Source organism: uncultured Thalassolituus sp., from assembly GCF_950066645.1.
GTDB lineage: Bacteria > Pseudomonadota > Gammaproteobacteria > Pseudomonadales > Oceanobacteraceae > Thalassolituus.
Map to the genome: position 1 here is coordinate 57,672 of NZ_CATMFB010000011.1, position 56,988 is coordinate 114,659.

Here is a 56,988-nt window from a genome sequence, read left to right on the forward strand (position 1 = left end):
TGGTCTTTTTGTCGCCCCCCATGTTGGCAAACATGTTCTGCAACTGGCTGGTCATTTCTTCCATGCCGGGAGGCGCCATGATTTCCACGCCCATATTGACCTGCGAGACATCGATCTCAATCTCTTTATCGTTCAGCTCACCGGCACGCAGTTTCTTGCGGAAAATCTGACGCGTCGCACTGTCGGTCTTTGGCTCTTCAGTAGTATCCCAGCTGGTTTCGCGCGGTGGCGGCAGCAACGCATCAAGAATCCGTTCTTCTGCGCGCTCTTCGGCACGGGTGCGTACCTTTTTCATTTCCTGTTCGCGCATCAGTTTGATGCCCGTTTCCACCAGGTCACGGATGATAGATTCAACGTCTTTACCGACGTAGCCGACTTCTGTGAACTTGGTGGCTTCTACTTTAATAAAGGGCGCATTTGCCAGTTTCGCCAGACGACGTGCGATCTCGGTTTTACCTACACCGGTCGGACCAATCATCAGAATATTCTTTGGCGTTACTTCATCACGCAGCTCTGCATCCAGCTGCATCCGGCGCCAGCGATTACGCAGGGCGATCGCAACGGCGCGCTTGGCATCGTGCTGTCCAATGATGTGCTGATCCAGTTCGTGAACAATTTCCCGCGGTGTCATCTGGCTCATGCGTTTTCTCCTGAATTCAGTACTTCAATGGTCAGGTTGGTGTTGGTAAAGACACAGATGTCACCAGCAATATTCAGACTCTTCTCGACAATATCGCGGGCGCTGAGTTCGGTGTTTTCCTGAAGAGCACGAGCGGCGGCCAGCGCATAGTTACCACCCGACCCCACACCAATCAGATCATTTTCTGGCTGCAGTACATCACCGTTGCCGGTAATAATCAGCGACGCCGTGTGATCAGCCACGGCAAGAATGGCCTCCAGCTTGCGCAGCGCCCGGTCCGAGCGCCATTCTTTCGCCAGCTCAACCGCCGCACGGGTCAGTTGTCCCTGATGCTTCTGCAATTGAGCTTCAAATTTTTCAAACAGAGTAAAGGCGTCAGCCGTACTGCCAGCGAACCCGGCGAGAACCTTACCATCGTACAGACGACGCACTTTGCGGGCATTAGCCTTCATTACCGTATTGCCCAGAGAAACCTGACCGTCACCGCCAATTACCACTTCGTTACCACGGCGAACGGATACTATCGTTGTCATGAAACCTGTCCTGATTGATAGATGAAGAACTTATATGGGGGGCACAGCGCCAACTTCAAGAGCGTTACTCCTGACTTTCTGTCGCCCCCTATTTGCAGTTGATTGACACCGAGAGAGCACCGATACTTGCCGCCAGAAACGCACGATAACGGGATATAACGAATGAAAATCGCCAAAGACACAGCCGTACAACTGCACTACACACTGAAAGATGCCGACGGCAACCTGATTGAAACCACCCGCCAGGAAGGGCACCCGGTGGCTTACCTGCAAGGGCACCGCAACATGATCCAGGGCTTCGAAGACGCCGTCGAAGGTAAAGAAGCCGGCGACCACATCGATATCACAATTACCCCAGAAGACGGTTATGGCCACCGGATCGAAGGCTCTGTCCAGCGCGTGCCAGTCAAGCATCTGCAGGGCGCTAAAGTCTGGAAAAAAGGCATGGTGGCTTCTGTGCATACCGAACAGGGCGTGCGTCAGGTCACTATCGTAAAAGTGGGCCGCTTTATGGCGGATGTCGATACCAATCACCCGTTTGCCGGCAAAACCCTTCAGTTTGAAGTCGACGTTGTCGACGTACGGGCAGCCACCGCAGAAGAGCTGGATCACGGCCATGCACACGGCCTTGGCGGTCACCAGCACTGACCCAAGAACCGGTTTCAAAAGCTGACACGAGCGCGGTGGTAATTTAAAAATCCATCCGCTATGCTCGGACGCAACAATGACTCAACAATCTGAAGTAAGGAGACTCGGAATGAACATCCGTCACCTTTTCACTGCTGCGGCAGCTACCCTGCTGGTTGCCTGTTCTTCTAATGAGCCTGCACCTCAGGTTGCTGATTGCGTATTTGCCGATGGCAGCAACCAGCCAGCACCGGAATGGGTGTGTGGTGCTCCGGTGGATGGCGTGGATCTGACCGCCGTTGGCTACGCCGATAAATCGGCCGCTGGCGCTAACTTTATGAAGCAGATGGCTGCCACCGCTGCACGTGTTGAACTGGCTCAGACCATGCAGGTCGAAGTTCAGAACATGATCAAGCAGTACACTGAAACCACAGGTGCTGGTGATGATGAAACGGTCGACATGGTAAATACCTCTGTGACCAAACAGATCACCAAGCAACAGCTTCAGGGCAGCAAGATCTACAAGCAGCGCCCGACCCCAAGCGGCGGCATGGTTGTTCTGGTTGGCCTCGACGCCGACACAGTGACTCAGATTGCTGAACAGGCTCTGAAAACTTCGATGAACAACGAAAAAGCACTGTGGCAGAAGTTCCAGGCTGAAAAATCGTTTGACGAGCTGGCTGAAGAAATCGCGAAAATGCGCTGATCTGCACACCGCGACTCACTAGCTATAAAGAAAACCGGCTCAGATGACTGTGCCGGTTTTTTTACGCCCAGAAAGGACCTCCGATGAAATCACTGATGCTCGTTCCGTTGCTGTTATCCGCCAGTCTGTCTCACGCAGACAAGGCTGCCATGAGCGACTACGAAAAATGGCGCTCCGGCCAACTCCAGGAATTCAGAACCTACCTGGAAGAAAACGACAAGGCCTTCATCGGCTTTCTGAAACAGCGCTGGGAAGAAGTCGACACCTTACCCGGTACGCAGGAAGACCCCTCGCCCAAACCGGTGCACATTCCCGAAGCGCCATCGGTGCCCGATGCCAATATGCCGTCAGACACGCCAGTGATCACAGTCACCCCACCTGCACCGGTCGAACCTCCGGTAACGGCTCCTCCGGTCAGGCCCGTCAGTGGCAAAGCCACACGGTTGAATTTCTACGGCCACCGACTGTCCCTGCCTTACGTTGAAACAATGCAGACCGCTTTTCGCAAACGCCCGTCTCCCGAAGGCATAGCAAAAGGCTGGGAAACCCTCGCCGGCAGCGACTATCGCCCAACGACGCAGCAACTGGAGCAGTGGCGGGAATCTCTGCGGTTGAGTGATTGGGCAACCGCCCGACTGGTGAGCGACTTCGCCTCTGCCACGGCTCCAGAACAGGACAGCCAGACTCTGCTCTCCTGGTTTCTGCTGGTCAAACTCGGTTACGACGCACGCCTGGCTTATAACAACCATCTGCACCTGTTGTTACCCGCAGACGATGATGTCTTTGGCGTCACCTTTTTTACCCTAGCGGGTAAGCGCTATTACAACCTGCCGGTCAGTCAGCGAGCGCCCGTCAGCGGAAAGTTATTCACCTACAACGGGCAACATGAAACGGCGACGACGGCTGTGCGTTTCCGTGTACCCGAACATTTTGTTGCCTCAGGCCCACAAAGTGAGCGCACACTGACGTTCAACCAGAACGGGACGCCCGTCACGCTGAGTTATCATTACCCCCAAGCGCAGATCGACTATCTCAACAGCCTGCCTCAACTGGCTCTGCCGCGTTATCCAGTCCTTGAACTGCCCGCGGAAACCCGTTCTGCAGTGATCCAACAACTGATTCCGCTTGTACAAGGCAAAGATGAAGTACAGGCCGTCAATCTGCTCCTCCACTTCGTTCAGAACGCCTTCGAATATAAGACGGATGAGCAGCAGTTCCGCGAAGAGAATTACCTGTTCCCGCTTGAAACACTGCACTATGCCGCCTCTGACTGCGAGGACCGTGCAGCCCTGTTCAGTCAACTGGTTCATGATCTGCTCGGCCTGCCCGTGGTTCTGCTTGATTATCCCGGACACGTCGCGGCCGCGGTCGCTTTCAGCAAAGAGGTTAACGGTGACAGCCTGATGTACAATGCGCGTCGCTATACCGTGACCGATCCAACATATATAAATGCGAGCGCAGGCATGACCATGCCTGAATACGCCCAGACAACACCGCAGATTATCGGTCTCTTTGATTGAGCCGCCGGAGAGAGATATGCCACTGAGTGTCGCCGTGGTCCCTGTGACTGCCTTTGAACAGAACTGCACAATTCTGATGTGTCAGGAAACCCAGCAAGCAGCCATTGTCGACCCTGGTGGTGACCTGCCCCGGGTGCGTAGTCAGCTGGAAAAGATGGGGGCAAAGCCGGTAAAAATTCTTCTCACCCACGCGCACATCGACCACGCCGGCGGCACGGCTGCGCTGGCTCGCGATCTTGATATCCCGGTCATTGGCCCACAGAAAGAAGATGAATTCTGGATCCAGTCACTGCCACAGCAATCAATGATGTTTGGCTTTCCAAAAGCCGAAGCCTTCACGCCTGACCAGTGGCTGAACGACGGCGACACTGTGACGGTCGGTAAGGTGACCCTTCAGGTGATTCATACACCCGGGCATACACCGGGGCATGTCGTGTTCTTTGACCCCAACGCAAAACTCGCCCTCGTGGGGGATGTTATTTTTAATGGCTCGATCGGGCGCACAGACTTTCCGAGAGGTAATTTCGACGAACTGGTCGCGTCGATCCGGGGCAAACTCTTCCCGCTGGGCGACGACATAGAATTTATCTGTGGGCATGGCCCGAACAGTACGTTTGGCAAAGAGCGTCAGACCAACCCGTTTGTGTCCGACCACAGAGGCTGATTACTTCGCCTTTTTCTTGCCCAGTGCGGAGGTCTGTAAGGCCACTAACTGGGCAACCCGCTCCTGACTCTCGGCGATGGCGATGTCCATCTGCTCGTCATACATCTCGAGCCACGTACGCGACCCCGGAAGCATCTTGGCCAGATCGCGCATCCCCTGTTTCAGAGCGGTCAGGTGCATCTGATAGGTCTGCTCCTGATCAAGAAGAATCTCTTTGAACGCTGACGCGCTACTGGAGTCCAGCACCTTCCGGTATTGCTCCAGTGATTTCTCATACGCCAGAATCTGTGCCTGCAGAGCCTGATGTTCCTGCCTGATCGCAGCAACCTCGGCCTTGGTCGCGTACTCCACATCCGGCTCAATCAGAGCCACAATACCCAGAGTCGACAAGGTTGAAAGCGCGACCACCGCAACCCCAACCAGAGCGAAAACTACCTTACGATTCATCGACACCGCGCGCTCAAGCAGCGACAGGCGTTGCCCTTCACTCAGGTCGTATTCTTTCTCTTCTTCCATCGGAATTCCTGCATTTACTGCGTTAACTGACTTTCTAAGCGTAGCAGTTTGCTGACAGAAGGTATCTTTCAGGCACAAAAAAGCCCGCAATCAGCGGGCTTTTTTGTGAGCGGTTGCTTACTTCTTGCCGAAGCCAGCGAAACGCTTCTGGAATTTGTCGATACGGCCACCGGTATCAACAACTTTCTGCTTACCAGTGTAGAACGGGTGGCATGCAGAACATACGTCCAGGTAGATAGTGCCTGGCTTGGTGGACTTAGTCGTAAATACGTTACCGCAGGAGCAGGTTGCTTCCAGGGCAGCGTACTCAGGATGAATACCGTCTTTCATAAAATCACCTCACAGTCTTCACGCCGCCACATTCCGGGGATACCTCTGGGGTTATCCAATATCGGCATGCACCGCGTTACTGGCTAATTTTCAACAGAAACAGCCCTTGCAAGGGCCATAAGGACGCGCATAATACCAGAGCATTCCATATCAGCAAGCCTTTTCATGTCCTTTTTTGTTGTCGACATCGCCCTGCCCGTGCCACTTCTGCGCACATTTGACTACCTTCCTGTGGATGGCGATTCGCAAGAGAACTACCAGCCAGGACAGCGAATCCGGGCTGATTTTGGTCGTCAGTTGCTCACCGGTATCGTCATTGGCACACGCAATACCACGGATGTTCCGCGCGATAAGCTCAAGCCTTTACTCGCCCGCCTGGACGATCAGCCACTGCTCAGTGCTCATGATCTGCGTCTGGCGCGCTGGATGGCAGATTACTATCACCACAGCCTGGGGGATGTGCTGGAACACTGGATTCCGACCATGCTGCGTCGTGGCGCCGCACTGAGCGAGGCGGACGAACCCGGTTGGTTAAGACTCGCAGACCCGGGCAGACCGGTAGACCTGAAAGGCAGTAAACAGACTGCGCTCTGGCAGTTGTTCGCCCAGCAGCCATACATCGCCCACAAACAACTCACCGGCAAAGGCTACTCTCTGGCCCAATGCCGACGCTTAGCCGAACTGGAGCTAATTCAGGAAGACACCCGCCTGCCGCTACCGGAGCTGCCTTCAAGCGTTCGCGCGCCACTGCCACTGAACAGTGAGCAGCAGACTGCCCTTGATAAAATCAGTGCCTGCCTGGGCCGGTTTCAGGCGGCCCTGCTGGAAGGAGTAACCGGCTCTGGCAAAACTGAGGTGTACCTGCAGCTGATTGATCAGGTCATTGCACGTGGCCAGCAGGCGTTGGTTCTCGTCCCGGAGATTGGCCTGACACCTCAGACGGTGCGACGCTTTCAGGAGCGCTTTAACGTGCCCGTGGCCCTGTTGCATTCGGGCCTCAACGATCGCGAACGCCTGCAAGGCTGGCGTCAGGCACGCGAAGGCCACGCCCGCATTCTGATCGGCACCCGCTCGGCGGTGTTTACCCCACTGCCGGATCTCGGCCTGATTATTCTTGATGAAGAGCACGATGGTTCGTTCAAGCAGCAGGATGGCCTGCGCTATTCTGCCCGGGACTTCGCTCTGGTAAGAGCGCATCAGGCCGGTGTCCCTGTACTGCTGGGGTCGGCCACCCCCTGCCTGGAGACGTTGCACAACGCCCTTACTGGCAAATACCTGCATCTGAAGCTCACACGGCGAGCCGGCAAAGCCAGACCTCCGGGCATGAAGCTGCACAGTATTCTGCATCAGCCGCTGACTCACGGATTTGCCGAACCCGTCCTCTCGGCCATGCATCAACACCTGAGCCGGGGCAAACAGGTCCTGGTATTTCTTAACCGCCGGGGCTTTGCACCGTTACTTGCCTGCAAACAGTGCGGTTGGATGGCCGAATGCCGGCGCTGCGACGCGCGACTGACACTGCATCAGTATCCCCCACATCTGCACTGCCATCACTGTGACCATCAACAGCCTGTGCCGCGTAGCTGCCCTGAATGCCATTCGCCAGGCATTGAGGCCATCGGGCAGGGCACAGAGCGGATTGAAGAGCATCTGGGAGCCTTGTTTCCGAGCACTAAGATCAAACGGGTAGACCGCGACACAGTGCGGACCAAACAAGCGTTCGACGAACTGTTTGATGAAATCCACACTGGCGACCCCTGCATCCTGGTGGGCACGCAGATGCTGGCGAAAGGCCACCACTTTCCGGACGTTACTCTCGTAGTCATTCTCGACAGCGATGCCGGATTATTCAGCGCGGATTTCCGTGGTATGGAACATTCAGCACAGCTGATTAAACAGGTCGCAGGGCGCGCAGGCCGGGCCGAAGACCCGGGGGATGTCTGGATTCAGACATTGTATGCCGACCACCCCCAACTGAATCTGCTGATTGATGATGGCTACCATGCCTTAGCACTGTCGATGCTGCGTGAACGTCTGGATCAGCAGCTGCCACCCTACAGTTATATGGCCATGTTACGCAGCGAATCTGAAGACAAAGCACAGGCCCAGCGCTTTCTGGAGCAGGCGCGACACCTGATGCAGCAGTGGCTGAGGCAATATGGCAAGAAAGATGCTCCGCTAACCCTGTTAGGGCCTTTTCCGGCAATCATGGAGAGGCGAAACGGACGATTCCGGTATCAACTGCAGATATTCTGCCCGCATCGCCAGGCCCTGCATCAGGCCCTGGACGCTGCGGTCAAACAATTAGAAGGGATCAAAGGGTTCAGTAAAGTGCGTTGGCACCTGGATGTTGATCCGTTGGATACGCTCTGATTACTGTACCGCCAGACTGTCCAGAATATCGCGAACGGTATCCATGTCGTACTTCGACAGAATGTTCAAAGTGACACCACGCAGATGAGTAAGCTGCTTTACCGATTGCTCCTGAGTTTCTGTAGAGAAAGGAACCTTCATAACAAAACTGACGCTATAGACACCCTTGCCTTTTCCTGCGCCCTCCAGGCGATACATAGACAGTTCAACCTGACCTGTACCGGGATTAAGATAGGCGAAATCGAGCATATAAGTCTTACCGTCTTTACTGCCGGTCAGGTTGTATTCCGTATTCGGGGCAACCTTATGCAAAGCACCAATCAACTGTGCTGCGACTTTCTTAGGATCATCACCCGTGGATTCTGAACGAACCCGGGTGTAGGTCCCTTTACGGGTCCAGTCGGTGGGAGTTTCTTCAACACGAAAATAATTGATGGTTCGAATGCCTGCCTGGCCTGTCACCACATTGATGTTGCCATATGGCTGACCATCAATAACCGGCATCAACTCATTGGGCAGAGCTTCTGCGAACGCAGCCTGTGGCGCACACAACACTGCGATCAGCAAAACACGACGAGCAACTGCGCTGAACATAATCCTTCCTGTATACATAAAAGACAGGTGTCAGATTAGCAGGCAGCCCAAAGAGTCACAACCGCACCCGATGGCTGGCATGTTCTCACTCACCGGGCAGAGACTCGTTCAGATAAGAGCGTCAGATCTTACAGGCACCACCTTCGCAGCCTTCGTCTTCCTGCTCCTGGTAGGACTCCGGATCGATATCGCCCAGCTCCATATCATCAAGAAATGACACATCATCCCAATCTGTGCTGGTTTCAGTATTGCTCTGTTCTGCGACAGCATCACTCATCTTTGTTCTCCAGAAAATACATCTCCGGTCAGCCACCGGAGTTTCTTCAGGATGCCTGAATTATCCCTCAGGTCAATCCCGGATCAGCCTGAACACCTGTCACATCTGATCACTACCACGAACGGTGAGTTGATGCTGACGCAACACCAGATACAAGGCAAAACCGACCGCCACTCCGGGGACAATACCCAGCAACAGACAGACCCAACCGTGGCGCACAGAATAACGCACCGCCTCAAAGCGGACCCAGATTGCGAGCACCGCCCAGCAGACGATGACATCGGTGGAATAACCACTCGCAAAAGGATTTACGAAGCCGGCTGCGAAAGCGCCGATGATGTCGAAATCCTGCAAAAGCGCAGGAATAACCAAGAAAATAAACGCAAGCGTGAACAAACCTGCGCAGAAATAGTTCAGCCAACGGAATACAGAATCATTCATTACATTTCCCTGGACTATTGGTAACGCACCCTTAGTCCCGATAGTCGTTAATATCGAAGTCGCTGGCAGGTTGCATCAGCATGGCTAGCAGCCCGTACGCAACAATGACAGTACCACCGCTAATGAGGCTACCAATGATCCACAGACCGCGAACAAGGCTGACGTTCCACCCCTGATATTCAGCGATCCCAGCTGCAACTCCCGCGATTATTCGATTTCGGGATTTCCGGATATTCATTACATCTCCTTTTGATTGTCAGGTGAGACTGAAGCCATCTCCCGGATACACCAGTCACCTACCAGATAACAGGATCCACACTAACTTGCCTGATATTATCCCTTTCAAGTCTGAGCACCAGTGCAAGAGTGTGTCTCAGCCATAAGATCCCGCCAGAACGAGCGTATCTCAGACTCAATCTCAGGGAGGCGGAGACGCTCTCCTGCCTCATCAAGGGACTTCCCTACCAGCGGAATACGCAAATAAACGCCTTGGATAAAATTGTTACTTACTGTAGACAACACCACCCTGAGTGAGGCCAGCATATCATCTCCGCGATGAGAGGCATGCACCATAACGATTGGCTTACCAACGATTTCAAAACGAGAAACCATCCAGTCAATTGCATTCTTGAGACCGCCTGGTATCGAGCGAACATACTCAGGACTGGAAATAACCAAAGCATCGCACTCCGAGACAGCTCTCAGAAAAACATTTACTGGTGCAGGGGTCAGCTCTCCTTCGAGGTCCGGTGAAAATACGGGGAGCTTATGAAGACTATGAAAAACCTGCATTTCTACACCATCGGGCGCAAAACCCTTTATTGCGATAAGCAACGCGGTATTGGTCGACGCCTCACGCGCACTTCCTGAAATGCCCAAAATTTTCATACCTATCCTTGTAAGCTCAGTAATCTTCCTATCCAGACACTTTGCAGTAAAAAAGCAAGTGAAAGTAAAACAGGGGCGTAACTATCATAGTGACTGGCATCGCGAGAAATCCGCACAAGTGGCTCTTGAGAGCCACTATGCTACGAGCCAAAAAGGAACAAACAGCGATGCTATTTCTGAAAGGTTCCATTTCCGTCGTTGTACCAGACAAGACCCCGGGCAGCATCATCAACGACGATATCAACATGGCCGTCCTCATTGATATCCCATAACCTTATCCAGTCAAACCAAATTTCTGAAGAACTACTTCCAGCTACCAGATTCTGCGCAGTGATATCCAAAAACGATCGACTACCTGAGTTCTCAATGATTTGTATGTAGTAGCCTTGGTAGGCCTCCAAAGAACCCGCTCCGTCGCCAGTGCGGTTTAGTACAACATCCTTATCTCCATCGCGATCGATATCAGAAACGTCTATATCAATTACTGTTCCATTATTGGCTACTGCAGGTAGTTCGGTAGACTTTGAGACACTGTAAAAACCCGTTCTATCTCCCCACAGCACTTTCGAAGAAAATCCATCAGGTTCTTGTCCAGCCACCAGGAGGTCTATGTAACCGTCGCTATCTACATCCACTAGTTCTGCTGTATATAACGGAGATTCATTCAAACCGTCTAATCTTGATGTATCTTTTGTGAAGCTACCCAAGCCATCATTGATTAAAAAGAATGACTCCGAGGTATCTGCCACAAATATATCTATATCACCATCAGCATCAATATCGGCTGAAGCGCCCCCATGCTGAAAACCGACATAGCCCTCCAAGCCGCTACCAAGAACGAAGCCGCTACCTGTAGAAAGCATTACATAGGGAGCCTCACCTGGAAATGGGGGCTGATCATAACCATGCCCAATAACAAAGGCATCCATAACGCCGTCACTGTTGAAATCGCCAGTCAATGCCTTTCTTGGATGCACTAGTCCTGGGGGAGAACCATTAAAAAAATTTGCATCCAGAGTAAAGTTGCCGGAACCATCATTCAAATATAGCTCTGCAGGTGTTGCATCCTCACTACCATCTCCTGAAGAGATAAAGACATCGATATCCCCATCCCTGTCATAATCAGCATAACTGACGGCATGAGCAAACGTTCCGGAATGTACCGTTCTGATTCCTTGCCGATCGACATACAGCGCCGTTGATTGCAACGTATGAGAACTACCATCATCTGCACTGAAATTCGGAGAAATATCTAAATCAAGATCGCTACTATCGCTCTTTGAGCCTCCACCGCAACCCGAAACAGATACAACTAAAGTTACAACAAATATCAACTTATTCATTCTTGGCCTTCCCGGTTCTAGTATTGGCCCGCCCCTCAAGATAAAAGACAGACATAGTATCAGGCACGCATTTCGAGTAAGCGGTAATGCTCAGAGAAGCTACGTATAGCTCTCTTAATACGTTCGAACACGAATATGACTCTATAATGCACGTTGATGATCTCAGGCGGGTCTACTTCGAGCCTAACATAAAGCAGCGCCGCTATAATGATATGCCTGGCTACCCATACTAGGGGCTACAACTCCGCAGAGCAACCTCTGTTGATATTCGCGTGAAGTACACTAAGAAATCAAAACTGGACCGGGCTTGATGTGGGGCAGGCCGTAGTTTGTGCGGCCGGTACCAGTGACACCAACAAGATAAGCCCCTATCCGGTGAAATACTGCTACTGAGCCACTGCAAGCACTTACTAGCAGCATTCGAAGTATATAAAGACCGCTGCGATGGTGAGCTCCTCAAGAATCCACAGACAGTGCATATGTACAACCCTCTCACTTATTTTCTAAGTGTAGTAAACGCCATGCACTGAATTGAACTGCTTATCAGAAGAGAGCCTCTCATACTGACGACGCCAGTTAAACGGGAAAATACCGAGATCACGGGCAACGTACTGCTTTACGACGGAAGTCCTCGGTATATTGACTGTATCATTAGCGTTTGTGTTCTATTCTCGGCCTCATATTTTACTAGTTGGCGATACTTTGGAGTAGCAAAAAGATTAATTGCAGAGTAAATCCAAATGCCATTTGTAAGCACTAGCAAACAACGGAGAACTACTGCGCCAAGCGAATACTCCTCAGATGCAAAGCGTCCGCGTTTTGGGGGGCGAATGATCGCGAGTCCTGCGGCGACAGCCGAGAACTGACTTGCTTGTTAGTAGCTTCATATGAAGTCATTTAAACACCGCCCTCAAGAATCTCTTTTAGTTTTTTCAAATCCTTCTCAACCGCATTTTTATCTTGTGCAAAATGTTCTTCGGATATACCTGGCTGACGCAGGAGGGTAAAAATGAACTCACTCCCGTCTCCGTTGGGAACGACTCGCATGGGGTTATGAACTACAACACCGGAGTCAAGCTCGACATCATGATCCATGACGCCGAAAACATTTCTCTCAGAAAATTTAATCTTTACCTTCCCAAAGGGCGCCTCAGCCACCCATACATTTCCATCTCTTTTAACCACTGAGGTTGCTAAACCAGTGGCCCAGAGCGGCAGATTATCTGGCTTTGAAGCAAACTCATAGACATCTTCAGGGTGGCACCCAATGTAAATACTGATATGCTGAACTTCTTGCATAGTGAGTTCTTCTCTTCTTTTAATGCAGTAGAGCTTACCCTCCTGGCTAGTAACGTTTCAATCAACCGACTGAAAGGAGGCCCCAAGCCGCGAAGCGGCTGATCAACATGCGCTTGTTAAAAGTTGCCACGTTAGTAAACCTTGCTAAGCTTGTCACTTTCAAAGGTGAACGTGACGTTGTTTACCACAATTTTATTGCCTTCTTCTACAATAAACGCATTTGGATATGACTGCCTTAACAAATGCAAAATATCTTTTCGCGAATACTCCTTGCCACCTTTTACGACCAATTCACCAAGGAAGCTATTGGCTTCACTCAATTCATCCAGGCTTACTTGCTGATATGTGTATGTGACACCAGCATCAATTGTCGAATACAGCCAAAATAGATTACTGAAGATCAACAATGTGAGAGTTACGAAAAATGATAATTTCCATTGATTCATTTTATACTCGATGATTTTTAACGCCTGCCAGCTAGGGCGAGTGAAACGAGTCCAGCCAGCTTACTGGCGAATTGGCTGGCTTTTTTATGCATTTTCAAATTTCGAAATCGGTTAATATTAGACCACCAAGCAAGCCATCAGAACGAGTTATATAAAGAACCCATTGCTCAGGATTAAGACCTTTTGGGTTAGCCCCCACTACACGATAAACGCCTCTATCCTCAATATTACTATAGAAGAAACCAAGGTTACTCCCTCTGCAGCTCCAAGTTCCATTGATTATTTCCACTATAGGTAGATCAGCCTCTCCAGGTTTCCAAGACTCATGCTGGATTTGCATAGTCATGTCATCCGACAAAACTAAGGTTATTAAGTATTCCGTTGTACCTTCAGATGTAAATTTATTTTCACGAAAAGCACAATCAGCATTTACTTCCAAGAAAGCGAGTACTAATACCGAAGTAAAGAATTTATTCATAATGCTTAACGCCCGGCCTTTTCGCGCGCTTTTATTGTGCGTCCCGCCACGCTTTTCAGTGGCATCAACGGCCGCTTGTTAGCAGTTATTGATGATTTCATTAAACACTTCATCATTGAGAACAAGTGGAGCCATAAAATCACGAACATATTTCTCTTTCTGATCTTGACCGGCATCGCTCCACCACCCAGATTCTTGGATATGCTTGCGTAAAAGCTCAGTTTCAATTCTTGTGTTGTCAGCAACCTGCCACTCTAGCCAGCTTTTCGCTTGAGGCTCTTTACTAGCCGCCACTAGTTCATCAAAAACTTTGAATGCAAGACTACCCGTGTATGGCGAACCCTGAGCCTCTCGTAGGCATGAGTTCTTATCGAATTTCACAGCCATCAAAGACTTGTGTAAGGCCAGTAGCTCCCAATAACTTTCAATTTCGATGTTCATATCTGGCATGACTGCTAACGCCGCATTCAGCGGCTTGTCCGCTGCAATGCTTTGTTATAAGTCACCTTACTATATCTTGATTACTGAGCTTTGGAGCCAACCGCTTAAATATAGAGTTTTCAGTGTACGGCAAATACTCAGTATGCCTAGAATAAACAAAGCCATTTTTTAATGATTTATCCGATAAATAGTTCATAATTTGGCTTTCAACCATTACACCAAAACACTTCTTTTTCGCCCCCGCACTAAACCGATCCAACCTAGCTTTCACATAATTGTTTGAGACACCTCTATGAATTTCTGTCGCTGCGGATTGTGAATCAGGATAAAGCATATTTGTTTCAGGTAGTAAATCAGTGATGTTCACCGCCACCAACCCATGAACTTTGCTTGATTTTTCTGAGCTAATTCTTTTCAAAACTTGTTTGTTAGCTTTTTTTACATTCTTCTCTATCTGAGCTTCAGACTTAACTCGCTTGCACTCAACAAAAAGCATTCCATCATCAATCAAATCAACTACAACATCACAAATTCCATTGAGAGTTACGGAGTAACCTGCTTGTATAAACCTACTAGCAATAGATAATTCGAAGAGAAAGTCTCTCGCTTGGTCGTTGTCAGTATTACCTCTGAACTCTTGCCCTGAAGTTATTTTTTTAACCTGATCAAGAAACTCCGATACCTCGACATTGCTTAGACAGTTTTTAATTCTAATTATTTCATTTACTTCAATATATGCATTATCAAAGGACCTCTTAAAGCCAAGAAGGTCATCTTCAACTATTTTCCCTTCTGCTAGATCAATAAACTTTTCAAAACATCTCTTATAAATACCATATCTGTTTTTGGAATATTCAAATCCTAACCCACTAAACCAATTACAAACTTCGTCGTACATCAAAATAAGATTATCAAAATCGTGCTCATAGTATGTAGTGGTCATAGTTCCCTCAGGGACTTATAACGCCCGGCCTTGGGGCGCGCGTTTTCTGCGCGTCCCGCCACGCTTTTCAGTGGCTTCAACGGCCGTTTGTTATGCATTGGGTGCATCACCATAGGAAATCATCGCCAATATGGTGAGCACCAGTATAGTAAGTACCAGCCAAAACAACATTCCAGAAAAAACTGCGCAAAATCCATTAGGATCAGGCTCAGATTTATTTATGGATTTACAAAGCAAATAGCCTGGACCTTTTATGAGTAACTCAAACACAATCACTACAGCGATCTGCCCAAGAATCCTACCAATCACTTTAAATACGTCACCTACTACTTCATCCAAAGTGAACTTCCTATTTGCGCTGCATAACGCTCAAAGCAGGGGCGGCGAAGCCGTCCCAGCCTGCCTTCGCTTGTTATTTGCTTGGATATTCGGAATACCATCTTGGCTCCGTTTTATCCATATTTTTAATGAAATAGTCAAACACATCCTTTGCCAGCCTATAAGGAGGCTGCTGAGTCAATAATTCGTGCCAGACTGTAGGTATCTCAGGGCCAGAAGACCTGCGATCATCTTTCTTCATATGGATAAGGCTATCACGAACAGACTTTAATCCAACGAACCCTTGCCAGCACTTGCTGCCCTTTGGCGAGTCTACACGCAGACACTCCGGTAAGACTGACGACAACTTTTCGCTCAGAGACAAATACCTTTCGATATCCTTGCTCGACATCGCCTCTAAAACTGATTCACTACGACGAGGCTTATGATAAATGAAGTCCACCGGAATATTTTCGTTTGCAAACGATTCGATGGCAGAATGAGCCATGACAACTGACTCCATAACACGCTCTAGATAATCGAACGAGTCCCGCGTCGTGACAAACATCACTTCTTTTTTTATTGAACGATCAATTCCAGACGCCTTTCGAATTTCTTGTGCTTCTATCCAAGCTCTACGAGATGCATTCAAGAACAGTGCTGTAGAGTTTGGCAATAATATTCGAATTGCCTTCTTCTTATTGACCTTTGCAACAGATAATCGAGTTACTTGGCTGCCTTTCAGCGCAATCTGCCCTGTTGAAAGACGAGTATCTTCAGCAACATAGTGAATATCCTCCATTCGCCAATCGTTATCAGGACCTTCCATGAAACCTCGCAATTAATACAAATAACGCCCGGCCTTGGGGCGCGTGCTTTTTACGCGTCCCGCCACGCTTTTCAGTGGCCTCAACGGCCGCTTGTTAGAAGGCACGTCAAACGATTCCAATAACTAGACCGCCGATCATGATGCCCCAATGAGCAGCACCATCTCGATATTCATTCAGAAGCCAAAAGTAAGCTGTCGCTAGCCCGAAGGCAATCAAGGACATAATCAAAACGCTTACAATTTGGCCACCGAACATCAAGCCCAGCAAAAGTGCAGCAACGCCATAGGTAGCAGAGCATAAAAATGGATTCTCAGTTCTATAAAGCAACTGAAGTAAGCCAACAAGTAAAAGTATCTTAAAAATCACGATTTAATCCTTCTAACAGTTTATTCGTGAGCGTGCGCGTTTTGACGCCTCGCTTCCTTTCGATGGTCTAAGCATAACCCCCTGACAGAACTATGAAAAGTGCCTGAGGCGACGCCTATTGCCAGTGTGAAAGTGTGCGTGCGCGTTTACACACCTGCACCGTCTTTACATTTGGCACACTATCACACTGAGACTCACCATAACCTTCTGATTTATATAGTTTATTTATTATTGATAGATAACAAAGTGAGCCAATAAGCTACTGACGAGTCATACAAACGCGCATTGATTTTCCAGAACGCTTCAATATACTGTTTATACATACAGTATATTTTCATGAGGAAGATTAGCATGGGAAGCAGTCCATTTCTCAATGAAGTACGTGCATCAATCAGGCTCAGAGGAATGAGTCTCCGCACAGAGAAGACATATATTTATTGAATCAGAAATTACATCCGGTATCACAATTATCGCCACCCTCGAGATATGGGTCCAGATGAGGTTATGAAGTATCTCGGCTACCTTGCAGTCAAGCGTCAGGTAGCAATCAATACCCAAAAGATAGCCTTGAACGCTATCGCATTTCTGTACAACCAGTTTCATGAGATGCCACTGGGTGATCTTAACTTCACCTTCGCTTCTCGGCCCAGAAGGCTTCCTGAAGTCCTGAATAGCAGTGAGGTTGGCGCGATCCTGCGTGTAATGAAAGGCAGAGATAAACTGATCTTTTCACTGTTATTTGGATCTGGTTTGAGGATTACGGAATGTCTTCGCCTTAGGGGTAAATATCTCAACTTCAGTCAGGGCACACTGACAGTTCGCGACGGCAAGGGCGGAAAAGATCGGGTTACGATTCTGAATCCCACGCTTCGTCCTGCGATAGAAGTGGCCATACCTTCCGGCATAGTTTTGCCACTGAACTACTTAAAAGTGGTCGTGACATCCGCACTGTTCAGGAGTTGCTGGGCCATAGTGATGTAGCGACTACTCAAATTTATACGCATGTGATCGGGCAGCACTTTGCGGGTACGTCCAGCCCGTTGGATTTTCTTTCGGCTTAGTCGGCTGCTGTAGAGTGAATAGTCATGGCGCTGGGTTCCCGCGTTCGCGGGAATGACATAACAGCTTGTGGGAATGACATAACAGCTTGTGGGAATGACATAACAGCTTGCAGGAATGACATAACAGCTTGCAGGAATGACATAACAGCTTGTGAGAATGACATAACAGCGTGTGAGAATCCCAACGCAGCTTATGGGAATGACCAGTGTCGCCTGAATCAGGCTATACTGCCTGCTTTGTTTTTACACCAGTATTGAGTTTGTTATGACACCTCCGAATATGAAGAACCCTATTCACCTGTTGGCGTTTGGTCTTGGCTCAGGTCTGGCTAAGAAGGCGCCGGGCACCTGGGGAACGCTGGCGGCGTTGCCTGTGTGGTGGTTTTTTCTGCAGGGTGTGCCAACGCTTCCTTATCTGGGCGTTCTGCTGGCAGGCTTTGCCTTTGGGGTGGTTATTTGCGAAATCACATCCCGCGATATGGGGGTACATGATTTTGGCGGTATCGTTTGGGATGAATGGATTGGCGTCTGGATTACGCTGCTGTGGCTTCCGTTCAGTGGTGATCTGGCTACTGACATGCTCTGGCTGGCCTATGGTTTTGCTTTATTCCGCTTCTTCGACATCATAAAGCCATGGCCTATCAAGTGGCTCGATGCCAAGGTTCATGGTGGGTTCGGGATTATGATCGACGACGTCATCGCTGGTATCTTCGGTTTAATTGTTGTGCAGCTAACGGCATACCTTATCTGAGTCAGAGTCACTTACTGAGCAGAGTTTTCCGGTATACGAGCGGTGTCGTACCACTCCAGCGCCGGAAAGAACGGGTAAACGTTCCCTGATCGCTGTACCCCAGCAATAATGCGATATCGAGCAGCGACAGTCCTTCATCTTCAAGATATTGATGCGCCAGCTGCTCACGCGTCCGGTCAAGCAGTTGCTTCCAGGTAATGCCACGCTCGCCCAATCTTCGCTGAAGTGTTCTGACTGAGCAATGCAGGCGTGGAGCCAGTCGCCCGATGGCAGCCTCGCCTTCCGGAAGCATACGTACAAGCTGGGCCTGGACCTGACGTTCAAACTCATCAGATTCGGCCTCAGGCAGAGCCCGGAGCATTGCTGCGGCCTGAGCTTCGAGTAGCTCTCGTAACACAGGCTCACTGCGACGCAATGGCACTGTCATCGCCTCATACGGGAAAGCGATGCCCGTCTGGTCCGCCCCCATAATCACGGGGCATTCAAAGAATGCTTCCAGTGCGCGGTGATGCCTGTCGTCTGCTTCGTGGCAGAAGCTTACTGAACGCAGGGGAATATGCAGAGCTTCATTAACCTGAAGCCGCATAAAGTGAACGAGGGCCGCTATCGCGACTTCCTCTGCAGCCGGCAGCGGTGACTTTGGCTGCCAGAAAATACCGGCCACACCGTTAGTATTTCGGGTTCTTGCAATGGGCGCACCATAGAAAAGTGTTTCATAGCGCTGGTAGATGAGCATGGCTTCACCAAGGTTGTCGCACGCCATGACCAGGTAACCGAGCACACCGACGTGCTGAGGCGTAATCATCCGGGCGACGTCCAGCGAGCAGGACGCTCCATCAGGGCGCAGGCTGAATGCCTGGTGCAACAGCGCCTGCCAGCGCTCAATTGGCACCACATCGGCAGGCCCGTAAGCGGATATCTCTGCACGAATGTCAGGCGCATGCAGCCCAATCTGGTCCATCCAGTCGGTCAGTAGACGCACCCAACTTCCATTCACTCTGATCGCAACGCTCAAACTCCCCCCCTGGCATGAAATGCTAATAGCCTGGCATGAAATACAAATATAGCGACTCAGTTTCTGGGTAAATTAGTCAAGGTGTCAAATCTGTGGAGCCTGACTGATGAGTGAATTTATAGGAGCTTTGATTTTTATTTTACTGGCTGGGCCAGTATTCGTGCTGGTGATGGCTGCCGAACGCACCTGGTTGATACGGCAAGGTAAACACGACGCGTACAACCTGAGAGAATCTCTGGCTAATATCGGAACGGGTCTGCTGTATAAGACTGGCGATGCTGCTTTTCTTATTGTTGCCGGCAGTGCCGTTTATCTCGGGGCTCAGTCGATGGGGCTGCAGTGGACATCGGGTTCAGCAGTGTTCGATTTCGCGTTGCTGTTCGTCCTGGTCGACTTTACTTTTTATTGGGTTCACCGCTTTATGCACACGGTACGCTATGGCTGGGCGGGCCACTGGGTACATCACAGCTCGGAACGCTACAATTTTTCTACTGCGCTGCGTCAGACGCCCGTGGTTTCTTTTAACGGCATTATGTTGCTGTCTCTGTTGCCGCCAGCCCTGATCGGCTTTGAGCTTAAGTACGCAATCGTCGCGCTGGAACTGAACCTGTTTATTCAGTTTTTTGTTCACACCGAAGCCGTTCGTCGCCTGCCTTCGTGGTTCGAGTTTGTATTTAATACGCCCTCTCATCACCGGGTTCACCACGGCAGCAACCCAAAACAGATTGATACCAATTTTGGCGGGGTATTTATCGTCTGGGATCGCATTTTCGGTACGTTTGTCGATGAAGAAGACGCCGGAGTAATCCGCTATGGGGTAGATAACCGACCAGCAACAACACTGAACCCAGTACGCCTCGTATTTACGGAGTTTGTGAGCATGTGCAGGGATGTGATCCGTTATCGTGATCCTCGGATTATCTGGAAGCACCCGAGCTGGGTAGAAGAAACCTATGGCCGCTGAAACGGCCATAGTTTAGGTGATCTGCCGTCAGGACAGCGGCGATCTTGGGCGGGCGATGCCATGGTCGTTCAGAAGCTGGGTCGATCGCAGTACGATGTCGCTCTGGAAGGCTTTTTCATAGCGAACATCCAGCACATACGCTTTCACCCGCAAACGGATCGCCAGCGTATGAGCGACTTCAACTTCTTCCATCACAAAGCCCACTGGCTTTTTCAGGTATGCGTAACGGCTGGTCACCACCACTTCTTCAATCAGTTTTTGTGCCTGTGATATATCGGCATCCAGAGCCAGATGAAAGTCTGCGACGACCATCATATCCAGCTCTCCGGCGTTACCTGACGCAACAACGTCTGTAATAAACCGCGAGTTCGGTATGGTGACGAGATTATCGTCCAGCGTCACCAGCCGTACGGTGCGCAATCCAATCGAAACGATTTCGCCGTAGGTATCACCAAAACTCACCCGGTCACCTACCCGGAACGGACGATCAAATAACAACAGTATGCCAGCCACCAGCGAGGCGGCGATGTCTTTTAATGCAAAACCGAGCGCAACAGCGACAGAGCCCGCTGCGGCAAAAATTAATTCTTTTGGGGGCTGTAATACTCCGATCAGCAGTCCGACGGTACCGAAGATATAGAGCGCAAAGCTGAGCAGTGTGGATATCTGCAGAATAAAGAATCGCCGCGCCGGGATCTTTTCCATCAGACGGACACTGACGTTATTTAACGCGCGGGCCACCGCCCAGAGTGCTACGCCGCCGGCCAGTAACAAAAAAATCGCATAAAAATTAAATATGCCTGCAACACTCAGCAGGCCATCGACAAGTCCGCTGGTATCATTCATGGAGCATGTTCATCCTGTTCAGAATATTTACGACGGTGTGATACCAGAGTGTGGTAATGCGGTAGCGCCCGTCATCTCCTTTTTCGATCACTTCGTCTTCCAGCGCAGCTTTGAGAGCAAAGCGCACGACGTTTTCAGGGATATTGGTGACTCTGACCAGCTCTGCTGCAGCGAGTGAACCGTGCGTGACTATGGCGGCAAAGACAAAGAGCTGATGCGAGCCTGACTTTTCAATCCTGACGCCAGATGGCATGCGCGGAATCTTCACCGTGACTTCGCCACGTCGGGTCACGACAGAGGCACGCCATAGAGTCAACGCCGTAACTGGGACGCCCCGGCTGGCATCCCACAGCAAGCTGAAATAACGCTGTTCGGCGTTTTTAAGTGTGTTATTGGCAGGCGCACGGGGATCGACCAGAACATCGTCGTATTTAAGCCGGTATCCGCTTTGCTGATTCCGGGACAGGATCAACGAGCGTATCTCTGCCTGAGTCCAGCGCTTTACCCGGATGACATTGCGCATCTGGTAATCACGCCCGAATACGTTACACAGATATGCCCAGCTCTGGTTGTTGATAACGATCAGCCAGAACACGTTAGGGGCCCGGGCATTGGTCAGGCTCAGGAGTGCACGCCACGCATCCAGGCAGCCGACATCGGCAAGAAACAGATTTTCTGCATTATTTATGACCAGTAGCGTCGGCTCGATGTTATCGCTGGCAGAGGCCAGGGCCGCCGGGCCACCACTCAGATCAACTCCTAACTCTGCACCAATCAGCGAATGCAGCACCGCAGGGTCAAGTGTCCGTGCTGGAATATCCATTTTGCGGATCTTCAACCCTTCGTGCTTTTCTTCAGCTTCTTTGCAGAATCTGCGTACGGCAGATTTCTTGCCGATTCCCGGCTCACCCGCAATCAGCAGCACGTTGTCATCATCAATATCGCTGTGCCAGGCTTCAAAATATTTACTGATCGCAGGCCCAAGACCGGTACTGATGATCGGAAAATTTTCTTCGCCATAGCTCTGGAACCAACGCAGGTAGTTCTCATCGGTACGTTCATTCGGGTCGTCGCCCGGCTCACTTTCCAGCGCCTGCTTTTTCATCCGGAACCAGCGCGCGCTGAGCCGCTGATACCAGGGAAATTCACCCAGTAACTGGTCAACAAATGCCTGCAGAAACAACACCAGATTGAGGGGAATCAGCAAAGGCAGTATCAGTACGGAGAGCTTGCCCGAGGCCATCGGCTCGAGCATAGGGTCAAAACGCTCTGGGGTAAGACGCTTGAGGTTGGTGACCAGTGACTCCCGATAAAAGCGCAGCAAAAAGCTGATCACCAGCCAGCTGAACACCCACACCAGCGCGCCGATCAACTGGCTGATAACAGCACTTTTCAGCAGGTATTCGGACAGGGCAATAACCACCCACGGGAACAACAGCCACGAGGTCACGCGGTGGGAGCGTTTTTCCAGCAGCGCGGTATTTTCGGCATTAAGATACTGACCGGCTCCCTGGCAGGTGCTCAACAGAAACCATTCGAGCGACAGATTGACCAGCACATACACAACGTACACACTGAACAACAGCGGCAGCGCACCACCGGGGCCATTAATATCGCGGTCCGGCGAAGGAACCAGCATCGCTACCCACAGCAGAATTATCCAGGGTACCAGTGGGGTAATACTGGTAATAAATCGGGTAACTGCTCTCAGCCCTTTATGCTTGATGCTGCCCGATACCAGCCTGTTATGCAGCTCCCCCAGAGCTCTGGCCAACCGGTCGGCAAACCATTTTGCCAGCCACCGCAACGGGAGGATCAGTAATAAGGGTAAGCCGGTATTCATCAACACAGAAACGCGCTCACCCGCACTCATGCCACTGAAGAGTTTGTCCCAGGCGGCAATAAAATCACCGCCAACCCGGGTGAGCTGCTGCCACTCGCGTTCAAAAACCGCGGAGTACGATTGCCACTCAGGTAAACCTGCATTCACCAGCAGTGACGCAGAAAGTAACAAAAGCACGATAAAAGCGCCGACAAAGCGCAGAGAAGATGTCATTCAGGTGTCCATTACCAGTCCAGATCGCAGCAGCTATGCTAGCAGAGCCAACGCAGATAGATAGCTTTGTGCCCCCTAACGTCGCAGCACCCTGGCCAGCACGCCCAGATTGACCAGACTCGCAAGTGAGCCAGCGACGTAGGTCAGCGCCGCCGCCATCAATATCTGACGTGCAGCGCGCATATCTTTATCATCCAGATAACGACCATTCTCCAGCAGTGGCAGTGCCTTTCCAAAACTGGCGTCCCACTCAACGGGCAGGGTCACCAGGTTGAGCAGAACACTCAACACCATTGAGACGACAGCGGCGATCAATGCCCAACGGGAAAACGCCGGATTCAGCCAGACCAGTAGCGGGGTGGCCACTAACAGCACCGGGGCAGCCCGGCTGAAAATGGTGGTCACCACCCCCAGGCCAGAGCGCAGACCAAACATGCTTTCGCGCTGATGGTGCTGAATAGCATGTCCCACTTCATGAGCCGCCACAACCACACCAGTGAGTGTGCGTCCGTCGAGCTTATCTTCCGTCAGGCGCACGGCCTTACTGGAAGGGTCATAGTGGTCGCCCATGTCTGTCACTTCGACTTTAACATCAGGGATATCCAGAAGCCCCAACAGGTGACGCGCCATATCTCCGCCCGTTCCGGGAAAGTCGCTCCGCTCCCGGCTGTGGCGGTTAAGAACGTACTTAATCCAGAATTGCGGAAGTATCATCAGCCCCAGCAACAGCAGCACGGCCAGAATCGCGGGTAACATAAGACTCTCCTGAATATAAGAACGGTCTATTTTACCCATGGATTAGGCAATAGGGGCACCTGCTGTTAGAATACGCGCCCTGTTTTACTCTGAGGGTACACCCCTTGAAGATCAATTATGTCGCCTCCTGCAAGCTGCCCACGCCTTTCGGTGTGTTCACTATGCATGGGTTTGAGGAAGCAGAGACAGGGAAAGAGCATGTCGCACTGACGATGGGTGAACTGACAGGTGATGAACCTGTTCTCCTGCGTGCACACTCGGAATGTCTGACTGGTGATGCTTTATTCAGCATGCGTTGTGACTGTGGTTACCAGCTGGAAGAAGCGCTGCGCTCGGTCTCTGAGGCCGGACGGGGGGTTGTGCTGTATCTGCGTCAGGAGGGCCGGGGCATCGGTCTTCTGAATAAGGTCCGGGCTTATAACCTGCAGGATCAGGGCGCTGATACGGTGGAGGCAAACGAACAGCTGGGCTTTGGCGCCGACATGCGTGATTACGGCATGTGCCAGCCAATGCTGGAGCACCTGGGCATCAGCGCCATCCGCCTGATGACCAACAATCCGCGCAAGGTGAAAGCTCTGTCTGATGCCGGTGTTACCGTTGCTGAGCGTCGCCCGATTGAAGTCGGCCGCAACCCGCACAATAATGGTTATCTGAACACTAAGGCCAGTAAGCTCGGGCACTTCCTGTCACATCAGGATGACGAGCCGGACGCCTGACACCCCATAAAAGAAAAGCGCCTGCAGGCGCTTTTTTTATTTCAGATCTCCGGGCTACCCTTCCTGCCCGGGTTTCTCAACATGAATGTAAATTTCATGCCCTTCAAACTGCCGCATCAACGCCTGTAGCTTAGTGACGTGACGCTCTGTCAGTGTAATACCTGACGAAAGCAGCACGGCGCCGCCTGGGCTGACGAGATTACTGACCAGCGTCATTCCCTCTTTTGCGTCGGCAATATTGATACGTTCGCGGTTAGAGATGGCCCCACCTTCGTAGTTTTCCATTACCTCGACAAACACATCCACCAGCTCGCGGTCATACCGCTGACCTGCAAGCTTCACGAGGTAAGTACGCGCGTCTTTTTCAGACAGAGGCTCGCCAAGAAAATTGGTTTCTCGCTGCAGCTCGGCGTAATCATTGACGATACGCAATATCCGCGATGCTTTCGGGATAGCATCCGCCGCCAGACGGTCCGGGAAACCCTTACCGTTGTACAGCTCCATATGAGAGCGGATGACGTTTGCTGCATTCTGCAGTGGCTCAAGCAGCATCAGCGAGGTCTGACCGTTAATGGTAAAGCGTGCGTACTCAGACTTTTCGAGATTACTCATCTGCGCGACAGATTTGTTCAGGATCGCATCACTGAGCGACATTTTGCCCAGATTACGCAGCAAAGCCGCGTAGTAGGTATCTTTGACTTCTGACGCCTCTAAACCGGCCGCCTGAGCGAAATTGCGCACGAGATCGGCAAAGCGCTCGGATGAGCCCTTCTCGTCGCCGAGGCGCATTTCCATCGTGCCGACCAGAATGTGGATCATGGAATCAAATTCGTGACGCAGCGTGCTGTAAGCTTCCTGCAATTTTGCTTCGGCCTCGCCCACTGCATCAGAAGAGGCTTCGTACTTAGCCTGCAACTCGCGATTAAGCCGCGCCAGCTCTTCATTCTGTTCTACGATATGCGCGCTGAGCTTACGGTTTGCGGCTTTCAGCTCACGGGACTCGAGTGCCTCAGACACCATGCCTCGCAGCTGATCGTTGTCCCACGGCTTGGAGATATAGCGGTAGATATTGCCTTCGTTCACTGCCTTGATGGCGGAGTCGAGATCAGAATACCCCGTCAGCAGCACCCGGATCATCTCTGGGTAAGTCTCAAAACAGGTCTTCAGAAGCTCTGCCCCTGACATGCCGGGCATACGCATATCCGAGATAATCATGTCGAACTTCTCGTTCTTCAGAATATCCAGTGCTTCCTGTCCACTGTTCGCCAGGGTCACTTCATAGTTACGGAAAAACAGGCGCTTAAGCGCCTGCAGCACGCCCTGTTCGTCATCCACGAGGAGCAGCTTTCCCTGTTTCTCCTGCGCAGGTTGTGACAGACGATCACTGAGCATTATCAGAATCTCCCGTTCGCAATGGTATGGTCAGTGAGAAGGTGGTCCCGGCCCCCGGGCGCGAGCTGACACGTATCTCACCATCGTGTTCTCTTATTAATTTGTAGCACAAAGCCAGCCCGATGCCGGTTCCTTTACCCTTTTCACGCGTTGTATAAAAAGGTTCGAAAATCCTGGACTGCACTTCTGGCGCCATTCCGGTGCCTGTATCAACGATTTCCATCAGTAACTGATCACCGACTATCCGCTGATAGACTCCCAGAGATCCGGGCGTCGCTTTCTCTTCCAGAGCATGCACGGCATTGACGAGAATATTCATGACCACCTGGGCGATCTGCGATGGATTACAACGCGTCAGGGGCACTTCGGTCAGGCGGGTTTCAAAACTGATGTCATCCGATAAACGGCTTTCAATAATGTGAAAGACCGCCGGCAGGTCGGCATTGATATCGGTGAGTGATTGCCCCTCCGAGCCGCCATGACTGAGAGTGCGCATGTCGTTGATGATCTGCTCAATGCGCTGCACGCCGTTGATGCAGTCACGTACACGCACCGGGGCATTCTCACAGACAATGGCAATATTCAGATCCTGATACCCCGACAGCGTCTGCTGATAGAACGGGTTACGGATATCAAGATGATCGGAGGCGTTATCAAGCAACCGGATGAACTCATTGAGCGCCTCCAGGTCATCCACCAGTCCGTTCAGATTGCTGTCGATATACGCGAGGGGGTTATTGATTTCATGGGCGATGCCTGCTGCCATTTCGCCTAGGGTCGCCAACTGTTCAGCCGAATGCATACGTTCGGAAAGTACAACTTCATCCTGATGCCGACGTTGTTGCAGTATCAGGTACAGCAGCCCGGCCACCAGCATCGCCATCGCTGCCGCCAGCCAGGGAATCACCGGAGAATGAAAGCCGGCCTGCATCAACCGGGTATCAAACCGCAAGCTCAGCTGTGGAAGAAAAAAGTCGTCAAAGTAGATTGCATCACCAGACTCCGGCCCACCCACCGAAGAGACCAGACGGGTATCAACCCCCGTAATACCTGCATCACGCAGCAGCAGGGTCATCCAGTCCTGCAGATTAATCACCAGCGCCAGGCTCTGCTCGCCCTGCATCAGATAAAGGTCAACCATAGAGGCTTCGCGGGTATCTTCAGGGAACCCGATTGTGCCGGTCATCGACTCTAACTGCAGACGGATCTGCCAATGATCCGGATCGGGGGATTCGCCCATCGGCTGAAGTTCGGTGCTCTGCCAGAGCGGCGAGCTGAAGGTTGCACCATCGTTGCGGGCTTGCTGCAACTGACGCCAGACATCATTGATCAGTTCGTAATAGTCACGCAGTGCCCGGACGTACACCCGCTCCAGAACGCTCGCGGTAATCTGGCGGACACGCTGTTGTTCATACCAGGACACGCCGGCATAGGTCAGCAGACCTACCAGCAGAACAATGAACGTGACAGATAAACCACGGCGATGACGCACCCGCACCTCCCGGAAGGCAGCCTATCTTTTCAGTAAAGCAGGCTTTTATCAGGAAGCGCGGATAAAAAGAGATTTCAGGCTGACTTAGCCGACATGCGGATAGTGGCGGCGGACAACAGACAGGATAGCTGTCGCATCCAGACCAGAATCACGGCGTTGCTGCGCCGGACTGTCATGATCAATGTACTGATCCGGCAGCCCCAGCATCTCAACAACTGGACGGGCGTTAGAGGTTGCCAGCACCTCCATCACAGCCGAACCAGCGCCTCCCATGCGGGCGTTTTCTTCCACTGTAATCAACAGATCATGACTCTCTGCAAGCTTAAGAATCAGAGACTCATCAATCGGCTTCACGAAGCGCATGTCTGCGACCGTGGCATCAACAACTCCGGCGGCCTGCAGTGCATCGGCAACAACAGGGCCAAACGCCAGAATAGCGACGCGATTGCTTTCTGCACCGCTCTCACGGCGGATAATCCCGCGCCCCAGCGGATACGCTTCGGGTTCACCGTCGATGCTGGCGCCCGTGCCACTGCCGCGTGGGTAGCGCACTGCCGCCGGGCCTTCGTGACGATACCCGGTGTACAGCATATTGCGGCACTCGGCTTCATCGGAGGGGGTCATGATTACCAGATTCGGAATGCAGCGCATATAGCTGATGTCATAGGCACCATGATGGGTCGGGCCATCCTCACCCACCAGACCTGCGCGATCGATTGCGAACAGGACATCAAGATTCTGCAGGGTCACATCATGAATCAGCTGGTCATACGCCCGCTGCAGGAAGGTCGAGTAAATCGCAACGACCGGCTTGCTGCCCTCACAGGCGAGGCCTGCGGCGAGCGTCACTGCGTGCTGTTCAGCAATCGCAACGTCAAAATAGCGATCAGGAAACTCCTGAGAGAAGCGCACCATGTCCGACCCTTCACGCATGGCCGGTGTGATACCGACGAGGCGAGGATCTGCGGCGGCCATCTCACATAACCATTTTCCGAACACGTTGGAATAGGTCAGTTTCTTAACCGCAGGAGCTTTCTGCCTGATCGATTTCAGCGCGTGATAGCCGATAGGGTCTTCTTCTGCTGGGGTAAAGCCTTTCCCTTTTCGGGTAACGATGTGCAGAAAACGCGGCCCTGGCAGCTTTTTCATGTTCTCCAGGGTGTTTACTAACTCATCCAGGTCGTGTCCGTCGACCGGGCCGTAGTAGTTGAAGCCCAGCTCTTCGAACAGAGTCCCCGGTGCCACCATCCCTTTCATGTGTTCTTCTGTGCGCTTGGCGAACTCCCATGCTGCGGGAATTTTCTCCAGTACTTTCTTGCTGCCTTCGCGCATAGCAGCGTACGTCTGGCTGGACCAGATGCGGGTAAAGTATTTATTCAGCGCACCGACATTGTTCGAAATCGACATGTCGTTATCGTTGAGGATCACCAGCATATCGGCCTTTTCATGGCCCGCATGATTCAGTGCTTCGAAAGCCATCCCGGCGCTGATCGCACCGTCACCAATCACGGCAACACTTTCACGGGCAATGCCCTGCTGGCGGAAAGAAAGCGCCATGCCGAGCGCTGCACTGATCGAGGTACTGGAGTGCCCAACGCCAAAGGTGTCGTACTCGCTTTCGCTGCGCAGAGGAAACGCCGCTGGCCCTTCAGCGCTGCGGATTTTCGGCATCTGCTCCCGGCGCCCGGTCAGAATCTTGTGAGGATATGCCTGATGGCCTACATCCCAGACGATGCGGTCATCCGGGGTATTAAAGACGTAATGCAGCGCTATAGTCAGTTCAACAACCCCGAGACCCGCACCAAAATGTCCGCCGCTCTGACCGACACTGAAGAGAAGGTACTCGCGCAGCTCGGTACTGAGGTCTTTCAGTTGAGCGGCATTTAACCCACGCAGGTCTGCCGGTGAATCAATCAGATCCAGCAAAGGGGTTTCGGGGCGTTGCGAGGGAATCTCGTTAAACATCTGACTGCAGTGGTATCCGCTTATGGTGAACACCGGACGGGCCGGTCGGAATAAAGGGCGCCATTCTAACGGCTGACGCCGCCGATGAGTAGTAATAACTCAGTCGACGGCACCTGAGACAGGGAGCTTAGTGATCCCGTTCGATAATGTAATTGGCCAGAGCGGCAAGCGTGGCGGTGTCGCCAGGCACATCGGCGAGCGCCGCGTGTGCTTCTGCGATCAGATCCGTTGCCCGCTGCCGGGCACCATCTATGCCGAGCAGTGCCGGGTAGGTCGGCTTATTCAGCGCAAGGTCAGCCCCCTGCTGTTTACCCAACACGGCGGTATCACCTTCGATGTCGAGAATATCGTCCTGTACCTGAAAGGCGAGGCCGATAGCGAGGGCGTAACGGGTCAGCGCGTCTTCCACCGCAGGCGTCAGAGACTCAGTCGCCACCGCAGCGCCCATTAACACGGCTGCCAGAATCATGGCTCCGGTCTTATGGCGATGCATATTTTCCAGCTGGTCCAGCGTCATGGCTTTGCCAACGTGGCCCAGATCAATGCACTGCCCGGCAACCATGCCACTGGCTCCGGCTCCTTTGCCAAGAATGCGGATCAGCGTCAGGCGCTGACGGTCTGTCAGATCGGGCGCACTGGCGAGCAATTCAAACGCACCATTGAGCAGGGCATCGCCAGCGAGAATGGCCGTCGCCTCATCAAATGCGATGTGGCAGGTTGGCTTACCGCGGCGGAGATCATCGTTATCCATAGCCGGAAGGTCATCGTGTACAAGGCTGTAGCTATGGATCATCTCGATCGCAACGGCGGCGGTATCCGCCTGTTGCTCTGGTGCCCCCAGCGCTTCAGCGGTGGCGTATACCAGATAAGGCCGGAGGCGCTTGCCGCCATTCATCACGCCGTAATGCATCGCTTCGGCAAGGCGAGGGTCGGCAATGTTAAGAGTGGCGAGTTTTTCTTCGGTGAGACGAGCGATACGTTCCTGGAGGGGCTTCAGGTTCATTCGCCAGGCTCCGCATTAAACGGAATGCCCTCAGAGACACCATTGCGTTCCATCAGGATCTGTACCCGCTGCTCGGCTTCTGATAGGGCGGTCTGACACTGACGGGTCAGGCCAATCCCACGTTCAAAGGCTGCCAGGCTGTCTTCCAGACTGAGTTCACCGCTTTCCATCCGGTTCACCAGCGCTTCCAGCTCCGCCAGTGCAGATTCAAATTCAAAAGGGGGTGTTTTCTCAGTCATGGGCTCTCTCCGGAATTGTGCGGCAACACTAACCGCCACGCCCGGGCGGGTCAATATGGCTTTTTTTTACTTATGACAGGAAGAAACCGGGGAAGCGTCTAAACTCTGTTACAAAGGCATGGTCCCTGCGGTTACATAGATAAAGGAGTACACGTGGATCTCGCGTCATTAGTCGGTCTTGTCGGGGCCTTCGGTATCGTTATTTTCGCAATGATGCTGGGCGGCTCTATAGGAATGTTTGTCGACGTCCCGTCGGTACTCATTGTGATCGTCGGTAGTGTATTTGCCGTCATGATGAAGTTCGAACTGGGGCAGTTTCTGGGGGCAATGAAAGTCGCAGGTAAGGCCTTCTCATTCAAGATGGCGAAACCTGACACTCTGGTCGGTGAAATCGTCGAACTGGCCGGCCTGGCCCGCAAAGGCGGGCTGCTCTCCCTGGAAGGTAAAGAAGTCAGTGAAGCATTTCTGAGCAAAGGCATTCAGCTGCTCGTAGACGGCCATGACCCGGATGTCGTGCGTACACTTCTGAATAAAGAAATGAAACTGGCCAGTACCCGGCATGACATGGCCATTGGTGTATTCAAGAGCATGGGGGACGTTGCACCGGCGATGGGGATGATCGGAACGCTGATCGGCCTGGTTGCCATGCTCGCCAACATGTCCGATCCAAAGGCAATCGGCCCGGCAATGGCAATCGCACTTCTGACGACACTATATGGTGCGATGATCGCAAACATGATTGCTCTCCCGATTGCCGACAAACTGAATCTCAGAAAAGAAGAAGAAGACCTCCTGAAGACAATGATTATTGATGCACTTCTGGCAATTCAGAGCGGTCAGAATCCGCGTGTCATTGAATCCATGTTGCTGGCCTACATTCAGGAAGGCAAACGCGCAGTCTCAGGTGATTAAGCATGTCTGCTGAAGAAGAAGAATGCCCACCCTGCCCCGCCGGAATACCGGCGTGGGTGATGACATTCGCCGACCTGATGTCGCTGCTGATGTGCTTCTTCGTGCTTCTGCTCTCGTTCTCAGAGATGGATGCACAGAAGTTCAAACGTCTGGCAGGCGAGCTCAGGGATGCGTTCGGTGTTCAGACACTGATTAATGCGAGCGATCCCCCGAAAGGGACAAGCGTGATCGCACGGCATTTCAGTCCGTCGATACCGGAGCCCACTCCGATTAATGAGATCCGGCAGAAAACCAGTGACATTACCAAGAGCTCGCTGGAAGTGTTATGTCAGGATGAAATTACCCAGCAGGAAACCCGCCAGGGCGATCAGGGTATGCAGACACGGGAAGTGGTCGTTCCGGCAGAAGATGTCGAGAACAAAAAAACGGAAGAAGAAGCGATGGAGATCGCAGCTGCTCTGGAAGCAGAAGTCGCATCGGGCCAGGTAGAAATCGAAACCGTGGGTAAAAAGATCATTATCCGTATCCAGCAGCGTGGCGCCTTCCGCTCAGGGTCTGACTATATCGAAGACCGGTTCTTGCCGGTGATCGACAAAATCCGGGAAGTACTGGTGGATATCCCCGGCAAAATTTCGGTGGAAGGCCACACTGATGATATTCCGGTTTCAGGCGGACGCTTCCGCTCAAACTGGGGATTATCGACAGCACGGGCAGTCGCATTTGCGCAGGAGCTGTTTGTCGCCCCTGAAATGGACGCCGACCGCTTTCAGGTTGTTGGCCATGCCGATAAAAAACCACTGGTGCCGAATACAGACGATGCCGCCCGGGAACGCAACCGCCGGGTAGAAATTGTCATTCTGCGTACCCATGAGAACGATGATGATGACCAGCCTGAAATTATGCCGTCTCAACAGGAAATCGACGATGCAGCGACCGCTCAGCCGGAAGATTTCGAACTCAACCCGAATGAAATTTTCTGATAGAAAGGAGGACTGATATGGAAGAACGTCGCCGTTATTTCCGTCTGGATGACGAGGTGATTCTCGACTTCGAGCCCGTCAGCCAGGACGAAGTGCGCCGCTGGAAAGAGCGCAAAACCGATCAGCGCAACGAGCTGGCAGAACTGGATCGTGATATTGCTGCACTGCTGCACCGTCTTCAGGCGCAGGCTCCGGCCGTGGCAGGGTTATGCGAGTTACTCAACCGCAAAATCAACCTGCTGCACGCGCATCAGCCCAGCACTCTGACAGAGACTGAGATCCGGACCCGGGTGAATCTCAGTGCCTGTGGTATGTCGTTCCGGACCGGAGAGCCCCTGGCAGAGCACGATAACCTCAGACTGCAGATGCAACTGAAGCCGTCCAATGTACCCGTCACTCTTATGGGCAGCATCGTCGGAGTTGAGCAGGTGGATGATAGCGAAGCTCCGTATCTGGTCCGCGTGAATTTCGACGGACTGCGCGAAGCTGAACAGGAAATTCTGATTCACCACCTCTTTCAGCTGCAGTCCCGCCGCCTCCAGGCCAACGCACAGGCTCTCAACGACGCCTGCTGATTTCTCCGGGCATTTGTTATCATGCAGCAGACTTACTTTAAGGAGCTGCCTGATGACAGGCCCGCGCATCTATTCTTCAGAAACCTTGATTCCTGGCCAGCAGGTGGCACTCGATGAGCAGGCGGTAACACACTTAGTTCGGGTGTTGCGCATGCAGTCCAGCGATACCTTCCGCCTGTTTAATGGTGATGGTCACGAGTACAGCGCGAGCCTTCTGGTAGAGAGCAAAAAATACGCATCAGCCATCATCGGGGAGATTCTGCGTAGTGATGCGAACATGCCACTGGCGCTGCATCTTGGGCAGGTCATGTCGAAAGGCGACCGGATGGACTTTACGGTTCAGAAGGCAACAGAGCTGGGCATTCGTGAAATAACCCCCCTGAGCAGCGAGCGCTGTGATGTCCGCCTGAAGGGCGAGCGCATGGATAAGAAACGCGAACACTGGCAGAGGGTCGCCATTTCTGCCTGTGAACAGTCAGGCCGGAACAGCATCCCCGTCATTCATGATCCGGTTAACCTGAGCGACTGGCTGACTGCCGTCGAAGCCGATCGCAAACTTCTGCTCCATCCGCATAATCAGAAACCACTGAACAGTGATGAGCAACCTCAGAGTGTTGCCATTCTGGTCGGCCCTGAAGGCGGGTTCAGCGATCCGGAAGTCATGCTGTGCCAGCAACAGGGCTTTGATGGCTTGCTGTTGGGGCCGCGGATTCTGCGCACAGAAACCGCAGCACTGACAGCGCTTAGTGTGATTCAGTATGTGTGGGGGGATTTCCGCTGACCAGGCGGATGTACTTCCAGTCCCAGTAGGACGACAGAAAATACAGACCGATAAAGAGCGTCGCCCACCACTCGATGATGCGCTTACCGTTCGTCATCTCAATGCCAACCGTCACACCGGCAAACGCAATAAACATAAACCAGAGTACCGCCATAAGACCTGTTTTAGCACGGAAACTCGGCACACGGAGCCCCATGCGTCGCGCTTTAAATGTCAGCACATAGCTGATCGTTAATGCGACGAGCATGCCCTGGAAGAAAATATTCGCCCCTTTGACATGCACAAACCAGTTAGTATCTTCATCCGCAGGCAGTAATACTGCTGTGCCCACCAGCAGACCGAGCGCTGCCAGCGTACCGAAAAATTGCATAAAACCCAGTGCGATACGGCCACTGTAATCCGCGAGCCAGACACGCTGCAGTTGCCACCAGATAATAAAAAATGAGCATGACGCGATCATGCCACCACGGAAAATAAATCCGGCATCGCCCTTCATTCCCGTATGGGTAATGTCTGTGCACCCTTCAATAAAAGGATTACAAAGCAGCGCCGTACCGTCACTGGTACCTACCCAGTAGGTCACAGCAATCGTCCCCATCGACAGCACGCAGGAAATCAGCGCAATAAATTGTCCGAATGACATAGGTGTTCCCCTTTCCAACCGGCGCACATCATAGCACCCACACGAGAGGTCGTCCCACCCGATTGAACAGGGTAAACTGCAGCGGTTAAAAAAATTCCGGGGCAGGATAATGGCCAAGAAAAAAACTGCATATGTCTGCACTGAATGCGGCGCAGACCACAACAAATGGCAAGGGCAATGTGCTGGCTGCGGGCAGTGGAATACCCTGCAGGAGTTTGTCGTTTCCGCCGCGAAAACTGCTACCCGGGACACTCGCTTTTCTGGCTATGCGGGGGATGCCGCGCAGGGTTCCGTGATTCGTCTCGCCGATGTGGATCTGGCGGAAGTGCCTCGTTTCTCCAGCGGTATGCAGGAATTCGATCGGGTGTTAGGTGGCGGTCTGGTGCCGGGCTCGGCCATCCTTATCGGTGGTCACCCGGGGGCTGGTAAATCAACTCTGTTGCTACAGACGCTGTGCCATCTTGCCCGCGACATGCCGGCTATCTACGTCACGGGGGAAGAAAGTCTGCAACAGGTCGCCATGCGTGCCCACCGCCTTGGCCTGCCAACCGATCAGTTACAGATGCTGAGCGAAACTAACGTCGATCAGCTGACACGTGTACTGCAGCAGCATAAACCCCGGATCGTGGTTATTGATTCGATTCAGGTGATGCATGTTGAGGGCGTTGAATCAGCCCCGGGGAGTGTTGCTCAGGTGCGTGAGAGCGCCGCATTTCTTACCCGCTTTGCTAAGCAGACAGGTACGGTGCTTATGCTTGTCGGTCATGTGACCAAAGACGGGTCTCTGGCCGGCCCGAAAGTACTCGAACATATGATCGACTGCTCTATCATGCTGGAGGGTGATGGTGACAGCCGGTTTCGCACTCTGCGGGGTATTAAAAACCGCTTTGGTGCGATCAACGAACTTGGTGTATTTGCCATGCTGGAGACGGGCCTGAAAGAGGTCAGGAATCCCAGTTCTATCTTTCTCAACCGCAGCACTGAAGCCTCAGCAGGCAGCGTCGTGATGGTGATATGGGAAGGCACCCGTCCTCTCCTTGTCGAGATTCAGGCATTGGTCGATGACAGTCACTTCGGCAACCCCAAGCGTGTTGCTGTTGGCCTGGATCAGAACAGGCTGAATCTGCTGCTGGCCGCCATGCACCGCCATGGTGGCATTCACCTCGGCGATCAGGATGTCTATATCAATGTCGTCGGCGGTGTAAAGGTAAGTGAAACGGGGGCCGATCTGGCGCTGTTACTTGCTGCGCTCTCAAGTTTCCGTAATCAACCGCTTGAGCAGGGCCTGATTGTATTCGGAGAAGTCGGGTTATCAGGCGAAATCCGCCCTGTCCCGTCGGGTCAGGAGCGCATCCGGGAAGCCGCTAAACACGGTTTTACCCGGGCCATCGTACCTAAGGCCAATGCACCGAAAACGCCGGTGCCCGGAATGGAAGTGATCGGGGTCGATCGCCTTCAGGAAGCGATCGAACGCATCTGAGGGACTAGTGTTTCTGGCCGAGGCGTTTCGCTGCGCGTTCGGCCTCTTCAGGGTTAGCTGTTCCCTTCACCATCGGTCGGTGACGGTGAATGGCCGCCTTACCTACCATGTAGGCTGATACTGGCGCGGTAATAAACAGAAACAGACTGATCACCAGCTCATGGATATGCAGGCTCTGCTCCTGCAGGCTGAACCATACCAATGATCCAAGTAACGTCGCTCCCATTCCCAGTGTCGATGCCTTCGTCGGGGCATGCAGGCGGGTATAGAAATCCGGTAGTTTCACCAGCCCCCACGAGCCGATCAACATAAACACCGCACCAACGATAATCAGAAAAGCGACCAGATAATCGCTGTATTGCAGCAGATTATTCAATGATATCTCCCCGCAGCAGATATTTAGCCAGAGCAGCGGTACTGACAAAACCAAGCATGGCGATGAGCAGTGCCCCCTCAAAATACAGCGCCGAGCCGTGATAAAGCCCCAGCAGTATGATCAGCGCAATACTGTTAATGTAGAGCGTATCCAGCGCCAGAATACGATCGGTAATGTCCGGGCCTTTGATCAGCCGCCACAGACAGAACAGCATAGCGACACCAATCATCAACGCCGCGGCAAGGACAACGGTAATCAGCATCCGAAAATCTCCTTCAATGGCTGCTCATAGCGTTGAGCAATAAAGTCGATCAGGGCTTTTTCATCATCCAGATGGAGAACATGAACATAGAGCACCTGACTGTCTTCCGAAAATTCAACGCTGACGGTACCGGGAGTCAGTGAGATCGAACTCGCCAGAAGAGCCGCCGGGAAGGGTTCCTGAATACGCAAGGGATACGCCAGCCAGCCCGGCTTCAGATAACGATTTGGCAACAACACCCGCCGCGCAACATCGAGGTTGGCCACCACGATGTCATAGACCAGCCGAAGCATGTACACAAACAGGGCAACCGGTTTACGGATAGGTGCATGCCCACGCACATAGGGGTAGGTCAGCAAAGGAATGACCCAACCAAGAACAACCCCAAGAACAAACTGCCCCCAGGAGGCACCGTTAAGCAGCAGCCAGACCATCACCAGCATCACTGTATGCCACGGCATAGGTAACAGATAACGCATCATGGGCGGCCTCCATTGAGCTGTTCAAGGCTGACACCCTGATGCATATCCTGAGCTGCCCGCATCGACCATTCGGTCAATGGTCCAGCCGCAAGAACCAGTGCAATTGTGGTCAGACACAACAGGCCTGCGCCTGCAAAATGCAATCGACTCAGACGCTCTTTCACTTCGGGCAATACGTTCCCCTGAGTTCTCCAGAACAGAGTCGACCCGGCCCGGGACAGCGCTATCATCGCCGCCAGCCCCGAAATCAGGACCAGGGGCCATACCCACCAGGCATCACCACTGTCCAGTGCTGACTGCATGATGAAGACCTTACCGACGAACCCTGAAAACGGGGGCAAGCCAATCAGCGCCATCGCACAGATGGCAAACAGGAAACCCGTCAACTTGGGCGCGAGCATTGGACGCGAACGAACAAACCTGTCGCCTGCCTGTCCACGCTGAAGCACGACCAGTCCTGCCACAAGGAAAAACGCTCCACTCATCAGTGTACTGTGTAGTGTGTAATAAACACCTGCAGCGACGGCCTGAGTTGTTCCCATGGCAACGGTCATCAGCAAGGTACCTGCCGACAGAATCACAAGGTTGGCGATAAGACGACGCAGAGACTCCGCAGCCAGAACCCCCAGGGAGCCCACAACCACCGTCAGACCAGACAGAACGGCCAGCAGGTCAAGCCCCAGCCCTCCCAGCTCTCCGTGTCCTTCCGCGTAGACCACACCATGTATACGCCACATGCTGTACAGGCCAACTTTGGTCATTACTGCAAACAGGGCCGCTACCGGAATGGATGTACTGCTGTACGTTCGTGGCAGCCAGAAATGCAGAGGCAGAAGCGCGGCCTTGATACCAAATACCAGCATCAACAACATACCACCCGCCTCTGCCAGTGGCAGACTTTCATCAGACAGATGTGGCGCCCGCTCGGCCATATCAGGGATATTCAGTGTACCGAACGCATGATAGAGAACCGCCAGTGCCACCAGGAAAAATGCTGATCCGATCAGGTTATACAGCACATAGTGTTGTGCTGCGCGGGTTCGCTCCCGACCACCACCATGAATCAGAAGCGAATAGGATGCGATCAGCAGAATCTCGAAGAAGACAAACAGGTTAAACGCATCAGCCGTCAGGAACGCACCATTGAGCCCCATCAGCTGGAACAGGTAAAGCGGGTGGAAATACCGACCTGTGGCATCCTCTCCGGCGCAAGCATACAGGTGAGCACCTAATGCCAGAACCGACGTCAGAAGTACCATAAACGATGACATTGGGTCAGCAAGCAGGAAAATACCGAAAGGCGCTTCCCAATCCCCCATCGCATACCCAAGTGCTCCGTCACGCAGCGTGGTGTATAACATCAATGCAGATACAGCCACCAAAGCCAGCAGAAACAGCTGAGTCACCAGACGCTGCAACGGCAGACGTTCATTAAAGAAGGGGAAGAGGACAAACACCGCCGCAAAAAATGGCAGCAGAACAGGCAGAGCAGGAAGGTGCATCATCATCGTGATTTGCCCCCCGATGCTTTTTCTGTAGCACGCGGCTTCTCGCGCTGTTCTTTGTCTTTAGTCGCCAGGCTGTCTGTCGGAGCAGAACGTCCGTCAACCTGATCATTACCCAGGTCAGCGCGTGCACGGATCGCCAGAATCAGTGCAAACGCTGTCATCGCAAAACCAATCACAATGGCGGTCAGTACCAGAGCCTGCGGCAGGGGGTCCGTTGGGTTCTCTGTTTCTCCCAGAATCGCCGGTTTGTGAAGCGCCAGACCGCCGCTGGCGAAAAGAAACAGGTTCACTGCATAGGACATCAGTGTCAGGCCCATGACGATAGCGAACGTGTGCCCGCGCAGCATCAGAAATACCGAACAGGTCACCATAACCCCAACAACGGTGGCGTAGATGAGTTCCATCAGGATTGCCCTCCTGGTGTCGGACGCTCAGCCGTCGTCAGTTTGCCCAGGTTCGCAAGTATCGACAAAGTCGCGCCAATCACAGTCAGGTACACCCCAAGATCAAAGGCCATTGCACTGGCCAGTTCAAACTTACCGACGAGCGGCAGGTAGAAATAATCAAACCAGGATGTCAGGAACGGACGCTCAAAGATCCAGCTCCCCGCCCCCGACAAAAAGGCCAGCAGCAGACCACTGACGATAAACCACTGGAAGTTAAGGTCACCCCGCTCACGCATCCAGACCACCCCATTGGCGATATATTGCTGAATCAGAGCAACCGCAGTGACCAGGCCGGCAATAAATCCGCCGCCCGGAAGGTTGTGACCGCGAAGGAAGATATAGGCAGAGACCAACAGCGCCAGAGGCAGAAGGCTCTGAGAAATCTGCATGAGCATGACCGGGTGCCGGTCTCGCGACCACGCACGACCATCCATGTCGGCAGACGGCGCAAACATTCTGATGCCGGCCAGCAATTTAAAGATACCAATCGCGGCGATGGCCAGAACCGTGATCTCACCGAAGGTATCGAATCCGCGGAAATCAACCAGAATCACGTTTACTACGTTGGTACCGCCGCCGCCGGTCTTCGCATTAATTGTGAAAAATTCACTGATGCTGTTTACCGGACGGGTCAACATGGCGTAGGTCAGCGTGCCGACCAGAGCACCGACAACCGTTGCCAGACCAAGGTCTCTGACAATACGGGCGGGTGATAAGTGATTCAGGGTTATCCGCTGTGGCAGGAAGTAGAGCGCCAGCAGGAAGAGAATGATCGTCGCAACCTCAACAGAAAGCTGCGTCAGCGCCAGATCAGGTGCAGAGAACCAGGCAAATGCCATAGACACAACCAGACCGACCACCGACACAGTGACCAGTGCCAGTAATCGCTTGTGACTGACCATGACCGTCGCTACCGAGCCCACGATCAACAGCAGCGCACCACCGATAGAGACGAGGTCGACATCCGAGCGCGCGATGCTTCCCTGCGCCGAGGCGAGCTCGAGCAGTGGAACACCCAGAACCACACCCACAGCCAGGATGAGCCAGAAGGTGTAACGCTGGAAACTGCCGTTATCAATAAACTCCTGCAGACGGGTTGCGCCTCGCACCAGACGCTGCACACTCTGCTCAAAAGCATACTTCGCATCGACTTCAGCAAACTGAGCCTGAAACGCAAACATATGCCGGCGTTGACTGTAGAGCGCAACACCACCAAGCACAGCCAGAAAGCTCATCAACAGTGGGATATTAAACCCGTGCCAGATCGAAATACTGAATTCAGGTACTCCCTCTGGCATTAATGAAGCGCCAACAGCAACCAGCAGATCACCGACAATCAGATCTGGCAGAATTCCGACCAGAAGACACAGCACTACCAGCACCTCAACCGGAACACGCATATAGCGCGGCGGCTCATGCGGGGTTTTCGGCAAGTCGATCGGATCACCGTTAAAGAATACGTCATGCACAAAGCGCAGAGAGTACGCTACCGCAAGCGCGCCACCGACGGTCACTAGCAGAGGCGTCAACCATGACAGTGAGCCCAGGGTGTGCTGGTTCAGTGATTCTGCGAACAACATCTCTTTCGACAGGAAGCCATTAAGCAGTGGCACCCCCGCCATGGATGACGCGGCAACCATCGCCAGTGTCGCCGTATACGGCATATAGCGGAACAGGCCATTAAGCTTACGCATATCACGCGAACCGGACTCATGGTCAATGATACCTGCTGCCATAAACAGTGAGGCCTTAAAGACCGCGTGGTTAATCACGTGAAACATCGCAGCAATGGCGGCAAGCTGAGTATCGAGACCCAACAGTAATGTAATCAGGCCAAGGTGACTGATCGTTGAATACGCCAGCAGCCCTTTCAGGTCATGCTTGAACAGAGCGGTATACGCTCCCACCAGCAGAGTTGTCAGGCCCACCAGACTGACGACGGCAAACCACAATTCCGTCTGGGAAAGCACGGGATAAAAACGCGCCATCAGGAAGATACCGGCTTTCACCATAGTCGCAGAGTGCAGATAAGACGATACAGGCGTCGGTGCCGCCATAGCCTGAGGAAGCCAGGAATGGAACGGAAACTGAGCAGACTTAGTAAACGCACCAGCCAGCACCAGCGCCAGAATAACCGGATAGTATTCGTTTTCTACGATCAGGCGTCCGCTTGCCAGAACCCTTTGCAGGTCGTAGCTACCGACCAGCTCGCCAATCATAATCAGGCCGGCGAGCAGTGCCAGGCCACCCGCGCCAGTAATCGTCAGCGCCATGCGGGCGCCCTTCCGGGCCTCTGTTTTATGCGACCAGAACGTAATCAGCAGAAAAGAGCTGATACTGGTGAGCTCCCAGAAGAACCAGAGCTGAATCAGGTTGGCTGACAGCACAACCCCAAGCATGGCCGTCATAAAGAGGACCAGGCTTGCATAGAAGCGCCCGGCATTATCTCCCTCTGCAAGGTAATAACGGGCGTACAGAATAACCAGCAGACCGATCCCCAGGATCAGCAGGCAGAACATGAGGCCAAGGCCATCAAGGAAAAAGCTGATATTGAGAGATAGCAGGGGAATCCATTCAAAGCTGACAACAGGGTAATCGCCCGCCATCACCTGAGGGATCAGGTGAATCACAATACCCAGAGCAACCGCAGGCAGGAATGCCGTTCCCAGCGCCAGCATTGACCGGGGATAGCGCCCCAGAAGCAATGGAATCAGTGTGCCCAGCAAAGGCAACAGCGGCACCCAGATCAGATTCATGTCAGGAGAGTCTCCACTCACAGTGATGTGACAGTGTAACACTGTCGCTTCCAGGGAAAAGCCAGGGTAATTCTGTACTTATGCTGACCTCCCACGTCATATTGTCCGGCTCAGAAGCCCGACCCAATGCCAGTATAGACAATCCGGTCAGGCCATTCCTGTATGCCTAAAAAAGCCCTGTAAAAACAGGGCTACGGATAATACCTCAAAGGTGGTACTCAGGGCTCAGCTCAGTGACCGCTTCAACGAAGGCTTTTGCATGCTCCGGGTCGACAAACTGGTGAATTCCATGACCAAGGTTAAATACATGGCCGCTTCCCTTGCCAAAGCTATCCAAAATGCGTTTGACCTCTTTCCGGATAGTCTGAGGCGACGCATAAAGGACCGATGGATCCATATTCCCCTGCAGTGCAACCGTTCCACCCACACGGGCACGAGCACTGCCGATGTCGGTTGTCCAGTCGAGACCCAACGCGTCAGCACCGGTTGCAGCCATCGCTTCCAGCCACTGGCCACCACCTTTGGTGAACAGAATCACCGGGATTTTCTGGCCATCATGCTCACGAATCAGACCATCAACAATCTTCTTCATGTACGCCAGAGAGAATTCACGATAGCAGACGTCGCTTAACGTACCGCCCCAGGTATCAAAGATCTGTACTGCCTGCGCGCCGGCTTTAATCTGAGCGTTCAGATAATCAATCACAGAAAGTGCCAGCTTGTTCAGCAGCTCGTGCATGATTTCTGGCGTGTCGTACATCATGGCTTTCACGTGACGGAAGTCTTTTGATGAGCCGCCTTCAACCATATAAGTCGCCAGCGTCCACGGACTGCCAGAAAAACCAATCAGAGGCACCCGACCATTCAGCTCACGACGGATGGTAGACACCGCTTTCAGAACGTAATCGAGATCGGCTTCAGTGTTAGCAACTGGCAGATCTGCAACGTCTTTCTCAGTACGCAGCACCTTTTTGAAACGCGGGCCTTCGCCCGTCTCAAAGTACAAACCCAGGCCCATGGCATCCGGAATCGTCAGGATGTCCGAGAACAGAATCGCCGCATCCAGAGGGTAACGTTCCAGAGGCTGTATCGTTACTTCACACGCCAGCTCGTGGTTTTTACACAGCGACATAAAGTCACCGGCCTGAGCGCGGGTTGCTTTGTATTCTGGCAGGTAACGGCCGGCCTGGCGCATCATCCAGATAGGCGTGCGGTCTACGGGCTGTCGCAACAGGGCACGGAGAAAACGGTCGTTTTTAAGCTCAGACATAAGAATTCCGGACACTCAGAAAATTAATGGGACGCATAATAACAAAAAACCCGGCCATTAGCCGGGTTTGCGAAAACAGTGGTCAGATCACTCGGCCACAGTGAAGGTTACAGAGCTAACCCCCAGAGTATCGTTGGTCAGGATAACATCATGACCAATATCACCTGAATCAATATCGATAGAGCCATCGCTGTTTTTGGTCTGAGTCACCCCGTTTACTGTCCAGCTGTAATCACTCGCAGTAAAGGTCTCTGCAGACCACCGTGTAGCAGGATAAAGACGCGTCAGGTTCGACAGACTGATATCCCCTTCTGGCAGGTAAGCGTTCGAAGGTCCGGTGATTTCAGCGGTTGCACTGACCTGCGGAACCAGCAGAAAAGAGCCATCGCTAAGATCCCAGTTAGCTGTCAGCGCATAGTCATAGCCGCCTGAATCACTACTGAAAACAACTTCATGCTTGCCATCCCGCTCTGACATTGCGAAGCGAACAAGGTACTGATTGCCAGCGCGAACCCGGACGCTGACGGCATTCTGCTGCGCCGCAATCACCTGCGAAGCCACATTGAATGTATTGGTTGAATTCGTATCAATGACAGTAGCGGCCAGATCGCTGATGTTTTCATCCGCGCCTCCGGTACCAAGAGATACGTAAATCAGAGGCTTAGGTACCAATGCCATCTCAGAACTGCCAGCCGCACCATCATCCTCAACCTGAGTATCAGTGTTCTCTGAATCAGCCTGCTCAACATACGTCAGCAACGACTGCCACTGTAGGGCGGCGAGTGCATCTTCTTTCCAGAAAGTCTGCTGACTCGTATTAGGGCCTGCGGTAAACAGCACCAGACTACTCACATTAAGACCGGTCATCTGCGTAAAACCAGCATTGTACGTGTAGTCATCATCCAGATCATCGTATGCATCGCTTGACAGATCGACAGCGACTGATGCATTGCCGCTGCCACTACCGTTGTAGGTACCCACTGCTTTAACAATAGCTTCGTAAGTTGCGGTGAAATTGCCCCGATCATCCCAGGCATTAGCCGCCAGCAAACCATCCAACGCGGTATTCAGAGTCGACGCATCCGAGGTGAATGTGCCCACCAGAGGTTCAACACCATCACCCGCGTTAGCATAAGCCCAAAGGGTAAATTCCTGATCACGTATCACAGGGTCAGAGCTGCTCTGAGCACTGGAGATATAGGTCTTTACTGCATTAATGTACGAACTCTTATCAATCCCCTGAGAGGTAATACTGCCAGACGTATCAACCAGCAGCGCCGTCTTCAGAGACACAGGAAGACCAATAATCTTCTGCATCATGACTCCATTCTCATCAGGGTCGACAGCCTCTCCGTTTACCGTCAGCGTGTAGTCACTGATTTTAGGCGTTTCCAGAGGTGATAACGTAGCGCCATCGACAGGAGCAATCACATATCCACCGATCAGTGGATACGTAACCACGGAAGAGAAATACCCATCAAAATCTGTGTATTCAGACCCTGACATCAGAAACTGCAGAGGGAAATAGCTGGAACCGGCCGTCGTAGTCGCCGTGTCATCGGTATCAGTGGAATCCGTAGTGTCTTCCTCAGTGTCCGACGAGGCAACGACAGGGTCCCCTCCTCCACCGCAGGCAGCAAGCGTCGCGGAAATCAGGGCGATCCAAAGGAGGTTAGGTTTGGACATAAGGCAGCTCCGTCTGATATCAGTAATCTAATCAACAGCGGCAGAGAATAGCACTCCCGGTCATTATCCGACCACCGTAAAAAAAGAAAACGCGACCGGAGTCGCGTTTTCTGGCGCAGACGGACACTTCCGACTGCAATGTCACTTATCCCGTCTCAGACGTCGAGATAATCGAGGATGCCCTCAGCGGCCTGACGACCTTCATAGATCGCGGTCACTACCAGATCAGAACCACGAACCATATCGCCACCGGCGAATACTTTCGGGTTAGACGTCTGGTGTTTAAACTCCTGCTCTTCCGGTGCAACCACACCGTCCCAGCTGTTCAGTTCGATACCGAAATCTTTAAACCATGGCGCAGGGCTTGGACGGAAACCAAAGGCAACCAGTACCGCGTCTGCTGGCAGGATCTCTTCAGAACCTTCTACCACTTCAGGACGACGACGACCGTTCTCGTCTGGCTCACCCATCTTGGTAGTCACAACCTTAACGCCTTCAACCTTGTCTTCACCAACGATGGCAACCGGCTGACGGTTAAACAGGAAGTTCACGCCTTCTTCGCGCGCGTTAACTACTTCACGCTTAGAGCCCGGCATGTTTTCTTCGTCACGACGGTACGCACAGGTCACTGTGTCTGCACCCTGACGGATAGAAGTACGGTTGCAGTCCATCGCGGTGTCACCACCACCCAGAACAACCACTTTCTTACCTTTCATGCTGACGAAGTCTGCAGCGTCTTTTTCGAAGCCGAGGTTACGGTTCACGTTAGAGATCAGGAAATCCAGTGCGTCATGAACGCCCGGCAGATCTTCACCCGGGAAACCACCCTTCATGTAGTTGTAGGTACCCATGCCCAGGAACACGGCATCGAACTCGTCGATGATGCTCTGGAAGTCAACATCTTTACCGACTTCGGTGTTCAGGCGGAATTCAACACCCATGCCTTCGAACACTTCACGACGGTTAGACATTACACTCTTCTCGAGCTTGAACTCAGGAATACCGAAGGTCAGCAGACCACCAATTTCCGGATATTTGTCGAAGACAACCGGAGTAACACCGTTGCGCACCAGAATGTCAGCAGCCCCCAGACCCGCAGGGCCTGCACCGATAATCGCTACGCGCTTACCGGTTGGCTTAACATTCGACATATCCGGACGCCAGCCCATGGCAAAGGCGGTATCGGTGATGTATTTCTCAACATTACCAATGGTCACAGCACCGAAGCCATCATTCAGGGTACATGAACCTTCACACAGACGATCCTGTGGGCACACACGGCCACACACTTCTGGCAGCGTGTTGGTTGCATGGCTCAGCTCAACGGCTTCCATGATGTTGCCTTCACTGGCCAGCTTCAGCCAGTTAGGGATGTAGTTATGTACCGGGCATTTCCACTCACAGTATGGGTTACCGCAGGCCAGACAACGGTGTGCCTGGTCGGTCACCTCTTCCTGCTGGAAGGGCTCGTAAATTTCAACGAACTGCGCCTTACGGACGTCGATCGCTTTCTTGGATGGGTCTTGACGACCCACATCCACAAACTGGAAGTTATTATTCAGACGTTGTGTCATAGCGAACCTCTCTCTCTCGTCCTGGACCGATTACTCAGGACGAGCACGGGTGCTGTTCAGCAGTTGTTGTAAGTCAGCAGCCTTTGGCTTCACCAGCCAGAACTTGCCGATGAAACCGTCGAAGTCTTCCAGGATCTGCTGACCCCAGGCACTGCCGGTCTCTTCCACGAATTCACGGATCACGCTGCGCAGGTGGTTGCGGTGCGCCTCGGTCTCTTCGTTGCTGATGCGGTGAATATCCACCAGCTCGTGGTTGTACTTATCAACAAAGGTGTTGTCACGGTCGAGCACGTAAGCGAAGCCGCCTGTCATACCCGCGCCGAAGTTATAGCCAGTTTCGCCCAGTACGCAGATCATACCGCCGGTCATGTATTCACAGCAGTGGTCACCAGCACCTTCAACCACGGCGTGAACGCCGGAGTTACGAACACCGAAACGCTCACCTGCACGGCCAGCCGCCAGCAGCTTACCGCCGGTCGCACCGTACAGACAGGTGTTACCTACAATCGAGGTTTCGTTCGTCGCGAAGCCTGAGCCTTTAGGTGGGAAGATCACCAGCTTACCGCCGGTCATGCCCTTACCTACGTAATCGTTAGCATCACCTTCCAGCACCATTTCCAGGCCGCCAGCGTTCCAGACACCGAACGACTGGCCGGCAATACCGGTCAGGTTCAGACGGATCGGCGCGTCAGCCATGCCCTGGTTACCGTGGCGTTTGGCGATCTCACCGGACAGGCGAGCACCGACAGAACGGTCACAGTTGGTGATGTGGAAGCTGAATTCGCCGCCTGCTTTGTTTTCAATCGCAGACAGAGTTTCTTCAACCATACGCTCAGCCAGCAAGCCTTCATCATACGGCTTGTTGCGCTCAACTTTCACCGTGTGCGGCTTATCAGCTGGAATCAGATCACTCCCGAACAGGGGTGACAGATCCAGATGACGCTGCTTCTCGGTCTTGCCTTCAAGAACTTCCAGCAGATCCGTACGGCCCACCAGCTCTTCCATCGTGCGAACACCGACTTTCGCCATCCAGCCACGAACCTCTTCAGCCACGAAGCGGAAGTAGTTCACGACCATCTCTTTGGTACCGATGTAGTGCTTCTCACGCAGATCATCGTTCTGCGTCGCAACACCGGTCGCACAGTTGTTCAGGTGACAGATACGCAGGTATTTACAACCTACCGCCACCATTGGCAGCGTACCGAAACCGAAGGATTCCGCACCCAGAATCGCCGCCTTCACAACGTCGAGACCAGACTTCAGACCACCGTCGGTCTGAACACGTACGTTGCCACGCAGGTCGTTGCCGCGCAGCGCCTGATGCGCTTCGGACAGGCCCAGCTCCCAAGGAGAACCAGCGTACTTAATGGACGTCAGCGGAGACGCTGCAGTACCACCGTCGTAACCAGAGATGGTGATCAGGTCAGCGTAAGCCTTAGCCACACCCGCTGCGATCGTGCCCACACCCGGTTCAGATACCAGTTTCACCGATACCAGTGCGGTTGGATTCACTTGCTTCAGATCGTAGATCAGCTGTGCAAGGTCTTCGATCGAATAAATATCGTGGTGCGGTGGTGGCGAAATCAGAGTCACACCTGGTACTGAGTAACGCAGGGTCGCGATCAGCTGGTTAACTTTACCACCTGGCAGCTGGCCGCCTTCGCCCGGCTTCGCACCCTGAGCTACCTTAATCTGCAACACTTCAGCGCTGGACAGGTAATGCGGGGTCACACCGAAACGACCGGAAGCAATCTGCTTAATTTTAGAGTTACGCGTAGTACCGTAACGCAGTGGATCTTCGCCGCCTTCACCGGAGTTAGAGCGACCGCCCAGTTCGTTCATCGCCATTGCCAGAGCTTCATGCGCTTCTGGTGACAGAGCACCCAGAGACATGGCCGCGGTATCAAAGCGAGGGAAGATCTTCTCTGCTGGCTCAACTTCAGAGATATCAATCGACTGGATATCTTTGCGGAAGGTCAGCATGTCACGGATGGTAGCCACAGGGCGCTTGTTCACCAGCTCAGCAAAACGGTCATAGGCCGCCTGCGAGTTGGTCTGCACCGCTTCCTGAATGTTCTTCACGACGTCTGGGTTGTAAGCGTGGTATTCGCCACCATGAACGTACTTCAGCAGGCCACCCTGTTCGATCTGCTTGCGTGGCTTCCAGGCAACGTTGTTGATGACCATCAGGTCTTCTTCAAAGTCAGTGAAGCTTGCGCCTTCGATACGGCTGGTCACGCCGCAGAAACACAGATCAACGATTTCTTTGCTCAGACCAATGGCTTCAAACAGCTGTGAGCCACGGTATGAGGTGATGGTCGAGATACCCATCTTAGACATGACTTTCAGCAGGCCCTTACGGATCGCCTTGCGGTAGTTCGCCTGAGATTTCAGCGGGTCGCCCAGTACTTCACCGCTGCGGTGCAGGTCGGTGAGGATGTCGTAAGCCAGCCATGGGTAAACAGCGGTCGCACCAAAGCCCAGCAGCACAGCAAAGTGATGCGGGTCACGTGCAGAACCGGTTTCAACCACGATGTTACCGTTAGTACGCAGGCCTTTCTGGCTCAGACGATGGTGAACGGCACCGGTTGCCATTGGCGCTGGGATAAGAGACTGACCTTCAGCCACTTCACGGTCGCTCAGAATCAGAATCACGTCACCGTTGCGGATCGCCGCTTCAGCTTTGTCAGCGAGAGCAACGATAGCGTCTTTCAGAGACAGCGCTGAGTCGTAAGCCATAGACAGAGTCACGTGACGGAATTCATCACGGCCGGTGTCTTTCAGACCAACAAATTTCAGTGGCGACAGTACTGGAGACGTCAGGATTACGCGGTTAGCGTGGTCTGGCGTCTCTTCGAATACGTTTTTCTCTGCACCGATACAGGTTTCCAGCGACATCACGATGGACTCACGCAGTGGGTCGATCGGTGGGTTGGTGACCTGAGCAAACATCTGACGGAAGTAATCAGCCACGTGACGAACACGCTGAGACAGAACCGCCATTGGAGTATCGTCACCCATTGAACCAGTTGCTTCCTGACCGTCTTCGGCCATAGGACGCAGAACCTGGTCGCGCTCTTCACGCGTTACAAGGTGCAGTTTCTGATGAGTGTTCAATGCATCGCCCGACAGCGCTTCCTGACCATCGACTTTCTCGAGGTGCAGGCGGCTTTCGATACGCAGCGCATTTTCTTTCAGCCACTGTTTGTATGGCTGAGAAGTTTTCATCAGGGTGTCGATATCGTCGGTACGCAGCAGCTTACCTTCTTTGGTATCGATCGCCAGAATATCACCTGGGCCAACACGGCCTTTTGCGACGACGTCTTCTGGCTTGTAACCGTATACGCCCACTTCGGAGGCAACGGTAATAAAGTTGTTCTTAGTAATCACCCAACGGGATGGACGCAGACCGTTACGGTCCAGACCACATACCGCGTAGCGGCCATCGGTAATTACCAGACCGGCAGGACCGTCCCACGGCTCCATGTGCATGGAGTTGTACTCGTAGAAAGCACGCAGATCAGGATCCATAGTTTCAACATTCTGCCAGGCAGGCGGAATCATCATACGGATCGCACGGAATACGTTCATACCGCCAGTCGCCAGCAGTTCCAGCATGTTATCCATGGAGGAAGAGTCGGAGCCAGTGGTATTTACGATTGGAGAGATGTCTTCCAGGTTTGGCAGCAATTCGCTGGCGAACTTGCTCGCTCGGGCGTTTGCCCAGTTGCGGTTACCGCGAATGGTGTTGATCTCACCGTTGTGCGCCAGCATGCGGAACGGCTGAGCCAGAGGCCAGCGTGGCATGGTGTTGGTCGAGAAGCGCTGGTGGAATACACAAATAGCGGTTTCCAGACGCTCGTCGCCGAGATCCAGATAGAAGTTCGGCAGATCGACCGGCATCATCAGGCCTTTGTACGACAGTACACGGTCAGAGAAGCTGGCAATATAGAAGTCAGGGTACTGCTCCAGCGCTTTTTCAGCAAAGCGACGGGCATAAAACAGTTTTACCGACAGGTCGGTATCGTCCAGAGTTTCAGACGGTGCAATGAAGATCTGCTCAAAGCGTGGCAGACAGTCGATTGCCATAGGACCGAGGCAGTCATTGCTGGTTGGCACGGTGCGCCAGCCCAGAACGTTCAGGCCCTGGCCTGCAACAGCCGCTTCTACGGCAGCTTTCTGTTCTGTATAGACAGCATCATCCAGATCCATAAACAGCATGCCTACCGCATACTGCTCTGGCAGTTCAATGCCCTGTTCCTGCGCAACCGCGCGCAGGAAGGAATCTGGTTTCTGAATCAGCAGACCACAGCCGTCGCCGGTTTTACCGTCCGCAGCAATACCGCCACGGTGTGTCATACAGGTTAAGGACTCAATTGCTGTAGTCAGCAACTCGTGGCTCGGCTCGCCTTCCAGATGGGCAAGCAGACCAAAACCACAGTTGTCCTTGAAGTCGCCTGGAGTATACAGACCAGTTCTCATAGAACAGCTCTCACCAAAAAAATCGTTTAAATATCAAGGGCTTAAACAGGCAAAGTGCTCAAATTTTAAGCAGCCTCGAGACAAAAGGACGCCCATTCTACACATCTGCGGCGCCCGCCACAAATGGACAGAATAAAACACCCGATGCATTGGCACCGGGGAGGAGATTCATCCGGCCTCAGCGGATCGCTTTCTGCGCGTCAGTGACAGGACGTATCCAGGGGGACTGTGCACGTAGCTTTTGAGGCAGGGCATTCACTGCAGCCCGGGCTTCTGCCTTGCTGCCATACACGCCAGACACAACAACAAACCAGTCTTTGCCATTGTGAGTAGTCTGGTACTGATAAAGAGTCCCGGTAACTTTGTCCGACCACTCTTTACGGAAACCTGCTGCGCCAGCTTCGCTATGAGAACCAAGAAGCTGAACAATATACCCGCCCTTCGCTGCCAACAAGACCTGCTCATCACGGGAGACGGACACAGGTGACACTGTTTTTGGCGCTGGGGTAACGGCTGGCGCCGCAGGAGCAGCACCCGGCTTCGCTTCCGTGACAGGGGCCTTGGCGACAGGAGCAGCCGGTACGGCATCCTCTTCAGGTTTCGCAGGAGCCTGTCCCTGCTCAACTACTGAAGCGCTGACAGTCGCGACCTCAGTCACTGGTAACTCTGTTGTTTCGGGCGCACTGGCCGCAGGTTCAGAGGCAGGTTCAGCGTAATTGAAGTCTTGCGGCCCGGCCTTTACGGGGCCTGGCTTCTGCCCCAGCGCTTCCGCCACCGCAGCTTCGGCTGCAATATCGGCAAGCTGCTGCTCTCCTTCGTCTTCCTGGCTCATCTGATACAGAAGAAACATAGCCAGCAGAGTGGCAATGCCCGCAATCCCAAGGATATTACGAAGAGGAAAGCCGGAAGCCCTCCGCGGAGTATTCGCCGCACGTCCCGGCGCCATAATCAGTTTCTCTGCCGACAGCAGCAAAGCACCCGGCCACCCGCCAGAAATCTCTATTGCCTTAGCGACCTCCTGATCAGACAATGGGCAGATGCCGTCTTCGCCATAGACCTGACCAACCAGAAGAACCGCATCATCAAGCGTCAATGGCTCGAGCTGCAGTACATGCACAGGGGCCTGAGCAGGTGAGTTACGGAATTCTGCTTCAAAGCCCTGCTCACCAAACAATGCAAATGAAATCGCCTGTGGCGCCAGCAGCGCAAAGTGAGCGATACCATTCAGGGTATCCGCATCCAGCTGCTCTGCCTGATCAATGATCACGAGCAGACCACCGCCATCCTCAGCACGGGTCAGCGCTTCGTTGCGTATCATCTCCCGCGACTGCGCACTGTCCTCATGTATCGCAGGCATATCCCAGTGATTGGCGATCGCCGACAAGACCGAAGGCATCCCCAGCATAATACTTGCCGTCACAAATACCGTGTCATCCGGTAATTCACGCTGTGCTGCAAGGGCGTTAGCTAATGCGCTTTTACCAGCCCCCTGCGGGCCAGTGACAGCCACCAGCAACTCACTGTACGACGCCAGGTGGGACATAAGTTCGACGTTGCGGGTTTGCGACGCGAGAAGCTGCGGCATAGAGAAGTCTCCAGTGGACCCGGCAGAAGATCGTGTGACAGCAGCTCCCTGCTCTAAATCCAGATCAAAATCCATTTCCGGGCCCTCAAGATTATCAGTTGTGATGACTTACTTTACCGCTGTTTTCAAGGGTTTCAACCAGTAGAGGCAGCGGAACATCGGATGTGACATAGGCTTCGCCAATTTGTTTCAGAAGGACAAGACGAATATTGCCGTCCAGAACTTTCTTATCGACGGCCATCAGGTTCAGATAATCGTCGTTTGTCATTCCACGAGGACCACCGACAGGCAGGTGCGCAGCATGAAGCAGCAGCTCAAGCTGATGCACCTCGGCATCTGAAATATCACCAAGGCGACGACTCAGGTCGGCGGCCATCATCATACCAGCCCCTACGGCCTCACCATGCAGCCAGTTACCGTACCCCTGATGCGCCTCAATGGCATGACCAAAGGTATGCCCGAGATTCAGAATTGCACGGATTCCACCTTCCCGTTCATCCTGAGCCACGACCCGAGCCTTATTTTCGCACGAGCGGAGGATAGCTTCGGCCAGAAGGTCCGCATCTCCCGACATCAGGGTCGCGACACTTTCCTGTAGCCAGCCATAAAACTCTTTATCACAGATCAGCCCGTATTTGATGACCTCGGCCATTCCCGCAGCCATCTCGCGCAGAGGCAGAGTTTCGAGAGTATCAGTATCAGCAATCACCGCCTGAGGCTGATGAAATGCACCAATCATATTCTTACCAAGCGGGTGGTTGACCGCGGTTTTGCCACCCACAGAGGAATCCACCTGGGACAGGAGCGTGGTAGGTACCTGAATAAAATTGACACCCCGCTGATAGGCTGCAGCAGCAAAGCCAGTCATATCACCGATGACACCGCCCCCGAGGGCAATCAATGTCGTCGTGCGATTATGACGCTGCTTCAGCAAAGCATCGAAAATCCGGTTAAGCGTGTCCAGATCCTTGTATTTCTCACCATCAGGAAGAATGACAGTATCGACCTGAAAACCCACAAGGGCTTTCTTCACATCATCCAGATAAATAGGCGCAACGGTATCGTTGGTAACAATCAGAACCTGCCGGCCATGGATATGTGGACGATACAGATCGGGATCACTCAACAGACCGGACCCGATGTAGATAGGATAACTACGTTCGCCCAGATCAACTTTGAGAGTTTGCATGAATCAGCCCTTAAGACGTTTTTTGAGTTCCTGCACCACCCAGCGCGGATTGCGCTGGTCGGTTTCGATAATGATGTCAGCCACTGAACGGTACAGCGGATCACGGGTAGCGAACAGGTTCCGCAGCACCGCTTCCGGGTCTTCAGTCTGGAGCAGAGGCCGGTTTCTGTCCCGGGCAGTCCGGGCCAGCTGTTGATCTACTGAAGTGCACAGATACACAACGGTACCTCGCGAGCCCAGATGCATCCGGTTCTGCTCCCGCATCACGGCACCGCCACCTGTTGCCAGTACGATTCCTGAAAGTTGGGTAAGTTCATCAATGACCTGCTCTTCACGCTCGCGAAAACCCTGCTCACCTTCCTTTTCGAAGATCCAGGGTATGTCCGCTCCGCAGCGCTGCTCGATCACCTTGTCGGAGTCATGAAACTCAAATCTGAGTTCCTGAGAAAGAAGACGGCCGATGGTGCTTTTTCCAGCACCCATCGGCCCGATAAGAAATACAGATTTTGTCATTCTGTTAGCGTGCGGAAAGCGTTTCCTTAACCAGTCTTGGTGTAATGAACACCAGCAACTCACTCTTCGATTCTTCCTGACTGGTGTAACGGAACAGAGCTCCGATCAGAGGAAGATCACCAAAGAACGGTGTCTTTTTAATCGAGATAACTTCTTCTGAGCGGAAGATACCACCCAGCACAATGGTCTCTCCGTTTTCGACCAGCACCTGAGTTTCAACGGCATTAGTGTTGATCGATGGCCCAGCAGAGGTCAATTCACCGACGGAGTCCTGATTCACTACCAGATCCATAATGATCCGATCATCTGGCGTGATTTGAGGAGTCACTTCCAGGCGCAGAACAGCAGACTTAAATGCGACGTTTGCAGCACCGCTGGAGCTGGCCTGAAGGTATGGAATTTCAGTACCGGACTCAATAGACGCTGTCTGGCCATCCGCAGTGATCACGCGAGGCTGAGATACGATCTCTGCACGACCTTCCGTTTCGATTGCTGAGAGCTCAAGATCGAGCAGGAAGTCGGCGGTCTGGTAACCGATTGCAAGTGCTGAAGCACTCGTGTCAGTCACTCCGAAATTAATAATATCCGAATCTTCCAGATCAATGGTCTGATCAGACGAACCATTTGTAGCACGATCGAACAGGATCTGATTCGATTCTGTCAGGGTCGTCTTGCTACCACCAAAAGTTGTCCAGTTATCTCCATTGTCCTTAAAGCCTGCACCACCCCACTGTACGCCCAGCTCTTCTCCAACACTGGTATTGGCAACCACGATACGCGCTTCGATCAGCACCTGACGCACAGGTACATCAAGCATAGACAGAGCCTCGCGGACCTTTTCCAGATTGGCGGCGGTGTCTTTCATGAGAAGGGTGTTTGTACGCTCATCGACAACGGCAGTGCCTCGCTCGGAAAGCAGGCCGTCTTCGGAGGTCAGCAGTTTAGAGAGATCAGCAGCTTTCGCATACTTCAGCTGCATATATTCAGTCGCCAGAGGTGCAAGCTCTTCAACCTGACGAACTGCCTCAAGCTCAACTTTTTCCCGAGCTGCAATTTCAGCAGCAGGTGCAATCAGAAGAACTGAGCCCATCTGACGCTGCCCAAGGCCTTTGGTCTTCAGCACAAGATCAAGCGCCTGATCCCAGGGCACGTTCTGCAGGCGCAGAGTAATGTTGCCGTTCACTGAATCAGAAGCCACCAGGTTCAGACCAGTAAAATCTGCAATCAGCTGAAGAACCGCGCGGACTTCAATGTTCTGGAAGTTAAGAGACAGCTTCTCGCCAGTGAAAGGGAACTGCTTCTGCTGCACACTTTCTTCATCTTCAGCAGGCTTAGAAACGTTGATCGATAGCAGCTTGTCTGTCTGATAGGCAAGATATTCGAATTCGGAACTCTGAGGCTCGATCACGATACGGGTCATACCCTCCGACCCACGAGCATCTACATATTTTACTGGTGTAGCAAAATCGGTCACATCCAGGCGACGACTCAGAGCATCAGGCAGCGCAACACCACTAAGGTCAGCAATAATGCGACTACCTTCCCGGCGGATATTTGCTGACGCGCGAGAATCACTCAGCATGATCTGAACCTGGCCTTCGCCCTGGTTGCCACGGCGGAAGTCAACGTTGACGACTTTCATTCCATTCGCATTGACCTGCTGGCCTGTCGCTGATGTCTGTGAATTACCGGCAAACTGATTATCACTGGCAGCCTCACCTACACGCACCAGAAGACGATTACCATCCACTGACGTGGTGTAATTCACCAATTGGTTCAGGTTGATAACAAGACGTGCACGATCTTTCGCCTCAACCACAGTTGCACTGCGGGCGTTACCATTGCCAATGTCATGACGCTTTGACTGAAGTGCACTCTCTACACCCGGCATATCCAGCGCGATACGCGCAGGCTTTTCAATCGTATAGCCACTGACCTCTGGGGGAGTACCGTCAAACACCAGCTCGAGCTCGGTTACATCGCCAGCAGCTGTTGAGAAATTAAGATCAGTCAGGGTGACTGCTGAGACGTTAGCAGCAATTACCGCCAGCGCACCGGCAGCCACTCTGCTAAACAGGCGGATTCCTTTAGTGAATGTCATACTTATTCTCCTGCCAATCCATCAAGCGCCAAAGTTCTCGGGCGCTCGATCCAGCCACCCATACCGTTAGGAACAATTTCAATTAAATTAATACGATTGTCAGCTATTGAGACAATCCGACCATGATTCTGGCCCATATATTCGCCTTCTCTTACGCGAACTACGCCACCACTGCCATCGCGGATTAGTGCCCACAGGTCTCCACTGGGCTTCTGCAACGTCCCGACCATCGCCAGCTCACCAATCGCGAATTGCTCCAGATACTCGCGAGCACGATCCATATCAGGCCTCACAGTGCCCATGTTTGTATTCAGCTTAACTTCTGAATCTTCGACCACAGGCTGCCCGAATGGGGACCTCAGGGCTGAAGCGCTGTAGCTGAAGTATTCATAAGGCTTGAACTCTGGAATTGGTTCAACACGTCCTCGCGGCGTTGACAACACCTTAGAAACAAACTGTTTGAGGTCAGAAGTATCCGCTGTCTGAATACACCCAGTGAGAAGTGACGCGACCACCAGGGTGCCGACTGTTAAAACTCTCATCGCTTCGCTCCCTTGC

General features: G+C 52.7%; 57 protein-coding genes and 1 pseudogene (2 of these 58 running past the window's edge). 14 read left to right on the plus strand and 44 right to left on the minus strand.

What is annotated here, in order from left to right:
- Both hslU and hslV read right to left on the minus strand, forming a co-directional pair.
- Positions 1-640, minus strand: partial view of an ATP-dependent protease ATPase subunit HslU gene (gene hslU / locus Q1L85_RS11195; RefSeq protein ID WP_300425169.1) — the beginning only. The gene continues 695 nt to the left of window position 1, outside the view; the window shows 640 of its 1,335 coding nt (coding positions 1-640); the start codon lies at positions 638-640; the stop codon falls past the left edge of the window.
- Entirely contained in the window at positions 637-1,173 is a 537-nt protein-coding gene (gene hslV / locus Q1L85_RS11200) for an ATP-dependent protease subunit HslV (RefSeq protein WP_300425167.1), read from the minus strand. Before hslV ends, hslU begins: the two co-directional genes overlap by 4 nt.
- A gap of 162 nt (positions 1,174-1,335) precedes the next feature.
- Here hslV and Q1L85_RS11205 point away from each other — a divergent pair, with 162 nt between their 5' ends.
- The 4 genes from Q1L85_RS11205 to Q1L85_RS11220 all read left to right on the plus strand — a co-directional run bounded on the left by Q1L85_RS11205 (position 1,336) and on the right by Q1L85_RS11220 (position 4,690).
- Positions 1,336-1,821, plus strand: a complete 486-nt coding sequence (locus Q1L85_RS11205) for a peptidylprolyl isomerase (RefSeq protein ID WP_300425165.1) — start codon at positions 1,336-1,338, stop codon at positions 1,819-1,821.
- A gap of 109 nt (positions 1,822-1,930) precedes the next feature.
- Positions 1,931-2,506 (plus strand): LPP20 family lipoprotein, encoded by a 576-nt coding sequence (locus Q1L85_RS11210; RefSeq protein ID WP_300425163.1) that lies wholly within the window; start codon positions 1,931-1,933, stop codon positions 2,504-2,506.
- Between the two features lie 83 nt (positions 2,507-2,589).
- Positions 2,590-4,026: a hypothetical protein gene (locus Q1L85_RS11215; RefSeq protein ID WP_300425161.1), complete on the plus strand. Its 1,437-nt coding sequence runs from the start codon at positions 2,590-2,592 to the stop codon at positions 4,024-4,026.
- A gap of 22 nt (positions 4,027-4,048) precedes the next feature.
- Positions 4,049-4,690, plus strand: coding sequence for an MBL fold metallo-hydrolase (locus tag Q1L85_RS11220; RefSeq protein WP_300425236.1), 642 nt, complete (start codon positions 4,049-4,051; stop codon positions 4,688-4,690).
- Here the strand turns inward: Q1L85_RS11220 and Q1L85_RS11225 are convergent, their stop codons facing one another.
- Complete coding sequence (locus Q1L85_RS11225) at positions 4,691-5,206, minus strand: hypothetical protein (protein ID WP_300433153.1); 516 nt, start codon at positions 5,204-5,206, stop codon at positions 4,691-4,693. It abuts the gene before it with no gap.
- A gap of 117 nt (positions 5,207-5,323) precedes the next feature.
- Positions 5,324-5,536 carry a 50S ribosomal protein L31 gene (gene rpmE / locus Q1L85_RS11230; protein ID WP_300433155.1) on the minus strand — a complete coding sequence of 71 codons (213 nt, stop codon included), beginning with the start codon at positions 5,534-5,536 and terminating at the stop codon, positions 5,324-5,326.
- A 165-nt stretch (positions 5,537-5,701) separates the two neighbouring features.
- On the opposite strand from rpmE, the gene Q1L85_RS11235 reads away from it, so the two are divergent.
- Entirely contained in the window at positions 5,702-7,909 is a 2,208-nt protein-coding gene (locus Q1L85_RS11235; RefSeq protein ID WP_300426906.1) for a primosomal protein N', read from the plus strand.
- Here Q1L85_RS11235 and Q1L85_RS11240 read toward each other — a convergent pair whose 3' ends face one another.
- The 14 genes from Q1L85_RS11240 to Q1L85_RS11305 form a co-directional block, all read right to left on the minus strand.
- Positions 7,910-8,503: a hypothetical protein gene (locus tag Q1L85_RS11240; RefSeq protein ID WP_300426904.1), complete on the minus strand. Its 594-nt coding sequence runs from the start codon at positions 8,501-8,503 to the stop codon at positions 7,910-7,912. It lies immediately after the preceding gene.
- Between the two features lie 121 nt (positions 8,504-8,624).
- Positions 8,625-8,780 carry a hypothetical protein gene (locus Q1L85_RS11245; protein WP_300426903.1) on the minus strand — a complete coding sequence of 52 codons (156 nt, stop codon included), beginning with the start codon at positions 8,778-8,780 and terminating at the stop codon, positions 8,625-8,627.
- A gap of 99 nt (positions 8,781-8,879) precedes the next feature.
- Entirely contained in the window at positions 8,880-9,221 is a 342-nt protein-coding gene (locus Q1L85_RS11250; protein ID WP_300426902.1) for a DUF2834 domain-containing protein, read from the minus strand.
- A 31-nt stretch (positions 9,222-9,252) separates the two neighbouring features.
- Positions 9,253-9,459, minus strand: a complete 207-nt coding sequence (locus tag Q1L85_RS11255) for a PspC domain-containing protein (protein ID WP_300426901.1) — start codon at positions 9,457-9,459, stop codon at positions 9,253-9,255.
- Positions 9,460-9,563: 104 nt separating this feature from the next.
- On the minus strand, positions 9,564-10,109 hold the full coding sequence (locus Q1L85_RS11260) for an NADPH-dependent FMN reductase (protein ID WP_300426900.1): 546 nt from the start codon (positions 10,107-10,109) through the stop codon (positions 9,564-9,566).
- 170 nt (positions 10,110-10,279) lie between these two features.
- Positions 10,280-11,452 carry a VCBS repeat-containing protein gene (locus tag Q1L85_RS11265; RefSeq protein ID WP_300426899.1) on the minus strand — a complete coding sequence of 391 codons (1,173 nt, stop codon included), beginning with the start codon at positions 11,450-11,452 and terminating at the stop codon, positions 10,280-10,282.
- A gap of 897 nt (positions 11,453-12,349) precedes the next feature.
- Positions 12,350-12,751 (minus strand): SRPBCC family protein, encoded by a 402-nt coding sequence (locus Q1L85_RS11270; RefSeq protein WP_300426898.1) that lies wholly within the window; start codon positions 12,749-12,751, stop codon positions 12,350-12,352.
- Positions 12,752-12,882: 131 nt separating this feature from the next.
- Positions 12,883-13,197, minus strand: a complete 315-nt coding sequence (locus Q1L85_RS11275) for an Imm58 family immunity protein (protein WP_300433159.1) — start codon at positions 13,195-13,197, stop codon at positions 12,883-12,885.
- A gap of 94 nt (positions 13,198-13,291) precedes the next feature.
- Positions 13,292-13,675, minus strand: a complete 384-nt coding sequence (locus tag Q1L85_RS11280; RefSeq protein ID WP_300426897.1) for a hypothetical protein — start codon at positions 13,673-13,675, stop codon at positions 13,292-13,294.
- 78 nt (positions 13,676-13,753) lie between these two features.
- Positions 13,754-14,116 carry a hypothetical protein gene (locus Q1L85_RS11285; RefSeq protein ID WP_300433161.1) on the minus strand — a complete coding sequence of 121 codons (363 nt, stop codon included), beginning with the start codon at positions 14,114-14,116 and terminating at the stop codon, positions 13,754-13,756.
- Positions 14,117-14,177: 61 nt separating this feature from the next.
- Positions 14,178-15,059: a hypothetical protein gene (locus Q1L85_RS11290; RefSeq protein WP_300426894.1), complete on the minus strand. Its 882-nt coding sequence runs from the start codon at positions 15,057-15,059 to the stop codon at positions 14,178-14,180.
- 90 nt (positions 15,060-15,149) lie between these two features.
- Complete coding sequence (locus Q1L85_RS11295) at positions 15,150-15,398, minus strand: hypothetical protein (RefSeq protein ID WP_300426892.1); 249 nt, start codon at positions 15,396-15,398, stop codon at positions 15,150-15,152.
- Between the two features lie 73 nt (positions 15,399-15,471).
- Positions 15,472-16,206: a hypothetical protein gene (locus Q1L85_RS11300; RefSeq protein WP_300426891.1), complete on the minus strand. Its 735-nt coding sequence runs from the start codon at positions 16,204-16,206 to the stop codon at positions 15,472-15,474.
- A gap of 106 nt (positions 16,207-16,312) precedes the next feature.
- Positions 16,313-16,573 (minus strand): hypothetical protein, encoded by a 261-nt coding sequence (locus tag Q1L85_RS11305; protein ID WP_300426890.1) that lies wholly within the window; start codon positions 16,571-16,573, stop codon positions 16,313-16,315.
- A gap of 486 nt (positions 16,574-17,059) precedes the next feature.
- On the opposite strand from Q1L85_RS11305, the pseudogene Q1L85_RS11310 reads away from it, so the two are divergent.
- Both Q1L85_RS11310 and Q1L85_RS11315 read left to right on the plus strand, forming a co-directional pair.
- A pseudogene (locus tag Q1L85_RS11310) lies at positions 17,060-17,634 on the plus strand (tyrosine-type recombinase/integrase).
- Positions 17,635-17,899: 265 nt separating this feature from the next.
- Complete coding sequence (locus Q1L85_RS11315; protein WP_300426889.1) at positions 17,900-18,385, plus strand: phosphatidylglycerophosphatase A; 486 nt, start codon at positions 17,900-17,902, stop codon at positions 18,383-18,385.
- Positions 18,386-18,392: 7 nt separating this feature from the next.
- On the opposite strand, the gene Q1L85_RS11320 is transcribed toward Q1L85_RS11315, so the two are convergent.
- Complete coding sequence (locus Q1L85_RS11320; RefSeq protein WP_300426888.1) at positions 18,393-19,400, minus strand: AraC family transcriptional regulator; 1,008 nt, start codon at positions 19,398-19,400, stop codon at positions 18,393-18,395.
- Between the two features lie 106 nt (positions 19,401-19,506).
- Here Q1L85_RS11320 and Q1L85_RS11325 point away from each other — a divergent pair, with 106 nt between their 5' ends.
- A complete protein-coding gene (locus tag Q1L85_RS11325; protein ID WP_300426886.1) occupies positions 19,507-20,364 on the plus strand; it encodes a sterol desaturase family protein in 858 nt (285 codons plus the stop codon).
- Between the two features lie 27 nt (positions 20,365-20,391).
- Here the strand turns inward: Q1L85_RS11325 and Q1L85_RS11330 are convergent, their stop codons facing one another.
- From Q1L85_RS11330 to Q1L85_RS11340, 3 genes are all read right to left on the minus strand, one after another.
- Positions 20,392-21,210 carry a mechanosensitive ion channel family protein gene (locus Q1L85_RS11330; protein ID WP_300426885.1) on the minus strand — a complete coding sequence of 273 codons (819 nt, stop codon included), beginning with the start codon at positions 21,208-21,210 and terminating at the stop codon, positions 20,392-20,394.
- Complete coding sequence (locus Q1L85_RS11335; protein WP_300433166.1) at positions 21,203-23,266, minus strand: hypothetical protein; 2,064 nt, start codon at positions 23,264-23,266, stop codon at positions 21,203-21,205. The genes Q1L85_RS11330 and Q1L85_RS11335 overlap by 8 nt, the downstream gene beginning before the upstream one ends.
- Positions 23,267-23,341: 75 nt before the next feature.
- Complete coding sequence (locus Q1L85_RS11340; RefSeq protein ID WP_300426883.1) at positions 23,342-24,022, minus strand: zinc metallopeptidase; 681 nt, start codon at positions 24,020-24,022, stop codon at positions 23,342-23,344.
- Between the two features lie 104 nt (positions 24,023-24,126).
- On the opposite strand from Q1L85_RS11340, the gene ribA reads away from it, so the two are divergent.
- Positions 24,127-24,738 carry a GTP cyclohydrolase II gene (gene ribA / locus Q1L85_RS11345; RefSeq protein ID WP_300426882.1) on the plus strand — a complete coding sequence of 204 codons (612 nt, stop codon included), beginning with the start codon at positions 24,127-24,129 and terminating at the stop codon, positions 24,736-24,738.
- A 54-nt stretch (positions 24,739-24,792) separates the two neighbouring features.
- On the opposite strand, the gene Q1L85_RS11350 is transcribed toward ribA, so the two are convergent.
- The 5 genes from Q1L85_RS11350 to Q1L85_RS11370 all read right to left on the minus strand — a co-directional run bounded on the left by Q1L85_RS11350 (position 24,793) and on the right by Q1L85_RS11370 (position 30,829).
- Complete coding sequence (locus tag Q1L85_RS11350) at positions 24,793-26,130, minus strand: HD domain-containing phosphohydrolase (protein ID WP_300426881.1); 1,338 nt, start codon at positions 26,128-26,130, stop codon at positions 24,793-24,795.
- Positions 26,120-27,622, minus strand: coding sequence for a sensor histidine kinase (locus Q1L85_RS11355; RefSeq protein ID WP_300433169.1), 1,503 nt, complete (start codon positions 27,620-27,622; stop codon positions 26,120-26,122). Before Q1L85_RS11355 ends, Q1L85_RS11350 begins: the two co-directional genes overlap by 11 nt.
- Positions 27,623-27,706: 84 nt before the next feature.
- Positions 27,707-29,587 (minus strand): 1-deoxy-D-xylulose-5-phosphate synthase, encoded by a 1,881-nt coding sequence (gene dxs, locus Q1L85_RS11360; RefSeq protein WP_300433171.1) that lies wholly within the window; start codon positions 29,585-29,587, stop codon positions 27,707-27,709.
- A gap of 127 nt (positions 29,588-29,714) precedes the next feature.
- Complete coding sequence (gene ispA / locus Q1L85_RS11365; RefSeq protein WP_300433173.1) at positions 29,715-30,590, minus strand: (2E,6E)-farnesyl diphosphate synthase; 876 nt, start codon at positions 30,588-30,590, stop codon at positions 29,715-29,717.
- The gene (locus Q1L85_RS11370) at positions 30,587-30,829 is read right to left on the minus strand and encodes an exodeoxyribonuclease VII small subunit (RefSeq protein ID WP_300427902.1); all 243 of its coding nucleotides are present in this window, start codon (positions 30,827-30,829) and stop codon (positions 30,587-30,589) included. Before Q1L85_RS11370 ends, ispA begins: the two co-directional genes overlap by 4 nt.
- A 153-nt stretch (positions 30,830-30,982) precedes the next feature.
- Here Q1L85_RS11370 and pomA point away from each other — a divergent pair, with 153 nt between their 5' ends.
- From pomA to Q1L85_RS11390, 4 genes are read left to right on the plus strand one after another with little or no spacing between them, the layout of a single operon-like run.
- Positions 30,983-31,741 (plus strand): flagellar motor protein PomA, encoded by a 759-nt coding sequence (gene pomA, locus Q1L85_RS11375; protein WP_300427901.1) that lies wholly within the window; start codon positions 30,983-30,985, stop codon positions 31,739-31,741.
- Positions 31,742-31,743: 2 nt separating this feature from the next.
- Positions 31,744-32,721, plus strand: coding sequence for a flagellar motor protein MotB (locus Q1L85_RS11380; RefSeq protein WP_300427900.1), 978 nt, complete (start codon positions 31,744-31,746; stop codon positions 32,719-32,721).
- Between the two features lie 17 nt (positions 32,722-32,738).
- Positions 32,739-33,296 (plus strand): PilZ domain-containing protein, encoded by a 558-nt coding sequence (locus Q1L85_RS11385; RefSeq protein WP_300427899.1) that lies wholly within the window; start codon positions 32,739-32,741, stop codon positions 33,294-33,296.
- Between the two features lie 52 nt (positions 33,297-33,348).
- Complete coding sequence (locus Q1L85_RS11390; RefSeq protein WP_300427898.1) at positions 33,349-34,077, plus strand: 16S rRNA (uracil(1498)-N(3))-methyltransferase; 729 nt, start codon at positions 33,349-33,351, stop codon at positions 34,075-34,077.
- Here the strand turns inward: Q1L85_RS11390 and Q1L85_RS11395 are convergent.
- On the minus strand, positions 34,040-34,720 hold the full coding sequence (locus tag Q1L85_RS11395) for a hypothetical protein (RefSeq protein ID WP_300427897.1): 681 nt from the start codon (positions 34,718-34,720) through the stop codon (positions 34,040-34,042). The genes Q1L85_RS11390 and Q1L85_RS11395 overlap by 38 nt on opposite strands.
- 109 nt (positions 34,721-34,829) lie before the next feature.
- On the opposite strand from Q1L85_RS11395, the gene radA reads away from it, so the two are divergent.
- Positions 34,830-36,200, plus strand: a complete 1,371-nt coding sequence (gene radA, locus Q1L85_RS11400; protein WP_300427895.1) for a DNA repair protein RadA — start codon at positions 34,830-34,832, stop codon at positions 36,198-36,200.
- A 4-nt stretch (positions 36,201-36,204) separates the two neighbouring features.
- Here radA and Q1L85_RS11405 read toward each other — a convergent pair whose 3' ends face one another.
- The 16 genes from Q1L85_RS11405 to Q1L85_RS11480 all read right to left on the minus strand — a co-directional run.
- Entirely contained in the window at positions 36,205-36,576 is a 372-nt protein-coding gene (locus Q1L85_RS11405; RefSeq protein ID WP_300427894.1) for a Na+/H+ antiporter subunit G, read from the minus strand.
- Positions 36,569-36,838 carry a K+/H+ antiporter subunit F gene (locus Q1L85_RS11410; protein ID WP_300427893.1) on the minus strand — a complete coding sequence of 90 codons (270 nt, stop codon included), beginning with the start codon at positions 36,836-36,838 and terminating at the stop codon, positions 36,569-36,571. The genes Q1L85_RS11405 and Q1L85_RS11410 overlap by 8 nt, the downstream gene beginning before the upstream one ends.
- Positions 36,832-37,320 carry a Na+/H+ antiporter subunit E gene (locus tag Q1L85_RS11415; protein ID WP_300427891.1) on the minus strand — a complete coding sequence of 163 codons (489 nt, stop codon included), beginning with the start codon at positions 37,318-37,320 and terminating at the stop codon, positions 36,832-36,834. The genes Q1L85_RS11410 and Q1L85_RS11415 overlap by 7 nt, the downstream gene beginning before the upstream one ends.
- On the minus strand, positions 37,317-38,828 hold the full coding sequence (locus Q1L85_RS11420; protein ID WP_307726820.1) for a monovalent cation/H+ antiporter subunit D: 1,512 nt from the start codon (positions 38,826-38,828) through the stop codon (positions 37,317-37,319). The genes Q1L85_RS11415 and Q1L85_RS11420 overlap by 4 nt, the downstream gene beginning before the upstream one ends.
- Positions 38,825-39,232 (minus strand): Na+/H+ antiporter subunit C, encoded by a 408-nt coding sequence (locus Q1L85_RS11425; RefSeq protein WP_300427890.1) that lies wholly within the window; start codon positions 39,230-39,232, stop codon positions 38,825-38,827. Before Q1L85_RS11425 ends, Q1L85_RS11420 begins: the two co-directional genes overlap by 4 nt.
- Positions 39,232-42,030 carry a monovalent cation/H+ antiporter subunit A gene (locus Q1L85_RS11430; protein WP_300427889.1) on the minus strand — a complete coding sequence of 933 codons (2,799 nt, stop codon included), beginning with the start codon at positions 42,028-42,030 and terminating at the stop codon, positions 39,232-39,234. The genes Q1L85_RS11425 and Q1L85_RS11430 overlap by 1 nt, the downstream gene beginning before the upstream one ends.
- Before the next feature lie 205 nt (positions 42,031-42,235).
- Positions 42,236-43,300, minus strand: coding sequence for a uroporphyrinogen decarboxylase (hemE, locus tag Q1L85_RS11435; RefSeq protein WP_300427888.1), 1,065 nt, complete (start codon positions 43,298-43,300; stop codon positions 42,236-42,238).
- Positions 43,301-43,387: 87 nt separating this feature from the next.
- Complete coding sequence (locus Q1L85_RS11440; protein WP_300433178.1) at positions 43,388-44,986, minus strand: hypothetical protein; 1,599 nt, start codon at positions 44,984-44,986, stop codon at positions 43,388-43,390.
- Between the two features lie 155 nt (positions 44,987-45,141).
- Positions 45,142-46,560: an FAD-dependent oxidoreductase gene (locus Q1L85_RS11445; protein WP_300427877.1), complete on the minus strand. Its 1,419-nt coding sequence runs from the start codon at positions 46,558-46,560 to the stop codon at positions 45,142-45,144.
- 30 nt (positions 46,561-46,590) lie between these two features.
- On the minus strand, positions 46,591-51,042 hold the full coding sequence (gene gltB, locus Q1L85_RS11450; protein WP_300427878.1) for a glutamate synthase large subunit: 4,452 nt from the start codon (positions 51,040-51,042) through the stop codon (positions 46,591-46,593).
- Positions 51,043-51,220: 178 nt separating this feature from the next.
- Complete coding sequence (locus tag Q1L85_RS11455; protein WP_300427879.1) at positions 51,221-52,627, minus strand: AAA family ATPase; 1,407 nt, start codon at positions 52,625-52,627, stop codon at positions 51,221-51,223.
- A gap of 94 nt (positions 52,628-52,721) precedes the next feature.
- Positions 52,722-53,816, minus strand: a complete 1,095-nt coding sequence (aroB, locus tag Q1L85_RS11460) for a 3-dehydroquinate synthase (RefSeq protein ID WP_300427880.1) — start codon at positions 53,814-53,816, stop codon at positions 52,722-52,724.
- A 3-nt stretch (positions 53,817-53,819) separates the two neighbouring features.
- Positions 53,820-54,329, minus strand: a complete 510-nt coding sequence (gene aroK, locus Q1L85_RS11465) for a shikimate kinase AroK (protein WP_300427881.1) — start codon at positions 54,327-54,329, stop codon at positions 53,820-53,822.
- A gap of 4 nt (positions 54,330-54,333) precedes the next feature.
- Positions 54,334-56,430: a type IV pilus secretin PilQ gene (gene pilQ / locus Q1L85_RS11470; protein WP_300427882.1), complete on the minus strand. Its 2,097-nt coding sequence runs from the start codon at positions 56,428-56,430 to the stop codon at positions 54,334-54,336.
- 2 nt (positions 56,431-56,432) lie between these two features.
- Positions 56,433-56,972 (minus strand): pilus assembly protein PilP, encoded by a 540-nt coding sequence (locus Q1L85_RS11475; protein WP_300427883.1) that lies wholly within the window; start codon positions 56,970-56,972, stop codon positions 56,433-56,435.
- On the minus strand, positions 56,969-56,988 hold the final stretch of the coding sequence (locus Q1L85_RS11480; RefSeq protein WP_300427884.1) for a type 4a pilus biogenesis protein PilO. 637 nt of this gene lie beyond the right edge of the window; only the last 20 of its 657 coding nucleotides appear in the window; its start codon lies off the right edge, out of view; its stop codon occupies positions 56,969-56,971. The genes Q1L85_RS11475 and Q1L85_RS11480 overlap by 4 nt, the downstream gene beginning before the upstream one ends.

What these genes read in the sequence shown, in the direction of transcription:
- Q1L85_RS11425 (WP_300427890.1), bottom strand. Translation starts at nt 39,232, where the DNA reads ATGGAACTCATCTACGCCACCGTTGTTGGGGTTATGGTGACCTGTTCG.
- Q1L85_RS11415 (WP_300427891.1), bottom strand. Translation starts at nt 37,320, where the DNA reads ATGATGCGTTATCTGTTACCTATGCCGTGGCATACAGTGATGCTGGTG.
- Q1L85_RS11275 (WP_300433159.1), bottom strand. Translation starts at nt 13,197, where the DNA reads ATGAATCAATGGAAATTATCATTTTTCGTAACTCTCACATTGTTGATC.
- Q1L85_RS11410 (WP_300427893.1), bottom strand. Translation starts at nt 36,838, where the DNA reads ATGCTGATTACCGTTGTCCTTGCCGCGGCGTTGATGATTGGTGTCGCT.
- Q1L85_RS11265 (WP_300426899.1), bottom strand. Translation starts at nt 11,452, where the DNA reads ATGAATAAGTTGATATTTGTTGTAACTTTAGTTGTATCTGTTTCGGGT.
- Q1L85_RS11290 (WP_300426894.1), bottom strand. Translation starts at nt 15,059, where the DNA reads ATGACCACTACATACTATGAGCACGATTTTGATAATCTTATTTTGATG.
- Q1L85_RS11210 (WP_300425163.1), top strand. Translation starts at nt 1,931, where the DNA reads ATGAACATCCGTCACCTTTTCACTGCTGCGGCAGCTACCCTGCTGGTT.
- Q1L85_RS11475 (WP_300427883.1), bottom strand. Translation starts at nt 56,972, where the DNA reads ATGAGAGTTTTAACAGTCGGCACCCTGGTGGTCGCGTCACTTCTCACT.
- Q1L85_RS11370 (WP_300427902.1), bottom strand. Translation starts at nt 30,829, where the DNA reads ATGACTGAGAAAACACCCCCTTTTGAATTTGAATCTGCACTGGCGGAG.
- Q1L85_RS11380 (WP_300427900.1), top strand. Translation starts at nt 31,744, where the DNA reads ATGTCTGCTGAAGAAGAAGAATGCCCACCCTGCCCCGCCGGAATACCG.
- Q1L85_RS11260 (WP_300426900.1), bottom strand. Translation starts at nt 10,109, where the DNA reads ATGAAAATTTTGGGCATTTCAGGAAGTGCGCGTGAGGCGTCGACCAAT.
- Q1L85_RS11235 (WP_300426906.1), top strand. Translation starts at nt 5,702, where the DNA reads ATGTCCTTTTTTGTTGTCGACATCGCCCTGCCCGTGCCACTTCTGCGC.
- Q1L85_RS11350 (WP_300426881.1), bottom strand. Translation starts at nt 26,130, where the DNA reads ATGCTCAGTGATCGTCTGTCACAACCTGCGCAGGAGAAACAGGGAAAG.
- Q1L85_RS11240 (WP_300426904.1), bottom strand. Translation starts at nt 8,503, where the DNA reads ATGTTCAGCGCAGTTGCTCGTCGTGTTTTGCTGATCGCAGTGTTGTGT.
- aroK (WP_300427881.1), bottom strand. Translation starts at nt 54,329, where the DNA reads ATGACAAAATCTGTATTTCTTATCGGGCCGATGGGTGCTGGAAAAAGC.
- Q1L85_RS11215 (WP_300425161.1), top strand. Translation starts at nt 2,590, where the DNA reads ATGAAATCACTGATGCTCGTTCCGTTGCTGTTATCCGCCAGTCTGTCT.
- hslV (WP_300425167.1), bottom strand. Translation starts at nt 1,173, where the DNA reads ATGACAACGATAGTATCCGTTCGCCGTGGTAACGAAGTGGTAATTGGC.
- Q1L85_RS11340 (WP_300426883.1), bottom strand. Translation starts at nt 24,022, where the DNA reads ATGTTACCCGCGATTCTGGCCGTGCTGCTGTTGCTGGGGCTGATGATA.
- Q1L85_RS11280 (WP_300426897.1), bottom strand. Translation starts at nt 13,675, where the DNA reads ATGAATAAATTCTTTACTTCGGTATTAGTACTCGCTTTCTTGGAAGTA.
- Q1L85_RS11250 (WP_300426902.1), bottom strand. Translation starts at nt 9,221, where the DNA reads ATGAATGATTCTGTATTCCGTTGGCTGAACTATTTCTGCGCAGGTTTG.
- Q1L85_RS11455 (WP_300427879.1), bottom strand. Translation starts at nt 52,627, where the DNA reads ATGCCGCAGCTTCTCGCGTCGCAAACCCGCAACGTCGAACTTATGTCC.
- hemE (WP_300427888.1), bottom strand. Translation starts at nt 43,300, where the DNA reads ATGTCTGAGCTTAAAAACGACCGTTTTCTCCGTGCCCTGTTGCGACAG.
- pilQ (WP_300427882.1), bottom strand. Translation starts at nt 56,430, where the DNA reads ATGACATTCACTAAAGGAATCCGCCTGTTTAGCAGAGTGGCTGCCGGT.
- Q1L85_RS11390 (WP_300427898.1), top strand. Translation starts at nt 33,349, where the DNA reads ATGACAGGCCCGCGCATCTATTCTTCAGAAACCTTGATTCCTGGCCAG.
- Q1L85_RS11335 (WP_300433166.1), bottom strand. Translation starts at nt 23,266, where the DNA reads ATGACATCTTCTCTGCGCTTTGTCGGCGCTTTTATCGTGCTTTTGTTA.
- Q1L85_RS11270 (WP_300426898.1), bottom strand. Translation starts at nt 12,751, where the DNA reads ATGCAAGAAGTTCAGCATATCAGTATTTACATTGGGTGCCACCCTGAA.
- Q1L85_RS11225 (WP_300433153.1), bottom strand. Translation starts at nt 5,206, where the DNA reads ATGGAAGAAGAGAAAGAATACGACCTGAGTGAAGGGCAACGCCTGTCG.
- Q1L85_RS11385 (WP_300427899.1), top strand. Translation starts at nt 32,739, where the DNA reads ATGGAAGAACGTCGCCGTTATTTCCGTCTGGATGACGAGGTGATTCTC.
- Q1L85_RS11325 (WP_300426886.1), top strand. Translation starts at nt 19,507, where the DNA reads ATGAGTGAATTTATAGGAGCTTTGATTTTTATTTTACTGGCTGGGCCA.
- Q1L85_RS11205 (WP_300425165.1), top strand. Translation starts at nt 1,336, where the DNA reads ATGAAAATCGCCAAAGACACAGCCGTACAACTGCACTACACACTGAAA.
- Q1L85_RS11285 (WP_300433161.1), bottom strand. Translation starts at nt 14,116, where the DNA reads ATGAACATCGAAATTGAAAGTTATTGGGAGCTACTGGCCTTACACAAG.
- Q1L85_RS11395 (WP_300427897.1), bottom strand. Translation starts at nt 34,720, where the DNA reads ATGTCATTCGGACAATTTATTGCGCTGATTTCCTGCGTGCTGTCGATG.
- aroB (WP_300427880.1), bottom strand. Translation starts at nt 53,816, where the DNA reads ATGCAAACTCTCAAAGTTGATCTGGGCGAACGTAGTTATCCTATCTAC.
- Q1L85_RS11445 (WP_300427877.1), bottom strand. Translation starts at nt 46,560, where the DNA reads ATGACACAACGTCTGAATAATAACTTCCAGTTTGTGGATGTGGGTCGT.
- Q1L85_RS11300 (WP_300426891.1), bottom strand. Translation starts at nt 16,206, where the DNA reads ATGGAAGGTCCTGATAACGATTGGCGAATGGAGGATATTCACTATGTT.
- Q1L85_RS11330 (WP_300426885.1), bottom strand. Translation starts at nt 21,210, where the DNA reads ATGAATGATACCAGCGGACTTGTCGATGGCCTGCTGAGTGTTGCAGGC.
- rpmE (WP_300433155.1), bottom strand. Translation starts at nt 5,536, where the DNA reads ATGAAAGACGGTATTCATCCTGAGTACGCTGCCCTGGAAGCAACCTGC.
- Q1L85_RS11315 (WP_300426889.1), top strand. Translation starts at nt 17,900, where the DNA reads ATGACACCTCCGAATATGAAGAACCCTATTCACCTGTTGGCGTTTGGT.
- gltB (WP_300427878.1), bottom strand. Translation starts at nt 51,042, where the DNA reads ATGAGAACTGGTCTGTATACTCCAGGCGACTTCAAGGACAACTGTGGT.
- Q1L85_RS11430 (WP_300427889.1), bottom strand. Translation starts at nt 42,030, where the DNA reads ATGAATCTGATCTGGGTGCCGCTGTTGCCTTTGCTGGGCACACTGATT.
- Q1L85_RS11255 (WP_300426901.1), bottom strand. Translation starts at nt 9,459, where the DNA reads ATGAATATCCGGAAATCCCGAAATCGAATAATCGCGGGAGTTGCAGCT.
- dxs (WP_300433171.1), bottom strand. Translation starts at nt 29,587, where the DNA reads ATGTTTAACGAGATTCCCTCGCAACGCCCCGAAACCCCTTTGCTGGAT.
- ispA (WP_300433173.1), bottom strand. Translation starts at nt 30,590, where the DNA reads ATGAACCTGAAGCCCCTCCAGGAACGTATCGCTCGTCTCACCGAAGAA.
- radA (WP_300427895.1), top strand. Translation starts at nt 34,830, where the DNA reads ATGGCCAAGAAAAAAACTGCATATGTCTGCACTGAATGCGGCGCAGAC.
- Q1L85_RS11420 (WP_307726820.1), bottom strand. Translation starts at nt 38,828, where the DNA reads ATGATGATGCACCTTCCTGCTCTGCCTGTTCTGCTGCCATTTTTTGCG.
- Q1L85_RS11245 (WP_300426903.1), bottom strand. Translation starts at nt 8,780, where the DNA reads ATGAGTGATGCTGTCGCAGAACAGAGCAATACTGAAACCAGCACAGAT.
- Q1L85_RS11440 (WP_300433178.1), bottom strand. Translation starts at nt 44,986, where the DNA reads ATGTCCAAACCTAACCTCCTTTGGATCGCCCTGATTTCCGCGACGCTT.